Source organism: Streptomyces sp. NPDC002701 (assembly GCF_042889045.1).
In the GTDB taxonomy this organism is placed as follows: Bacteria; Actinomycetota; Actinomycetes; order Streptomycetales; family Streptomycetaceae; genus Streptomyces.
Genome location: NZ_JBIAQL010000024.1, coordinates 1 through 57,187, shown reverse-complemented (window position 1 = coordinate 57,187; position 57,187 = coordinate 1). Strand labels below are relative to the sequence as shown.

52 protein-coding genes and 2 pseudogenes are annotated in these 57,187 nt (G+C 69.6%); 31 read left to right on the top strand and 23 right to left on the bottom strand.

Translation table 11 applies throughout. The features are described from left to right. Positions 1–200 precede the first annotated feature (200 nt). The 4 genes from ACFYXC_RS35725 to ACFYXC_RS35710 are packed head-to-tail and all read right to left on the bottom strand — an operon-like array spanning position 201 to position 3,218. Complete coding sequence (locus ACFYXC_RS35725) at positions 201–1,007, bottom strand: HpcH/HpaI aldolase/citrate lyase family protein (RefSeq protein ID WP_389556613.1); 807 nt, start codon at positions 1,005–1,007, stop codon at positions 201–203. After that, on the bottom strand, positions 992–1,777 hold the full coding sequence (locus ACFYXC_RS35720) for a 2-oxo-hepta-3-ene-1,7-dioate hydratase (protein ID WP_389556611.1): 786 nt from the start codon (positions 1,775–1,777) through the stop codon (positions 992–994). The genes ACFYXC_RS35725 and ACFYXC_RS35720 overlap by 16 nt, the downstream gene beginning before the upstream one ends. 2 nt (positions 1,778–1,779) lie before the next feature. Continuing rightward, positions 1,780–2,481, bottom strand: coding sequence for a GntR family transcriptional regulator (locus ACFYXC_RS35715; protein ID WP_389556610.1), 702 nt, complete (start codon positions 2,479–2,481; stop codon positions 1,780–1,782). Further along, the gene (locus ACFYXC_RS35710; RefSeq protein WP_389556608.1) at positions 2,478–3,218 is read right to left on the bottom strand and encodes a hypothetical protein; all 741 of its coding nucleotides are present in this window, start codon (positions 3,216–3,218) and stop codon (positions 2,478–2,480) included. Before ACFYXC_RS35710 ends, ACFYXC_RS35715 begins: the two co-directional genes overlap by 4 nt. A 50-nt stretch (positions 3,219–3,268) precedes the next feature. Here ACFYXC_RS35710 and ACFYXC_RS35705 point away from each other — a divergent pair, with 50 nt between their 5' ends. After that, on the top strand, positions 3,269–3,928 hold the full coding sequence (locus tag ACFYXC_RS35705; protein ID WP_389556606.1) for a GntR family transcriptional regulator: 660 nt from the start codon (positions 3,269–3,271) through the stop codon (positions 3,926–3,928). 12 nt (positions 3,929–3,940) lie between these two features. Here ACFYXC_RS35705 and ACFYXC_RS35700 read toward each other — a convergent pair whose 3' ends face one another. From ACFYXC_RS35700 to ACFYXC_RS35680, 5 genes are all read right to left on the bottom strand, one after another. Next, positions 3,941–5,266 carry a DUF3500 domain-containing protein gene (locus tag ACFYXC_RS35700; RefSeq protein WP_389556605.1) on the bottom strand — a complete coding sequence of 442 codons (1,326 nt, stop codon included), beginning with the start codon at positions 5,264–5,266 and terminating at the stop codon, positions 3,941–3,943. Between the two features lie 24 nt (positions 5,267–5,290). Further along, positions 5,291–6,337 (bottom strand): amidohydrolase family protein, encoded by a 1,047-nt coding sequence (locus tag ACFYXC_RS35695; protein ID WP_389556603.1) that lies wholly within the window; start codon positions 6,335–6,337, stop codon positions 5,291–5,293. Further along, positions 6,334–7,956 (bottom strand): sugar ABC transporter ATP-binding protein, encoded by a 1,623-nt coding sequence (locus tag ACFYXC_RS35690; RefSeq protein ID WP_389556601.1) that lies wholly within the window; start codon positions 7,954–7,956, stop codon positions 6,334–6,336. Before ACFYXC_RS35690 ends, ACFYXC_RS35695 begins: the two co-directional genes overlap by 4 nt. After that, a complete protein-coding gene (locus ACFYXC_RS35685; protein ID WP_389556599.1) occupies positions 7,953–9,110 on the bottom strand; it encodes a sugar ABC transporter substrate-binding protein in 1,158 nt (385 codons plus the stop codon). Before ACFYXC_RS35685 ends, ACFYXC_RS35690 begins: the two co-directional genes overlap by 4 nt. 74 nt (positions 9,111–9,184) lie before the next feature. Further along, the gene (locus tag ACFYXC_RS35680; protein WP_389556598.1) at positions 9,185–10,228 is read right to left on the bottom strand and encodes an ABC transporter permease; all 1,044 of its coding nucleotides are present in this window, start codon (positions 10,226–10,228) and stop codon (positions 9,185–9,187) included. 204 nt (positions 10,229–10,432) lie between these two features. Between ACFYXC_RS35680 and ACFYXC_RS35675 the strand changes: the two genes are divergently transcribed. Genes ACFYXC_RS35675 through ACFYXC_RS35650 form a run of 6 tightly spaced genes read left to right on the top strand, consistent with a single transcriptional unit; the run spans position 10,433 to position 15,438 of the window. Continuing rightward, the gene (locus ACFYXC_RS35675; protein ID WP_389556596.1) at positions 10,433–11,179 is read left to right on the top strand and encodes a dienelactone hydrolase family protein; all 747 of its coding nucleotides are present in this window, start codon (positions 10,433–10,435) and stop codon (positions 11,177–11,179) included. Between the two features lie 38 nt (positions 11,180–11,217). Beyond that, positions 11,218–12,513 carry an FAD-dependent monooxygenase gene (locus ACFYXC_RS35670; protein ID WP_389556595.1) on the top strand — a complete coding sequence of 432 codons (1,296 nt, stop codon included), beginning with the start codon at positions 11,218–11,220 and terminating at the stop codon, positions 12,511–12,513. Next, complete coding sequence (locus ACFYXC_RS35665) at positions 12,510–12,980, top strand: nuclear transport factor 2 family protein (RefSeq protein ID WP_389556593.1); 471 nt, start codon at positions 12,510–12,512, stop codon at positions 12,978–12,980. Before ACFYXC_RS35670 ends, ACFYXC_RS35665 begins: the two co-directional genes overlap by 4 nt. Further along, complete coding sequence (locus ACFYXC_RS35660) at positions 12,977–13,828, top strand: fumarylacetoacetate hydrolase family protein (RefSeq protein WP_389556592.1); 852 nt, start codon at positions 12,977–12,979, stop codon at positions 13,826–13,828. The genes ACFYXC_RS35665 and ACFYXC_RS35660 overlap by 4 nt, the downstream gene beginning before the upstream one ends. A gap of 6 nt (positions 13,829–13,834) precedes the next feature. Further along, positions 13,835–14,221 carry a RidA family protein gene (locus ACFYXC_RS35655; RefSeq protein ID WP_389556590.1) on the top strand — a complete coding sequence of 129 codons (387 nt, stop codon included), beginning with the start codon at positions 13,835–13,837 and terminating at the stop codon, positions 14,219–14,221. Between the two features lie 8 nt (positions 14,222–14,229). Further along, positions 14,230–15,438, top strand: coding sequence for a DUF3500 domain-containing protein (locus ACFYXC_RS35650; protein WP_389556588.1), 1,209 nt, complete (start codon positions 14,230–14,232; stop codon positions 15,436–15,438). A gap of 534 nt (positions 15,439–15,972) precedes the next feature. Here the strand turns inward: ACFYXC_RS35650 and ACFYXC_RS35645 are convergent. After that, positions 15,973–17,067: a FecCD family ABC transporter permease gene (locus ACFYXC_RS35645; protein ID WP_389556586.1), complete on the bottom strand. Its 1,095-nt coding sequence runs from the start codon at positions 17,065–17,067 to the stop codon at positions 15,973–15,975. Then, positions 17,064–18,044 carry an iron chelate uptake ABC transporter family permease subunit gene (locus ACFYXC_RS35640; RefSeq protein ID WP_389556585.1) on the bottom strand — a complete coding sequence of 327 codons (981 nt, stop codon included), beginning with the start codon at positions 18,042–18,044 and terminating at the stop codon, positions 17,064–17,066. The genes ACFYXC_RS35645 and ACFYXC_RS35640 overlap by 4 nt, the downstream gene beginning before the upstream one ends. Before the next feature lie 250 nt (positions 18,045–18,294). Here ACFYXC_RS35640 and fes (ACFYXC_RS35635) point away from each other — a divergent pair, with 250 nt between their 5' ends. From fes (ACFYXC_RS35635) to ACFYXC_RS35600, 8 genes are all read left to right on the top strand, one after another. Then, entirely contained in the window at positions 18,295–19,626 is a 1,332-nt protein-coding gene (gene fes, locus ACFYXC_RS35635; RefSeq protein WP_389556583.1) for an enterochelin esterase, read from the top strand. 69 nt (positions 19,627–19,695) lie between these two features. Next, positions 19,696–20,673: an ABC transporter substrate-binding protein gene (locus tag ACFYXC_RS35630; protein WP_389556581.1), complete on the top strand. Its 978-nt coding sequence runs from the start codon at positions 19,696–19,698 to the stop codon at positions 20,671–20,673. Further along, positions 20,670–21,455, top strand: a complete 786-nt coding sequence (locus ACFYXC_RS35625) for a 2,3-dihydro-2,3-dihydroxybenzoate dehydrogenase (protein WP_389556579.1) — start codon at positions 20,670–20,672, stop codon at positions 21,453–21,455. The genes ACFYXC_RS35630 and ACFYXC_RS35625 overlap by 4 nt, the downstream gene beginning before the upstream one ends. A 48-nt stretch (positions 21,456–21,503) precedes the next feature. After that, positions 21,504–22,712 (top strand): isochorismate synthase, encoded by a 1,209-nt coding sequence (locus ACFYXC_RS35620; protein WP_389556577.1) that lies wholly within the window; start codon positions 21,504–21,506, stop codon positions 22,710–22,712. After that, complete coding sequence (locus ACFYXC_RS35615) at positions 22,709–24,337, top strand: (2,3-dihydroxybenzoyl)adenylate synthase (RefSeq protein WP_389556575.1); 1,629 nt, start codon at positions 22,709–22,711, stop codon at positions 24,335–24,337. The genes ACFYXC_RS35620 and ACFYXC_RS35615 overlap by 4 nt, the downstream gene beginning before the upstream one ends. Positions 24,338–24,369: 32 nt before the next feature. After that, a complete protein-coding gene (locus ACFYXC_RS35610) occupies positions 24,370–25,002 on the top strand; it encodes an isochorismatase family protein (RefSeq protein ID WP_389556573.1) in 633 nt (210 codons plus the stop codon). Between the two features lie 21 nt (positions 25,003–25,023). Further along, on the top strand, positions 25,024–25,251 hold the full coding sequence (locus tag ACFYXC_RS35605; protein WP_389556657.1) for a phosphopantetheine-binding protein: 228 nt from the start codon (positions 25,024–25,026) through the stop codon (positions 25,249–25,251). Then, positions 25,248–29,123, top strand: a complete 3,876-nt coding sequence (locus tag ACFYXC_RS35600; RefSeq protein WP_389556571.1) for an amino acid adenylation domain-containing protein — start codon at positions 25,248–25,250, stop codon at positions 29,121–29,123. Before ACFYXC_RS35605 ends, ACFYXC_RS35600 begins: the two co-directional genes overlap by 4 nt. A gap of 11 nt (positions 29,124–29,134) precedes the next feature. Here the strand turns inward: ACFYXC_RS35600 and fes (ACFYXC_RS35595) are convergent, their stop codons facing one another. Next, positions 29,135–30,400 (bottom strand): enterochelin esterase, encoded by a 1,266-nt coding sequence (gene fes / locus ACFYXC_RS35595; RefSeq protein ID WP_389556570.1) that lies wholly within the window; start codon positions 30,398–30,400, stop codon positions 29,135–29,137. 213 nt (positions 30,401–30,613) lie between these two features. On the opposite strand from fes (ACFYXC_RS35595), the gene ACFYXC_RS35590 reads away from it, so the two are divergent. The 3 genes from ACFYXC_RS35590 (at position 30,614) to ACFYXC_RS35580 (ending at position 33,569) form a co-directional block, all read left to right on the top strand. Continuing rightward, positions 30,614–31,663 carry a YncE family protein gene (locus ACFYXC_RS35590; RefSeq protein ID WP_389556568.1) on the top strand — a complete coding sequence of 350 codons (1,050 nt, stop codon included), beginning with the start codon at positions 30,614–30,616 and terminating at the stop codon, positions 31,661–31,663. Between the two features lie 1,109 nt (positions 31,664–32,772). Further along, positions 32,773–33,432, top strand: a complete 660-nt coding sequence (locus ACFYXC_RS35585; RefSeq protein ID WP_389556566.1) for a hypothetical protein — start codon at positions 32,773–32,775, stop codon at positions 33,430–33,432. Further along, on the top strand, positions 33,375–33,569 hold the full coding sequence (locus ACFYXC_RS35580) for a hypothetical protein (RefSeq protein ID WP_389556564.1): 195 nt from the start codon (positions 33,375–33,377) through the stop codon (positions 33,567–33,569). Before ACFYXC_RS35585 ends, ACFYXC_RS35580 begins: the two co-directional genes overlap by 58 nt. A 78-nt stretch (positions 33,570–33,647) precedes the next feature. On the opposite strand, the gene ACFYXC_RS35575 is transcribed toward ACFYXC_RS35580, so the two are convergent. Beyond that, positions 33,648–34,007 carry a WhiB family transcriptional regulator gene (locus ACFYXC_RS35575; protein ID WP_389556562.1) on the bottom strand — a complete coding sequence of 120 codons (360 nt, stop codon included), beginning with the start codon at positions 34,005–34,007 and terminating at the stop codon, positions 33,648–33,650. Positions 34,008–34,133: 126 nt separating this feature from the next. Next, positions 34,134–34,526: a hypothetical protein gene (locus ACFYXC_RS35570; protein WP_389556560.1), complete on the bottom strand. Its 393-nt coding sequence runs from the start codon at positions 34,524–34,526 to the stop codon at positions 34,134–34,136. 216 nt (positions 34,527–34,742) lie between these two features. Here ACFYXC_RS35570 and ACFYXC_RS35565 point away from each other — a divergent pair. Beyond that, positions 34,743–35,428: pseudogene (locus ACFYXC_RS35565) on the top strand (DUF4158 domain-containing protein); the annotation flags it as partial. 309 nt (positions 35,429–35,737) lie between these two features. Here ACFYXC_RS35565 and ACFYXC_RS35560 read toward each other — a convergent pair. Next, entirely contained in the window at positions 35,738–35,983 is a 246-nt protein-coding gene (locus ACFYXC_RS35560; RefSeq protein WP_389556559.1) for a DoxX family protein, read from the bottom strand. A 188-nt stretch (positions 35,984–36,171) separates the two neighbouring features. Next, complete coding sequence (locus ACFYXC_RS35555; protein WP_389556557.1) at positions 36,172–37,872, bottom strand: subtype B tannase; 1,701 nt, start codon at positions 37,870–37,872, stop codon at positions 36,172–36,174. Positions 37,873–38,172: 300 nt separating this feature from the next. Here ACFYXC_RS35555 and ACFYXC_RS35550 point away from each other — a divergent pair, with 300 nt between their 5' ends. From ACFYXC_RS35550 to ACFYXC_RS35515, 8 genes are all read left to right on the top strand, one after another. Next, entirely contained in the window at positions 38,173–38,307 is a 135-nt protein-coding gene (locus tag ACFYXC_RS35550; protein ID WP_389556555.1) for a hypothetical protein, read from the top strand. Positions 38,308–38,767: 460 nt separating this feature from the next. Then, positions 38,768–39,421 carry a GntR family transcriptional regulator gene (locus ACFYXC_RS35545; protein ID WP_389556554.1) on the top strand — a complete coding sequence of 218 codons (654 nt, stop codon included), beginning with the start codon at positions 38,768–38,770 and terminating at the stop codon, positions 39,419–39,421. Positions 39,422–39,469: 48 nt separating this feature from the next. After that, a complete protein-coding gene (locus ACFYXC_RS35540; RefSeq protein ID WP_389556552.1) occupies positions 39,470–40,228 on the top strand; it encodes a PIG-L deacetylase family protein in 759 nt (252 codons plus the stop codon). After that, complete coding sequence (locus ACFYXC_RS35535; protein ID WP_389556550.1) at positions 40,228–40,923, top strand: 4-carboxy-4-hydroxy-2-oxoadipate aldolase/oxaloacetate decarboxylase; 696 nt, start codon at positions 40,228–40,230, stop codon at positions 40,921–40,923. The genes ACFYXC_RS35540 and ACFYXC_RS35535 overlap by 1 nt, the downstream gene beginning before the upstream one ends. Positions 40,924–40,946: 23 nt before the next feature. Then, positions 40,947–42,002 (top strand): 4-oxalomesaconate tautomerase, encoded by a 1,056-nt coding sequence (locus ACFYXC_RS35530; protein ID WP_389556656.1) that lies wholly within the window; start codon positions 40,947–40,949, stop codon positions 42,000–42,002. Continuing rightward, on the top strand, positions 41,999–42,952 hold the full coding sequence (locus ACFYXC_RS35525; protein WP_389556548.1) for a catechol 2,3-dioxygenase: 954 nt from the start codon (positions 41,999–42,001) through the stop codon (positions 42,950–42,952). The genes ACFYXC_RS35530 and ACFYXC_RS35525 overlap by 4 nt, the downstream gene beginning before the upstream one ends. A 271-nt stretch (positions 42,953–43,223) precedes the next feature. Further along, positions 43,224–44,537 (top strand): MFS transporter, encoded by a 1,314-nt coding sequence (locus ACFYXC_RS35520; protein WP_389556546.1) that lies wholly within the window; start codon positions 43,224–43,226, stop codon positions 44,535–44,537. A gap of 164 nt (positions 44,538–44,701) precedes the next feature. Next, entirely contained in the window at positions 44,702–45,304 is a 603-nt protein-coding gene (locus tag ACFYXC_RS35515) for an aminoglycoside phosphotransferase (RefSeq protein ID WP_389556544.1), read from the top strand. A gap of 1,196 nt (positions 45,305–46,500) precedes the next feature. On the opposite strand, the pseudogene ACFYXC_RS35510 reads toward ACFYXC_RS35515, so the two are convergent. Both ACFYXC_RS35510 and ACFYXC_RS35505 read right to left on the bottom strand, forming a co-directional pair. Beyond that, positions 46,501–47,253 (bottom strand): annotated as a pseudogene (locus ACFYXC_RS35510) (transposase); the annotation flags it as partial. Between the two features lie 139 nt (positions 47,254–47,392). Beyond that, positions 47,393–47,605 carry a hypothetical protein gene (locus tag ACFYXC_RS35505; RefSeq protein WP_389556542.1) on the bottom strand — a complete coding sequence of 71 codons (213 nt, stop codon included), beginning with the start codon at positions 47,603–47,605 and terminating at the stop codon, positions 47,393–47,395. Positions 47,606–47,823: 218 nt separating this feature from the next. Here ACFYXC_RS35505 and ACFYXC_RS35500 point away from each other — a divergent pair, with 218 nt between their 5' ends. Next, positions 47,824–48,117, top strand: coding sequence for a hypothetical protein (locus ACFYXC_RS35500; protein WP_389556540.1), 294 nt, complete (start codon positions 47,824–47,826; stop codon positions 48,115–48,117). On the opposite strand, the gene ACFYXC_RS35495 is transcribed toward ACFYXC_RS35500, so the two are convergent. Then, a complete protein-coding gene (locus ACFYXC_RS35495) occupies positions 48,088–48,576 on the bottom strand; it encodes a hypothetical protein (RefSeq protein WP_389556538.1) in 489 nt (162 codons plus the stop codon). The two genes, ACFYXC_RS35500 and ACFYXC_RS35495, sit on opposite strands and share 30 nt — an antisense overlap. A 799-nt stretch (positions 48,577–49,375) precedes the next feature. Here ACFYXC_RS35495 and ACFYXC_RS35490 point away from each other — a divergent pair. Then, positions 49,376–49,519 (top strand): hypothetical protein, encoded by a 144-nt coding sequence (locus ACFYXC_RS35490; RefSeq protein WP_249954489.1) that lies wholly within the window; start codon positions 49,376–49,378, stop codon positions 49,517–49,519. A gap of 62 nt (positions 49,520–49,581) precedes the next feature. On the opposite strand, the gene ACFYXC_RS35485 is transcribed toward ACFYXC_RS35490, so the two are convergent. The 4 genes from ACFYXC_RS35485 to ACFYXC_RS35470 all read right to left on the bottom strand — a co-directional run bounded on the left by ACFYXC_RS35485 (position 49,582) and on the right by ACFYXC_RS35470 (position 53,257). Next, entirely contained in the window at positions 49,582–50,283 is a 702-nt protein-coding gene (locus ACFYXC_RS35485) for a methyltransferase (protein ID WP_389556537.1), read from the bottom strand. An 81-nt stretch (positions 50,284–50,364) separates the two neighbouring features. Then, a complete protein-coding gene (locus tag ACFYXC_RS35480; protein ID WP_389556535.1) occupies positions 50,365–51,837 on the bottom strand; it encodes an AMP-binding protein in 1,473 nt (490 codons plus the stop codon). Then, complete coding sequence (locus ACFYXC_RS35475) at positions 51,837–52,991, bottom strand: acyl-CoA dehydrogenase family protein (protein WP_099965361.1); 1,155 nt, start codon at positions 52,989–52,991, stop codon at positions 51,837–51,839. The genes ACFYXC_RS35480 and ACFYXC_RS35475 overlap by 1 nt, the downstream gene beginning before the upstream one ends. Further along, on the bottom strand, positions 52,988–53,257 hold the full coding sequence (locus tag ACFYXC_RS35470; protein WP_249954491.1) for an acyl carrier protein: 270 nt from the start codon (positions 53,255–53,257) through the stop codon (positions 52,988–52,990). The genes ACFYXC_RS35475 and ACFYXC_RS35470 overlap by 4 nt, the downstream gene beginning before the upstream one ends. A 1,124-nt stretch (positions 53,258–54,381) precedes the next feature. On the opposite strand from ACFYXC_RS35470, the gene ACFYXC_RS35465 reads away from it, so the two are divergent. Continuing rightward, complete coding sequence (locus tag ACFYXC_RS35465; RefSeq protein WP_099965363.1) at positions 54,382–56,097, top strand: non-ribosomal peptide synthetase; 1,716 nt, start codon at positions 54,382–54,384, stop codon at positions 56,095–56,097. After that, positions 56,094–57,035 carry a hypothetical protein gene (locus ACFYXC_RS35460; protein WP_389556533.1) on the top strand — a complete coding sequence of 314 codons (942 nt, stop codon included), beginning with the start codon at positions 56,094–56,096 and terminating at the stop codon, positions 57,033–57,035. The genes ACFYXC_RS35465 and ACFYXC_RS35460 overlap by 4 nt, the downstream gene beginning before the upstream one ends. The last annotated feature ends 152 nt before the right edge of the window (positions 57,036–57,187 follow it).

Below are 57,187 nucleotides of genomic sequence, written 5' to 3'. Positions count from 1 at the left end.
AGCCAAACTGTTGGCGGCACCCCTCTTGTCGAGGCGGGCTCGGTGAAGCCGGTCAGTGACTCGCCGGCGAACACCACGGCGACGGACGCGGCTTGACGTCGATGACCTCGAGGTGGCGAGGCGGCCGGCGGCGCGGGCCACCGGGGCGGCCTTCGCCTCGGGAACGGTCTGCGTTCGGGGGGCAGTCAAGGGGTGCTCCTTTACTTGCCGGTGCGGCCCGGGCCGGACGCGCCGATGAACCGCTCGGCCAGGGCGTCGGAGCCTTGGGCGAGCAGGGTGACGTCGGCGCCGACGAGGACGAACGACGCGCCGTCATCGAGGTAGGCTGAGGCCACGGCCGGATCGAAGGCGTTGACGCCGACGGGTTTGCCGGCGCCGCGGACCGCCTCAAAGGCCCGCCCAACGGCGGCCACCACATCGGGGTGGGTCTGCTGGCCGATCAGGCCCATCGACGCGGCGAGGTCGGACGGACCGACGAAGACACCGTCGATGCCGTCGACCGCGGCGATCTCGGCGGCGTTCTGAACTCCGGTGACCGACTCGATCTGGACGAAGAGCGAGACGTGGTCGTCGGCGTCGGCCAGGTAGCCGTCGACGCGGTTCCAGCGGGCGGACCGGGCGAGGGCCGATCCGATGCCGCGGTCGCCGCGCGGCGGGTAGCGCACGGCACGTACGGCCGCCGCGGCCTGCTCCGCGGTGTCGATCATCGGCAGCAGGATGTTCTGGGCACCGAGGTCGAGGATCTGTTTGATCATGATCGGCAGCAGGCCGGGCGCGCGGACCAGCGGTCTGACCGAGTAGGCGGCGACCGCCTGGAGCTGCGTGAGCACCGACTCGAGCTGGTTGGGACTGTGCTCCATGTCTATGAGCAACCAGTCCAGGCCGCTGCCCGCGCAGATCTCGGCGACGAGCGGACTGCCGCTACACACCCACATGCCGATCAGAGGGCGGTCGGAGGCGGCGAGCGCCTCGCGGAAAGTCGCGGGGAGGTTCACCGGAAGCTGCACGAGACCGTTCCCATCGTTCCGTAGTCGCACAGCACCGAGTCGCCGCGCGACACCCACAGGGGCCGGGTAAAGGACCCAGCCAGGATCAACTCCCCGGCGCTGAGCGCGGTGCCGTGCTGGTGGAGTTTGTTCGCGAGCCACGCGACGCCCGTGGCGGGGTGGTTGAGCACGCCGGCGGCGACGCCGGTCTCCTCGATCGTCTCATTGCGGTAGAGCAGCGCGGAGATCCAGCGGAGGTCAACCGCTTCGGGTGCGACGGGAGTGCCGCCGAGCACCAGGCCACCGTAGGCGGCGTTGTCGGCGATGGTGTCGACGATCGTGCGCCCCTCGAGTTCGAGGTGGGAGTTGAGGATCTCCAGCGCCGGGACGACGTACTCCGTCGCGCGGAGCACGTCGAAGATCGTGCAGTGCGGGCCCTCTAGCGGCGACTTGAGCAGAAAAGCGAGCTCAACCTCGACGCGAACGTTGGAGAAGACGTCGAACGGCACCACCGCGCCGTTCTCCCAGACGGTGTCGTCGAACATCACACCGTAGTCCGGCTCGGAGATGCCCGTCGCCGCCTGCATCGCCTTGGACGTCAGGCCGATCTTGCGGCCGACGAGGCGGCGGCCGGCCGCGATCCGCTGGTCACGCCAGAGCCCCTGGATAGCGTACGAGTCCTCGACCGTTGCCTCGGGGTGCCGGGCGGTGATGCGCGGTAGCACGGCGCGGTCGGTGTGTGCTCGTTCGAGTTCGGCGGCGAGGGCGGCGAGGGTCTGCTCGGGAAGCATCGTCAGGTTCCTTGGTCGGCGCGGTCGTTGCGGTGGGGGCCGTGAGTACCGTGGCTGCGAAAGGCGTCGAGAGAGCCAGCTCGATGCTGGCGCACGGCCTGTTCGATCCGGTCGGGCGTCCCGTCCCCCTCGATGAGGTCGAGCAGGTCGTCGTGTTCGCACACTGACTCTTGGGGTCGGTGGGGCACGAACCCGAAGATCGAGTCGCGCAGGTGGCCCAGCCGGGACCACTCCGCCTCCACCATCTCGAGGAGCCGCGGATTGGGGCACCTGGAGTAGAGGGCGTGGTGGAATTCCTGGTTGAGCGCGGTGAAGCGCCGGAAGTCGAAGTCGCCGAGCTGCGCGCGCATCGCCGCGTTGAGTTCCCGGGCATGTGCCAGGTCCCGCCGGGTGAGGTGTGGCGTCGCAAGCGCCGTCGCCGCGCTCTCCAGCACGGTGATGACCTCCATCGCGTGGATGTAACGGTCCGGGTCGACCATGGCCACGCTCGCGCCGACGTTGCGCTCGAAGGTCACCAGACCCTCGGCCGTGAGGTGGCTGATGGCCTCGCGGACCGGTACCACGCTCATGCCGAGCTGGTTCGCCAGCGTCGACAGGACGAGGCGGTAGCCAGGGTTGAACGCCCCCGACGTGACCCGCTCACGGATCCACTCGTAGGCGACCTGTGACTTGCTCGTGGCCGGCGCCGGCTTGGTCCGGGTCACGAGGCGGTCCGCGATGTGTCCGACGGGGCGGAGCGGTCCGCGTCGTACCTCGCCCGCCACTCGGTGTTCATCGGAAAGAGCCCTTCGACGGGGTGTCCGGCGGCGACCTGCCGCGCGATCCAGCCGTCCTCTTCCTCCTGGGCGATCGTGGCATCGGCGATCTCCTCCGCGATCCCCGGCGGGATCACGACGACCCCGTCGGCGTCGCCGACGAGGATGTCGCCCGGCTGCACGGTGGCACCCCCGCACGCGATGGTGAGGTCGGTGTCCCAGGGGACGTGCTTGCGGCCGAGCACGGCCGGGTGCGGGCCCACCGTGAAAACGGGAATGCCGACGGCGGCGACGGCTTCGCAGTCGCGTACACCGCCGTCGGTCACGATGGCCGCGGCACCACGGGCATGGGCACGGATCGCAAGGACGTCGCCGAGCGTGGCCGAGCCCTTCTCGCCGCGCGCCTCGATGACGAGTACCTCGCCCTCCTCCACAGAGTCGAAGGCGCGCTTTTGCGCGTTGTAGCCGCCGCCATGGCTTTTGAAAAGATCTTCGCGGAAGGGAACGAAGCGCAATGTCCGGGCCCTGCCGACGAACTTCTGCCCCGTGACCAAGGGGTGGACGCCGTCGACGAAGACGCCCTCGATGCCCTTGCGGCGCAGTTGGGCCGAGAGTCCGGCGACGGGTGCCGCCGCGAGCTTCGCCCGCAGCTCCGAGGTCAGGGGAGGGTCGGGTGTGGTGTTCAAGGAAGGTCTCACTCCAACATCGTGTACGGAATTGTGGTTGGATTTGCGGCATGGCGAGCAAGACCGAACAGGCATTCGTGATTCTCAAGGAACGGATTATGAACGGCACTTACGGCCCCGGACACCGCCTGGTCATCGACCAGTTGGTGCGCGAGCACGGCATCAGCTCGGTGCCGTGGCGCGAGTCGCTGCGCCGACTCGAGGCCGAGGGCTGGGTGGAGATCGTGCCCAACGTCGGCGCACTTGTGGCGACGTTCGACACCGACGCGTGGCAGCGGGGCCTGCAGATCGTGGCTCGCCTCGGCGGTTACGCGACGGCGCTGTCGGCGCCCCACCTGACCGAGGCTGACCTGACGGCGGCCCACACAATGGACCGGCAGATGAAGGAGGCGCTGGCCAGCTTCGATCCGGCCCGCTTCGGCCGGCTCAACCGGGAGTTCCACCAGCTGCTCGCGTGCCGCTGTCCCGACCGTCGCCTCGTCGACATCGTCGACAACGAGTGGGCCCGGCTCGAGATCGTCCGCAGGTCGGCCTTCTGGTACGCCCCCGGCCGTGCCCAGGCCGCCATCGCAGAGCATGAGGGCATTCTCGAGCTGATCGAGTCCGGCGCGTCGGCCGAGGCCATCGAGGCTGCCGCGAAGCAGCACGAGATCAACACCATCGAGGCGGTCACGAAGTACGAGGCCACCCTTCCCGACCAGCGGATCTGAACCGGGCACCGATCACTCCCCCCGCTCGCGCCACCGTGCGACGAGCGCCTTGGCGTAGTCGTTGCCGTTGGGGTGACGCAGCGTCGTATGCACGTGGAAGCGCGCGGGCAGCTTGTTGGTCAACCACACCCCGGCGTGGTCGTCGAACTCGGCGATCAGCACCGGGCTGTGCACCCGGAAATAGAATGGCTGCGAACCGTCCGTCGCGCCGTACCAGCAGAACCACGTCTCGTCGATATGCGCGTCGTACTCCGTCAGGGCGAGTTCGCGCTGCCCTTCGGCCAGCAGGTGCAGGAAGTCGGCGACGACGCGGCGGAGCAGGCCGCGCTGGGCGTCGTCGAGCTCCCCCGCGGTGATCCCCTCATAGGGGATCACTCGGTTGTCACGGAAGGCGCCCGCGACGTGCCGCTCGTCGGCAGGATGCAGTCTTCCCTCCGGCATCGCCGGGTCGAGAACAGACCTGTAGACGACGGCGCGGACACGCTGGTCGTCCGTCAGGGAGCTGGCCAGTTCGAGGGCGAGTCGCTCGCGCTCGGCGAAGAGCGGCTCGTGAGCGCTGCCCTCGTCGTCCATCAGCGCCGGCTCCCCTCCGAGGAAGACTGGCGCGATGACGTGCCGGCTTCCCACGGAGACGAAGTTGAGGGCCACGTGGTGGCCGAAGAGCTGCCAGCCCCACGGCTCGCCCCGCGCACCCCTGGACGGGTCGCCGAAGACCGAGAACCAGTAGCTGTGCCGGTTCATGATCGTGGGCAGGTCGACCAACTCCCCGAGGTGGCCATTGAGCTCCATCGCGCCCGAGACCTGGGCGTAGCCCTCGGTGCTCAGCGACGCGCGGAGGATGTCGTGGATCGCTGACGTCTTGTCGTCGGTGAGCACCTCCATCCGCAGCCCCACGCGGTAGACCACGAACTCGGGGTTGCTCCACGCCCGCCACTGCGGTGCGTCGATGTCATGACGCACCGCGTCGAGCTCACCGGGAGTGAGCATCCCGAGGAAGCGACAGGCCGTCTCGGAGGGCTTGTCGGCGGTGTCCGACGGCGGGGTGCCCGGCAGGGCGTAGAGCCCTTCGCGCACCACGCCGTCGGAGGTGACCCCGACGAACGGCTCCCGGTAGAGGCCGTCCCAGTAGGAGAGGAGATCACGGAGGAAGGGCGCCTGGTAGCGGTTCTGGGCGAACTCCTCGTAGGTCATCCCGCGGACCTCGGTGAGCTTGGGGTCGTCGAGGTCGAGCAGGAAGGTGCGGTAGCTCTGGTCGGTGAGCTCGACCGCCTCCTCACGGCCCGCCGTGCGGGCGGTCGTGAAGAAGCCGTCGATGTCCTCGTCAGGTGCGGCGCTCATGATCTCGCTCTGTTCGGAGGCGGGTCAGATCGGGAGGTTGAACATCTTCTTGGCGTTGCCGTACAGCACCGCCTCACGGTCGGCGTCGCTGATGTCGAGTTCGTTCTTGATGAACTCGATGCCCTGGCTCATCCATGAGCGGAAGACGGGGAAGGAGGAACCGAACATGTAGTGGTCGGCGCCGTTGATCTGCAGGGCCGCCTCGATCTGGACCTTGCCCCAGGAATGCGGGTGGGTGAGGTCGAAGAAGATGTTGTTCTGGAGGTACTGCCTGATCTTGTCGCCACCGGTCGAGGACAGGCGCTGCATCGACTCGCCGGCCTTGGGGGCGCGCGGGGTGAGCAGAGCGGTGGCCGCGAACCAGTTGCCGCCGAGCATGGTGTGGGTGCACTTGAGGTCGGGGAACTCGTCGAACATGCCGCTGAAGAGTTCGCGGCCGACCGCGATGCCCTGATCGATGATGCGGCCGTACTCACGGCGGAAGTTCTGGTAGTCGATGACCGACTTCCACTCCACCGGCAGCGGCGTGTGGTGGACGATGACCGGGACCTTCTTGTCGTTGAGCACCTTGAGGTAGGGCTTGAAAGCTTCGTCGTCGAGGTAGAGCTGGCCGTAGTGGCAGGCGAGCTGGACGCCCACGGCGCCGTTGTCGAGGCAGCGTTCGAGCTCGTAGATGTTCTCCTTGCCGCCCCACGGCGGGACGCAGGCGGTGGAGAAGAGGCGGCCGTTCGACTCGGCGACGATCTTCGCGGCGTTGTCGTTGACCGCCTTGCAGGTCTCCAGGCCAAGCCACTCCTGCCAGACGGGGACGCGCATGATGCCGTAGTCAACGCCGGCGTCGTCCATCGCCTTCAGCTTGGCCTCGGTCGAGTAGTCGCCCTCGATGTAGTTGAGGTTGGGGTAGCCCTTCGGCTTCTCCAGAACCAGTTGCTTCTTGCCGTCCTCCATGGTGACGACGCTGGCGATCTCGCCGAAGCCGCGGGGAGCGCTGTTGAGGAAGCCGTTGAGGATCTTCTCGTTGGTGAAGAGGTCCTCGGGCAAGTGGTGGATGTTGATGTCGACGACAGTCATGACACTCCTTGCGAATTGCGCTCGCGCAGTTTGGTGCGCGAGCTGCTGGTGTAGATGGCCTGGACAATGCCGTCCGGGGTGAGCTCACCTGTGAGTTCTCGCCCGACGACGCCTTCTTCGAAGACGAGGACGCGGTCGCACAGCAGCGTGAGTTCGTTCTCGTCGGAGCCGGCGACAAGAACAGCGCGACCCTCGCGGGCGGCCTCACGGACCGCCTCCACGATGGTCTTGCGCGCCCCCACGTCGACGGCCTGGGTGGGTTCGTGGAGCACCAGCAGCGACGGGTCGGTCGCCAGCCACTTGGCCAGCAGCACCTTCTGCTGGTTGCCGCCACTCAGGTTCTTGAGCACCGCGTGGGGCCACGGAGGCCGCACGTCGAGACGCTCGATCCATTGGGCCGCGCGCCCCTTCTCGTCCTCCCCGGCGAGCGGCCGCACCTTGCCGGAGAGGCCGACCGTGCATGTCTGCGGGAACGAGATGTTCTCCGTCACGGTCATAGCGCCGCAGAGTCCCGCTGCCTCCCGGCTCTCCGGGACGAGCGCGATGCCGTTCCTGATTGCCGCGGCGGGCGACAGGCTCTTGAGCGCCACCTGTCCTGCGGGCAGGGTCACGGTGCCGCCTTCCGCCTTGGTGACGCCGCTGATCAGGTAGGGGACGTCGTCGTAACCCGAGCCGCTGAGGCCGGTGACACCGACGATCTCGCCGGGCCGGATGGACAGGGACAGTTCTCGGACGTTGCGCCCGGCGAGGCCGTCGACCACGACGGGGGCGGCGTCGCTTTCCGTGCCCTTGGCCGTGCGGCGCTCCAGGCCCTCGACCTCGCGCCCGAGCATGAGGTGGGCGAGGTCGGACTTGGTCATGCCCTCGACCTCCTGGCCGGCCACGACGATCTCACCGTCGCGGAGCACGGTAACCCGGTCGGCGGCTTCGACGACCTCCTCCAGGCGGTGCGTGATGAGCAGGGCCGAGGTGCCGGTGGCAACGATGCGGTCGAGCAGGCCGTAGAACCGCTCGAGCGACTCGCGGCCGAGGGCGCGGGTGGACTCGTCGAAGATGATGACCCCACCACCGTCCTTGAGGTCCTGCACCGCACGGGCGATCGCGACGACCGCCTTCTCGTCCTCGTGTAGGTCCGCGACCTTTGCATCGAGCGGGATCCTGCGCGGACCGAGCCGCTCGAAGACGGCCTGGGTCGCCGCGGCCTCGGCCTTCCAGTCGATGCGGCGCAGGAAGCGGGAGCCCTTGAACCGGCCGAGCCGGGTGTTCTCCAGCACGGTGGCGTCCGGCATGAGGCCGAGGCTCTGGTGCACGCCGGCGACGCCGGCGGCGCGGGACTCGTCGGGCCGGATCGGGAGTCGCAGGTCGACGCCGTCGACCATGACACGGCTGCCGGCATCGGGGGTGTAGAGGCCGGTGAGGATCTTGGCGAGGGTGGACTTGCCGCACCCGTTCTGCCCGATGAGGGCATGGATCTCTCCGGGCCGCACGTCCATGGTGACGTCGCGCAGCACCGTGGCGCTGCCGAAGGTCATGCCGACCTTCTCGACGGTGAGCCGGGGGACCGGCTGGAGGACGTCCTCCCCTGCCGGTACCGGTGCCGGGTGGTGCGGCCCGCTCACGCGACACCCCAGAGCTTCTTGAAGTCGTCGGTGAAGGTCTCCGGGCCGAACCACTCGCCGGAGAGCTCGGCCTCCTCGGTCAGATCGACGTCGCCGATGTTGTCCTTGGTGAACAGACGGGTCGGGATGCTGTACTCCGGCACCGGCTTGCCGAGGATCAGGCGCAGCGCCGCGTCGGTGTTGACCCAGCCCTGGAAGGCCGCGGCCTGGGCGGTGGCGGCCGCCAGCGAGCCGGACTTGACGGCCTTCATACCGCCGAGGGAGATGGAACCGGTAACGACCTTGATGTCCGTGCGCGACGCTTGCTGGACACCGCCCTGAGTGGGCTGCAGGTACTGCTCGAACTGGGAGTCGACGTAGTTGATGGCCGGGTTCTTGAGCAGCGCGGCGCTGGTGGAGGAGGGAATGAGCGCGAAGTTGGAGGACGTGACCTTGTTGACCGTCAGCTTGCAGTCAGGACAGCTCTTCGACAGCGCGGCCTTGCCGTCGGCGACGTAGCTGGCGGGTGACGGGCCGTCCGAACTCTGGTTGACCAGGATGTTGGCCTTGCCCTTGGAATCCGAGACGATCCAGTCGAAGAGGCGGACCTGCTGCTCGCCGCCGGGAACCGGCACCCAGGTGAGCGTCTTGGAGGCCGGGTGCGCCGGGTCGGGCACCTGATTGCTGATGACGACCGGGATGCCCGCCTTCTGCGCGGCCTCAAGGCCGTTGCCCGCCAGCCCATACGGGATGGCATCCGCGACGATGGCCGCGGCCTTGGCGTCCGTCGCCTGGCCTATGCAGCCGCCGATGTCGGTCGGCGTGCCCTTGCCGTCGCAAACCTGGACACGCATGCCTACGGCCTCGGCGGCGGCGGTGACGGTCTTCTCGGTGGTGGTGAACTGAGGAGCCTGCTTGGTGATGGGGATGTAGAAGATCGTTTTACCGGCGACGGAGTCGACGCCGCCGAGCTTCTCCGTCGGGACGGGGTAGGAGTCCAGCAGCTTCATCGCGGTGGCCAGCTTGTCGTCGGCGGGCGAGGTGGAGCCGCCGACGGACCCGGTCTTCTCGGAGTCGCCGCCGCAGGCGGCGAGGGAACCGGCGAGGAGGGCGATGCTTCCGGCTGCGACCCAGGTGCGGGCGCGCCGCCGGATGACGGGACGTGCAGGGCTCATGGCAAAACTCCGTTGTCTGCTGTGAGTAAGGCGGTGGCGAGGTGGAGCTGATCCGGAGAGCGGCCGGCGGGTGATCAGCGCGAGCGGCTGCGCAGCACGGTCGAGATGGTGACGGCGACGACGAGGACGCCGCCGTAGAAGACGCTCGTGACCCACGAGGTCGCTCCCAGGAGCTGGAGCCCGAGTACGCCGGTCCCCAGGAAGAAGACGGCGATGAGGGTGCCGATCGGGTTGAACCGCCCCGGCTGCAGGATCGCCGTGCCGAGGAAGGTCGCCGCGAAGATCGGCAGCAGGTAACTCTGCGACACGTTGGGGTCGAAGCCGCCCGTGGCTGCGGCGGAGAGCACGCCTCCTACGCCGGCGATGAGGCCGCCGGCCGTGAAGGCCCCGATGCGCAGCCGGGTCACGCGCACACCGGCGAGCCGGCTGACCTCACGGCTCTCGCCGACGAACCGCATGTTGCGGCCCAGCGGCGTGAAGTGCAGGACGTAGGCGAACCCGAGCATCAGTGCCAGCCCGTAGAAGAAGCTGATCGGGAGGCCGGCCACCGGCAGGAGCGCGATGTCCTTGAAGTCTGTCGGAAGACCGCCGACCGGCATCAGGTCGGACACCCACAGCGCGATCCCCAAAAGGAAGGTGCCCATGCCAAGCGTCACGACGATGGTGTTGACACCGACCTTGACCACCAGCCAGCCGTTCACGGCGCCGACCACGGTGGACAGGACGATCGAGGCGAGCACCGCGGCCCCCACGCTCCACCCGTGGTTGACGTGCAGGATGGTCAGCAGGATGGCGGAGAGCCCAAAGTTGGAGGCGATCGACATGTCGACGAACTCGCCGACGACAATTGTGCAGAGCAGGGCGGCGGTCAGGAAGACGAGCGCCGACTGGTTCTGACTGCCGAAGATCACCTTGAGGCTGCCCGACGTCAGGAAGGTGTCGGGGCGCAAGACCGCGAAGAGGACTGCGAGCCCTATCCAGACGCCGACGACGGCGAAGCGGGAGGCGAAGTGGGCCGATCCGCCGCTGCGCCTGGCGGGCACGGTGGAGTCGGGAGCCGGTGCGGGCGGTGAGGGTACGCCGGTGGTCGGCCCGGCAGCCGTGGGCATCTCGGACATGGGATCGTGCGGCTCCCTGACTGGAATGAATGGGTTGCGACACCGATCATCTTCAGGATCGTGTGCGAAACCATATAAGTAATCGGCTATAACACAAGACCTTAGGCACCGAAAATCGTGGTTGAAATCGTACATGATTTCCTCTACGGTTCCGGATCACCATGTGCCGCACACCACATGCACCCTCGGAAAGGCAGAGATACGGTGACCCAGGCAGCTAGCCGTGACGTCGAGTACCAGCACGACGGGACCCGCCTGCTGGGCCTGGTCGTGGCACCTCGGGGCGCAGCGGCCGACAACTCCTCCGCCGCCGCGGTCCTGCTCCTTCACGACGCCTTCGGCATCAGCGACGAGATGACCACCACCGCGGCGCGGCTCGCCGACGCCGGACACCCGGTGCTCCTGGCCGACATATGGGGCGAGCGCGCCACGCCCGCATCCGACACCGAGATCGGGCCACTGATCGGTGCCATGGTCCAGGACCACTCCCGGTGGCTGGGGCGCGTCGCCGCCGCCCACGCTGCGCTCGACGCGCAGCCCGAATTGGCCGGCCGTCCGCTGGCCCTGCTCGGCTACTGCTTCGGCGGCTCCTCGGCGCTCGAGTACCTCCGCACCGGGGCCCAGGTGGCCGGCGTCGCCGCAGTGCATCCCGGGCTCGACCTGCTCGACGACGACTGGAGCAGACCGGGGTCGGGCTCGGTGCTGCTAATGATCGGCGCCGACGACCCGATGGCGACCCCAGCCATGTGCCGTCGGCTCGGGGACCACCTCGACGCTGCTGGTCTCGACCACCAGCTCCATCTCTACAGCGGCACCACCCATGCCTTCACCAGCCCGAGGGCCGCCCACTCCCCCAAGCCCGCACTGTTCGCCCACAACGCGCGCAGCGCAGCCCGCGCCTGGGCGGCTACCACCAGCTTCCTCGCCGAGCTCTCCGCTCCGGCCTCCTGACCCACGCAACCCTCCCCTCCCACGACGAGGACACCCACATGACCACCGATCTCGACATTGCGATCATCGGCGCCGGCCCGGCCGGCCTGCTCACCGCACTCCGCTTGCACCGCGAGGGCTTCCGGCCGACCGTCTACGAGGTCGTTCCCGAGCTCAAGCCGCTCGGCGTCGGCGTCGACATCAAGACCGTCGGCACCGCCGAGATCGACGGCCTCGGCCTGCTCGAGGAGTTCCGCGCGATCTCCGTCGACGCGGAAGACTCGATCTTCTACAACCACTTCGGCCAGGAGATCTACGCCGAGAAGTGCGGCGTGCACATGGGCTACCTGCACGAACAGCGCTTCGTACACCGCGGCACCCTGCAGATGCTGTTCTACAAGGCCGCACTCGAGCGGCTCGGCGCGGACGCGTTCCACCTCGGCGCCGGTGTCACGGGCTACTCGCAGGACGAGTCAGGCGTGATCCTTGACCTGCGGCACGCCGACGGCCGCACCGAGCAGGTGCGCCACGCGGCGGTGATCGCGGCCGACGGCATCAAGTCCGCCATCCGCCAGCAGATGTTCCCCCGCCTCGCTCAGCCGCACTTCTCCGGCATCACCATGTGGCGCGGCACCACGGTCATGGAGCCCTTCCGCAACGGCCACACGATCCTGCACATCGGCGACCCGAACATCGCCTCGATGATCGTCTATCCCATCGCCGACGACTTCGAGGGCAGTGGCAAGACGCTGGTGAACTGGGTCGCCGAGACCAACGGCGAGGAGAGCATCGAGGACTGGAACCAGATCGGCGACATCAGCGAGGTCATCCCGCTCTTCGACACCGTGAAGCTGCCCTTCCTCGACGTGCAGCGGATGATGCGCGAGGCCCGCGAGGTCTACCTCTTCCCCCTGATCCGCCACGACCCGCTCGACAACTGGGTCGACGGCCGGGTCGTCCTGCTCGGCGACGCCGCCCACGCGATGTACCCACGCGGCGGCAACGGCATCACCCAGGCGATGCTCGACGCCCGCGTCGTCGCGCAGAAGCTTGCCGAGACCCCAGACGACCCGCACGCTGCCTTCGTCGCCTACGACGCGGCACGCCGCGAGGGCGTCAACCGGATTGTGATGAACATGCGCGGCGAGGGCTACGAGGTCGTCCGCCGCATGGTCGCCGAGCGCACGGGAGGCGCCTCTTTCCGGGACATCGAGGAGGTGCTCCCGCTTGCGGAGGCCGACGAGATCTTCAGCAAGTACCACGCGCTGGTCGGCTCGCCCCGTCCGGGCTTCGAGGCCGGTGAGGCGACGGGCTACCGCACCAACGACCTCGAAGAGTACGGAGCCACGGCATGAGCGTCGCCCCGGTCGTCCTGGCCGACGAGGCGACACGCGCGGCGATCATCGAGGTGGAGGAGCGGCGTCAGCGGGCCCTGCTGGAGGTCGACCTCGGCACGTTGCGCGACCTGTACGACGACTCGCTGATCCACACCCATGCGCCCGGCCTGACCCACACCAAGGCTCAGCTCCTGGAGCATGTCGCCACCCGGGCTCCCTACAAGGGCGCCGCGCGGGGCGAGCTCACCATCCGTTTGATCGGGGACGTCGCGATCATGACGGGCCGTCTGATCAACCGCCTCGGCAGTCCGGACGGCTCCGAGCGCACGGTCGCCGGCCAGGTGATCCAGGTGCTGCGGCGTTGTGAGGACGGCGCATGGCGTTTCGTGAGCTTCCAGATGACTCCGGACGGCGAGCACGTGTGGACACCCACCGCCGAGGAGAAGGCCGGCCTCGACACGATCACTCAGGAGGAGCAGAAATGAAGATCGCGCGCTTCCACACCCCCGACGGGCCGACGCGGCTGGGCCGTGTCGACGGCGACCGGGTCACCGATATCTCCGAGGTCGTCGGCGGCACGTCGCTGCGGTCGATCCTGCCCCTGCTGCCCTCGCTGAAGCAAGAGATTCTCGCGGCCGGCGGGCCCTCGCACACGCTGGCCGGCGTGATCCTTGAGGCCCCGATCGACAACCCGCAGAAGTACCTCGGCATCGGCATGAACTACAAGGAGCACGCCGAGGAGGCGCGCGCGGCGGGCATCCCGATACCGGAGAACCAGATGTGGTTCAACAAGCAGGTGTCCTGCATCGTCGGTCCCTACGACGGCATTGTGAAACCCGACCTCTCGGATGCCTTGGACTACGAGATCGAGCTCGGCGTGGTGATCGGCCGGCGCTGCAAGCATGTGTCCGTCGAGGACGCCCGCTCGGTCATCGCCGGGTACCTCGTCGCCAACGACGTGTCGGTCCGCGACTGGCTGCAGAAGAAGTCGCCGACGTTCACTCTCGGCAAGTCGTTCGACAGCCACGGCCCGATCGGCCCGTGGCTGACCACCGACGACGAGATCACCGACCCGCACAACCTGCGGATGACCCTCAGCGTCAACGACGAGGTCCGCCAGGACTGGCCGACGAACGACATGGTCTACGACATCTACGAGCAGATCGCCTACCTCTCACAGGTCTTTACCCTCATGCCCGGCGACATCCTTGCCACCGGCACGCCCGCGGGCATCGGTGCGATGCAGGACAGATTCCTCAAGATCGGCGACGTCGTCCGCGCGGAGATCCAGGGCCTTGGCCACATCGAGAACCGCGTCATCGCCGAGGGCTGAGCGGTCATGAGTACCCGCACCAGCATCGGCCTCCCCGGGTTCAGCCACGTCAACCCGATCCCGGCTGCCAGCCGGATCGGCCCGTTCGTCGCGACCGGCGCCATCACCGGCCGCGACCCGGTGACGGGCGAGATGGCCCCCGATGCCGACCAGCAGTTCGCCCACGTCTTCGCCCACGTCCGCACCCTGATGACCGAGCTCGGCGGCACGACGGACGACATCCTCAAGATGACGTTCCACCTCACCGACCCCAACGACCGCGAGGCACTCAACCGTGAGTGGCTGGCGATGTTCCCCGACCCGGCCAACCGCCCGGCCCGGCAGGCGATCGCGGCCCGACTCGACCGTGGCGCCGTCGTCCACTGCGACCTGCTCGCAGTGCTCAGCGACTGAGGAAAAACATGAAGCACCTGACCGACTCCGGCGGCTCCCCGCCCGGCCCCGTGACCTACGAGGCACCCGTCACCATCAAGCGGATGCTCTTCGCCACCTGGGCGCTGCTCGACTCGCTCCGCCCCGACCTCAAGGCCGCCGCGATCGTGCCCGACATGGACGCTCCGGACCGTGTCGACTGGGACTTCATCCCCAAGCCCGACCGAGCCGGCATCGCGATGCATGCGCTCGACCGGCACCAGAAGGTCATCGCGCACTCGCTGCTCAAGGCCGGCCTCAGCATGCGCGGCTACAGCCAAGCTCTTTCCGTCATGGCCACGGAGAACATGCTGCGCGAACTCGAGGTCATCGAGCGCGGCTTCGGCGTCCTCGCCGGCGACTTCCGCGACCCCGAGGGTTACTGGTTCAGCTTCTGGGGACGGCCCGGCTTCGAGGACACATGGGGCTGGCGGATCATCGGCCACCACCTCTCCCTCAACTACACGATCGTCGCGCAGCGCTACCTCACTGTCACGCCGCTTGCGATGGGCGCGCAGCCCGTCGGCGCCGGCGTGCTGGACGCGCTCGGTGAGAACGAGCGCCGGGCTCTGACGATCCTGCATTCACTGTCCCCCGACGCACAGGAGCAGGCCGTCATCCACGATGTGGCGCCTGCCGACTTCGTCACCCGTCAAGTGCCCTACGTCGGCGCCGAGGAATGGCCCGACTGGGTCGATCTCGGGATCGCCGGCTACGAGACGAGCGACGAGGACCGCGAACGCCTGCGATTCGTCAAGGCCGATCCGTCGGGGATTAGCGGCGCCGATCTGACCGGCGATCAGCTTGTTGCCGTACGCGACCTCCTCCTTTATTACGTGGAGACCGGTCCCGACGAGTTGTCCCGACAGTATCGCGAGCAGGTTCTCGCGGCCGACCCGCGCGACATCCGTTTCGCCTGGGCAGGCGGACACGGGGCGAACACCGCACACTACTACCGCATTTCCACGCGTGATCTGCTCGTCGAGGCCGACAACGCGGTCGCCGCGGGCCAGCACGTCCACGCGATCTGGCGTGACCTCAACAACGACCTCGGTCACGACCTGCTGCTCGACCACTACGCGCAGCACGGCCCGGACGGCCGGCACCTGCGGCGTCGGCTGGTGTCGAACCGACCGACCGAGCGCGCCCAGCTCAAGACCGGAGGATGGTACGTCCCTGAGGTCTACGTGAAGCCCTGACCGACCCGTGAAGCAAGCCGATCACTTCGACGGGCCGACGCCGTGGCCCTGCCTCGTACGTGTCGCCTGGGTCCCACTCGGTCTCGTACTCCATTTCGTCGCCGACCGCGGCGGTCGGGCCGCTGCGGTCGGCAGATCCTGCCCAGCTCGCCGACCGCGTCCGTATGGACAACAACGGCGCCCTGACCATTGGCACCTTCACCCCGCGCTGATCGGGCATCATGCGGATCAGCGCGATCTGCCGCACCCTTGGTGATGGGGTCGGCGGCGAACATAACGGCGCCGAGAACCGTCCGCGCGAGGGCGACTTCATCAAGTCGAAGAACGGCTGACCACGGCACGGCGTGTGCGGCCGCAACCACTTCCCATTTTGGCCAATGGCCCGTTCGGAGATCTATCGGGGTGTGATGGTGTCTCGCGGCCACCTGAATGGCAGCCGGAGGGACCATCCGGAGGACTCTGTGCACTGTTCGCCGGTGTCGGTCAACGGCAACGTTGCCGACCGAGCACTCCCCTGTCCTCCACGGGTGCCCGCTACAGGCGGGAGCCGTGCCGCTCTCCACGCAGCAGCCAGGCCAAGTAGATGCCACCGGCCACTCCGGTCAGGACGCCCACCGGCAGGAGCGCCGAACCAGTCAGGCGCTGGGTGACCAGGTCCGCGCCCGCCACCAGGAATGCGCCCATCCACCCAGCGGGCAGTACACCGGGGCCCGCGGCGCGCGTAACCCGGCGGGCCAGCTGTGGGGCCGCCATCGCCACGAAGGGGATCGGACCGGCCGCCGCGACGGCCATCGCGGTCAACCCGGTTCCGGCGCTCAGCAGCACGAGGCGGCTGCGTTCGGGTGGGACTCCGAGCGCAGCCGCGGTGTCGTCGCCCATTTCCAGCATGGTCAGCCGTCGCCCGTACACGAGAACGACCGGGACGAGCGCCATCAGCCCGAGCGCCGCGACGCGCACCTCGGGCCAGTCGCGTGCGTTGAGCGAACCGATCATCCAGCTCGCGGCCTGGGCAGCCTTGCCGAGGTCGGCGCGTAGATACAGGAAGTTGGTCGCGGAGCCGAGTACGGCGGAGGCACCGATGCCGACGAGGACCAAGCGGTAGCCGTGCACGCCCCGTCTCCACGCCAGTACGTACACGGCGGCGGCGGTTGCCAGGCCGCCGCACACCGCGCCCAGCGCCGTCTGTGCGGCGCCCGCGTCGAGGACGATGATTGCGACGAGGGCGCCGGCCGAGGCGCCGTTGCCGAAGCCGATGATGTCGGGACTGCCGAGCGGATTGCGGGTCAGCGACTGGAACACGGCTCCCGCCGCACCCAGGGCGAAGCCCACCAGCGCGGCCACCAGGGCACGCGGCAACCGCAGATCGAGCACCACGAAACCGGCGCCCGGCGGACCGTCGCCGGCTAGCGTACGCACCACCTCGGGAGGGGACAGCTCGTAGGTCCCGGTGCCGATCGCCAGGACCATCGCGCAGGCCGTCAGCGCGGCCAGCACGACACAGACCAGCAGCGCGCGGGTGTCGTAGCGCAGTGACCAGCGGCCCGTGCGCAGTATTCCGGGCCGCACCTCGACAACACATGGGGGCGCGGTGTCGTCCTTCAGCGCGGTGTCATCCTTCACGAGGGTCACAGCTGGGCCACCTTCCGCTGCCGTACGAGATGGATGAAGAGGAGGCCGCCGAGGAAGGCGGTGACCGTGCCCACCTCGATCTCGGACGGCGGCACCACGACCCGTCCGATCACGTCGGAGACGAGCAGCAGCACGGGCGCGTACAGCACGCAGAACGGGAACATCCAGCGTGGGTCGGGTCCGCAGAAGGCCCGGGCGGCGTGCGGAATCATCAGGCCGATGAAGCCGATCGGCCCGCACACCGCGGTGGCACCGCCGCACAGCAGGGTGATGGCGACGACGGACAGGACCCGCACGCGCCGCACCCGGGCGCCCAGCGCCAGAGCGTGGTCCTCGCCGAGGACGAGGGTGCCGAGCGGCCGGGCCAGGGCGAGGGTGAGCAGCGCGCCCGCCACGAGCAGCGGTGCCACGGCGAGCAGCAGGGACGCGTCGCGCTTGGCAAGGGTGCCGACCGACCAGTACCGCATCTCGTCGAGGGTGCTCAGGTGCCACAGCGACAGGCCGTTGACGTAGCCGTACAGGGCGGCGTTGACGGCGGTGCCGGCCAGCGCGAGCCGTACCGGTGTGGCCCATCGGCCGCCTCCCAGGGCGTTGACGGTGGTGGCGGCGAGCGCCGCTCCGGCGAGCGCGAACCACAGATACCCGGTGAAGGACGTGATGCCCAGAACGCCGATCGCGGTGACCACGGCAGCGGACGCGCCCGCGTTCACGCCGAGCAGCCCGGGGTCTGCGAGCGGATTGCGGGTCAGGGTCTGCATGACCGCTCCCCCGAGACCGAGCGCGGCACCGGCGGCGGCACCGATGAGGGTGCGCGGCAGCCTCAGGTCTCGCACGATCGCGTCGTTCTCCGTGCCGGAAGGCGCGAACAGGGCTGACCAGACCTGGTCGAGGGGGATCTGCACGGCCCCGACGGCCAGGGAGAGGGCCGCCGCCGCCGCGAGCAGCACGACACCGAGGAGCAGACCCGCCGGGCGCACAACTCCGCTGGCGCGGGGCCTCCTTGGGCGGTGTGCCCGCCTCGGGCGAGCCGAGGCCGTCGTGACACTCACGAGACCGTCGCCCCGACAACGCGGTGGCGGGCAACAGGCGCCGGATCAGCTGGGTGCCGTACACATCTACTGAGGAACATGTGTTTAGCTTAGGCTAACCTAACTATGGTTGTTGACGATTTCGTTGACGCCGTCCGCTCCCGCCTGCCCTCCGACCAGCGGTTCACGGAGAACGCCGATGACCACGCTCCCCCGTCCCACCTCCCGCGGTGCCGCCGTGCCGGACGTTCGCCCGGTCCGGGTCACAGGCCCGCGCATCGCGCGCCTCCTGGAAGAGACAGATGAAGCCGACGACATACATGTGGCGGCCCTGACCGCCGAGTTCTGGAGCGAAGTGGAGAGCTCCGGCACCCCGCTCGTCGAGGAACTCGACAGCGAACCCGGCCACCGGGCGGTCACCTTCCTGTGGCGCGGCCACCGCGCCACGCGGCAGGTCCTGCTGTCCGGCAACCGCATCACCGACCCCGACCGTCTGGCCGGTTCACTGCTGGAGCGGGTGCCCGGCACCGACGTCTGGCACCTGGGCCTGCGGCTCCGGGCCGACCACCGCGGCTCGTACCGGCTGGCCGCCGACATCTCGTTGAAGGAGACGCCCACGGACCCGGCCGGTCTGCAGCATCGGCTGCGGTCGCTGTCAGCGCACGCCGCGGCCGACCCACTCAACCACCGGACGATCGCCGCCCGTTGGCAGCAGACCGACGGATCGGTCTTCGCCCTTCCCGACGCGCCGGCCGAGGCTTGGGCGGGACGCAGGGGCGCGGTGCCGGCCGGACGGGTGGAACGGCACCGGGTGCCGGGCACAGCTCCGGTCGGCGACCGGGACACCTGGGTCTATCTGCCGCCGGGGTACGACCACGCCGCGGGTGCGCCACTGCCGGTCACGGTGCTGTGCGACGGTGACATGTGGTTCGGGCGCCTCGGCTTCGGCGACACGCTGGACGCGCTGATTGCCGACGGCGCGCTACCACCGCTCGTCGTCGTCGCGCCGGACGCCGTGGACCGGCGCACCCGCTGGCGCGACCTCGGCTGCCGGGAACCGTTCGTCGCCTACCTGGCCGACAGGTTGCTGCCGTGGGCGGCCGGCCGCTGGCCACTGACCACCGACCCGTCCCGGACCGTCGTCGCCGGCCAGAGCCTCGGCGCCATGACCGCGCTGTATGCCGGGCAACTGCGGCCCGACCGGTTCGGCAACGTCCTCGCCCAGTCCGCCTCCCTTTGGTGGCGCCCCGGGCTGCCGCCCCCGGCCGCCGCGAAACCTCCGGTGTACGGCGCCCCGTGGCTCGTCGGCCGCTTCGCGTCCCGCACACCCGGTCCGATGAGGGTCCACCTGGACGTCGGGCTCCACGAGGGCTCCATGGTCGACCACCATCGCGTCCTGTACGAGGCCCTGCGGGCCGCGGGCCACCGCGTTACTCACCGCGCCTACAACGGCGGTCACGACTACGCCTGCTGGCACGGCGCCCTGGCCGACGGCCTGGTCCGTCTACTGGGCAGACCCGCCGCCACTTGAACCACCTTCCCGTATCTCTCCCACCATCTGCGGCCAACCGCAGCCGTCGTCACAAGGAGTTCCGTTCTCATGTCCTCTGCACGTGCCTCCCGCAGAACCGTCCTGACCTCTGCCGCCGCAGTCATGGCGGGAGCGCTGCTCCTGACCGGCTGCGGTGACGACGGCAGCAGCGACAGCGCGGGCGGCCAGGAGTCGAGCACCCGCCGGATCACCGACGCCACGGGCCGCAAGGTCGACGTACCGGCCGATCCGAAGAAGGTCGTCACCCTGAGCGAGCCCAGCCTCGACGCCGCCCTCGCACTGGGCATCGAGCCGGTTGGCGCGACCGCGGGACGCGGGCAGAAGGGCGTCTCCACGTACCTGGCCGACAGGGCGGGCAAGACGGAGGTCGTCGCCACCGTCGCCGAGGCCGACATGGAGAAACTGGCTGCGCTCCGGCCCGACCTGATCCTGCTCGACGAGACCACGGCGGTCAAGAAGGAGGTCTCCAAGCTGGAGGCGATAGCCCCGACCGTGGTCACCGCGAAGCTCAACGAGGACTGGAAGAAGGCATTCACCGCCACGGCGGACGCGCTGAACCAGAAGGCCGAGGCCGAGAGCATCGTCAGCGGCTTCGAAGCCGACGCGACCGCCACCAAGGACAAGCTCGGCGACAACGCCGGCGCCGTCGTCAGCGTCGTCCGCTGGCAGAACAAGGCGCCGTCCGCGGTCGGCCGCGGCGTGGGCCACGTGGGCGCCACGATCACCGCGCTCGGCCTGGACCGGCCGAAGGACCAGCAGGGTGTCGGCACCGGCCACAGCGAGCCGGTCAGTCTGGAGAAGCTGGCCACGATCGACGGCGACTGGCTGTTTTTCGGCACTCTCGGCGAGAAGGCCGACAGTGAGAAGGCGTACGCCGAGGCAAAGAAGGTGCCCAACTTCGGCAGGCTGAAGGCCGAGCGGGAAGGCCATGTCGTCATGGTCCAGGGCTCCGCTTGGAACAGCGCCGGCGGCCCGCTCGCCGCGCGGATCGTCCTGGACGATCTGGCCAAGGCGCTCGCTTCATGACCACCGGCCTCGACGGCCGACTCGCCCTCGTGACGGGGGCGGGCCGGGGCATCGGCGCCGCGGTCGTCACCGCACTCGTCGAGCAGGGCGCCCGCGTCGTCGCCACCGACCGCACCGCCGAGGGCGTCGAGGCGCTCGCCGGCGAGTACGGCGACGGCCGGGTCACCGCCCGCACGCTCGACGTCACCGACGCCGACGCGGTGGAGGCGCTCGTCGACGAGACCGAACACGCCCTCGGACCGCTGGACACCGCCGTCAACGTGGCCGGCGTCCTGCGGGCGTCGGCCGTCGTCGATCTGACCGGCGAGGACTGGGCGGCCACGTTCGCCGTCAACTCCACCGGTGTCTTCCACGTCTCGCGCGCCGCCGCCCGCCGCATGACCGGCCGCGGACACGGCAGCATCGTCACCGTCGCCTCGAACGCGGCCGGCGTCCCCCGCGCGGGCCTTGCCGCCTACGCCGCGTCCAAGGCTGCCGCCGTGATGTTCACCAAGTGCCTGGGTCTCGAGGTGGCCGGACGGGGCGTGCGCTGCAACACGGTCTCCCCCGGCTCCACCCTCACCGACATGCAGCGCGCGCTGTGGACGGCCGGTGAGGAGGACGCCTCGGCCCGGCGTGTGATCGACGGCGACCTCGCCTCGTACCGCACGGGCATCCCGCTGGGTCGGATCGCCGACCCAGCCGACATCGCCGACGCGGTCGTCTTCCTGGCCTCGGACCGCGCCCGGCACATCACGATGCACGACCTGTACGTCGACGGCGGCGCCACCCTGCGGGCCTGAACCGGCCCCTGGGACCCGAGGCTTCACGCCACCCCACTGGAGACAGCCATGTCCCTGGAGACAGCCATGTCCCATCCGCTCCTGACCACCGCCGCCCCGGTCACCCCCGGTGCCGCCACCGCCCTCCTGGAGTCCTACGCCCCCGCCACCGACCGCTTCCTCGCCACGCCCCACCGGACCCTGCTGGGCCGAGGCACCGCCACCCCGATACCCCACGACTCCCGCCCGCCGGCCGTACGCGTGCGCGAGGTACTGGGCGCGCTGCGTCGCCCCGGCGCCCCCACGCCGGTCGTCGTCGGCGCCCTGCCCTTCGCCCCGGACGCACCGCCGGCGCTCGCGGTGCCGCGGACGGTGCGCTGGGCACCGCCGCTGCGCCGCGACCCGCTGATCGCCCTGCCCGTACCCGACGAGACGGGCCGGCCGGACTGGCAGGTGCGAGAGGTACCCGCACCTGAGCACTACGGCAGGGCGGTCGCGGCGGCGGTGGCCCGGATGCGGGCCGGTGAGTTCGACAAGGTCGTGCTCGCCCGCACCCTTGAACTCACCACAGGCAGCGAACCCGACCTCCCGGCGATGCTGCGCCGCCTGGCCCGCCACGACCCGAGCGGCTACACCTTCGCCGTGCCCAGCGGCCCGGACCGTACCCTGATCGGCGCCAGCCCCGAACTGCTGGTCGCCAGGGACGGCGGCACGCTGACCGCCAACCCGCTCGCGGGTTCGGCACCCCGCAGTGCTGATCTGGCGGAGGACGTGCGGCGCGCGGTCGCGCTGCTGGAGTCCGAGAAGGACCTGCACGAGCACGCCGTCGTCGTGGCCGCCGTACGGGAGGCGCTCGCCCCGTTCTGCGCCTCGCTACGGGTGCCCGAGCGGCCCACTCTGGTGCGTACGGCGGCCATGTGGCACCTGTCGACCACGGTCACCGGTGAGGTCGCCGACCCCGCCACGACTGCGCTGGACCTGGCCTCGGCCCTGCATCCGACGCCTGCGGTCTGCGGTACGCCGACCGAGGTCGCCCGGGCCGTGATCGCCGAGTCCGAGCCCTTCGACCGGGGCGCGTACACAGGCATGGTCGGCTGGCAGGACGCCGACGGCGACGGCGAGTGGGTGGTGACGATCCGCTGCGCCGAGGCCGAGGGGCGGATGCTGAGGCTGTTCGCCGGCGCCGGGGTCATGGCCGCCTCCACGCCCGAGGCCGAGACGGCGGAGACCGCCGCCAAGTTCCGTACGTTCCTGCACGCGGTGGGAGCCTCCCTGTGACCATCACCCCGGGCGTGGACGCGCCCACCTGGCCGGACGAGTTCGCCGAGCGCTACCGCGCCGCCGGCCACTGGCGCGGCGAGACCTTCGGCGGCATGCTCCGCGAGCGCGCCAAAGCACACCCCGACCGGATCGCCCTCATCGACCCGGCCCCCGAACACCGCATGTGGACCTACCGTGGACTGGACGAGTGCGCAGACCGGCTGGCCGCCGGATTCCTCGCCCGCGGCATCACCAAGGGCGACCGGGTCGTCGTACAGCTCCCCAACATCGGCGAGTTCGTCGAGGTGGTCTTCGCCCTGTTCCGCATCGGAGCGCTGCCGGTGTTCGCGCTGCCCGCACACCGGGACACGGAGATCGCCCACTTCTGCTCCTTCACCGAGGCCGTCGCCTACGTCATCCCGGACGTGCACGACGGCTACGACCACCGCGCACTCGCCTCCCGCACACGCGGTCAAGTGGCGAGCCTGCGGCACGTGTTCGTGGCAGGCGATCCCGGCGAGCACACCGCACTGTCCGAGGTACCGTGCGAGCCGTCCGGGCCCTTCGACGGCCCGCAACCCCACGAGCTGGCCTTCCTCCAGCTGTCCGGCGGGACGACCGGCGTGTCCAAACTGATCCCCCGCACCCACGACGACTACCTGTACTCCCTGCGGGGTTCCAACGAGATCTGCGGCGTCGACGCTGACACCCGCTTCCTCGTCGTCCTGCCCGCCGCGCACAACTTCCCGATGAGCTCACCCGGCTGGCTGGGCACCCTGTACGCGGGCGGCACGGTGGTGCTGTGCCCGAAACCCGCTCCGGACACCGCCTTCCCCCTGATCGCGCGGGAACGCGTCACGATGACGGGCCTGGTGCCGCCGCTGGCCCTGGTATGGACCCAGGCCGCGACCGGGACCGCCCACGACCTGTCCAGTCTGGAGCTGACGCTCGTCGGCGGCGCCAAGTACAGCGAACAGGCGGCCCGCCGCCTGGAACCGGCACTCGGCGGCCGGCTGATGCAGGTCTTCGGGATGGCCGAGGGCCTGGTCAACTACACGCGGCTGGACGACGACACCGAGACGGTCGTCACTACGCAGGGCCGCCCCATCTCCCCGGACGACGAGATCCGCATCGTCGGCGACACCGGAGAGGACGTCCCCGACGGTGCGTTCGGGCACCTACTGACCCGCGGCCCGTACACGATCCGCGGCTACTGGCGGGCCCCGGAGCACAACCGGCGCGCGTTCACCGAGGACGGCTTCTACCGCACCGGCGACATCGTGCGCCGCACCCCGACCGGCCATCTCGTCGTCGAAGGCCGGGCCAAGGACCAGATCAACCGGGGCGGCGAGAAGATCGCACCGGAAGAGGTCGAGAACATCATCCTCGCCCACCCGTCCGTGCACGACGTGTCGGTGGTCGCGGTGCCCGACGCATACCTGGGCGAGCGCTCGCTGGCCTACGTGATCCTGCGCGCGGACGCCGAGCCGTTGAAGCCGGTTGAGGTCAAACGGTTCGTGCGCGAGCGGGGTATCGCCGCCTACAAGGTCCCCGACCTCGTCGAGTTCGTCGACGACTTCCCGCAGACCGGCGTCGGCAAGATCAGCAAGAAGCACCTGCGCTCCGCCGCCGGCCAGTCCTGACCGCACCGAGACCGCCCGAGAGGCCGTTCCCCATGGCACTCCCCGCCATAGCCCCCTATCCGCTCCCGGCACCGGACGAACTCCCCGCCAACCGCGTCTCCTGGACCGTGGACCCGGCGCGTGCCGTCCTGCTCGTGCATGACCTCCAGCAACACTTCCTGACCGCCTTTCCGTCCGGCGAGCAGCCCCTGACCGACATGCTCGGCAACACCGCCCGCCTGCTGAAGGAGTACCGCCGCCTCGGCGTCCCGGTCGTCTACTCCGCACAGCGCGGCGGCCAGACGTCCCAGGAGCGCGGCCTCCAGCTCGACTTCTGGGGTCCCGGTGTCGCCGACGACGCCGAGGCGCTCGCCGTGCCGGAGTCGGTGGCGCCCGAGCCCGGGGACACCGTCCTCACGAAGTGGAAGTACAGCGCCTTCGTCCGTACCGACCTCGCGGAACTGCTGCGCGCGTGGGACCGCGACCAGCTCGTGATCGTCGGCGTGTACGCGCACATCGGCGTACTGATGACCGCGGCCGACGCCTGGTCGCGGGACGTGCGGGCGTTCGTCGTCGCCGACGCCGTCGCCGACTTCTCGCGCGAGGAGCACGACATGGCGCTGCGCTGGGCCGCGGGCCGCTGCGCGGTCGTCACCACCACCGACGCACTCCTCCAGGAGGCATGAACCATGGCAGACACCCCGTCCATCCCGCTCACCCTGGAGCGGATCCGCGCCGACGTCGCCGACTGCCTCGGCGAGGACCCGGCGGACATACCCGTCGACGAAAACCTCGTCGACCACGGCCTCGACTCGGTCCGGGTCATGGCTCTGCTGGAGCGCTGGCGCCGCGAGCACGCGGTCACCGTCGACTTCGCGGACCTCGCCGAGCGGCCGGCCATCGATGCCTGGGCGGCCCTGCTGGGGGCGCCATGACCCGCGGCACCAGCGTCCTGCCTCTGACGGCGGCCCAGTCGGGCATGTGGTTCGCGCAAGCGCTCGACCCGCTCAGCCCCGCACAGAACACCGCCGAGTGCCTGGAGATGGACGGGCCCCTCGATCCGGAGCTGTTCTCCGCCGCCCTGCGCCGGGTGACCGCCGAGGCGGAGGCGCTGCGCGTCGTCCGTGTCGAAGACACCGCGGACGGGCCGCGCCAGCACATCGCGGGCACCGTTGAATTGCCGCTGACCGTACGGACGGCGGCCCATGTGGGCGAGGCGGAGGCGTGGATGCGCGCCGACCTGGCCGAACCGTTCGACCTGGCGGCCGGACCACTGGTCCGGCACGCCCTGTTCCGCGTCGGGCCGGACCGCTGGCTGTGGTACCAGCGCGTCCACCACCTCGTCATGGACGGCTACGGCTACTCCCTGCTGGTGCGCCGCACTGCCGAGGTGTATTCGGCGCTCGCCCGCGGCGAGGAGCCTGCTCCCCGCACCTTCGGCACCCTCTCCGACCTCGTCGCGGACGACACCGCCTACCGCGCGTCCCCGGCATACGAGGCCGACCGCGCCCACTGGGCCGAGGCGTTCGCCGACCGGCCCGAGGCACCGCGGCTCGCGGGGCGCGGCGCGCTGCCGTCCCGGACGTTCCTGCGCCGCAGCGCCCAGTTGTCCCCGGAAACCACCCAACGGCTGCGGGACCTCGCCGCCCGCCTCCACGCGACCTGGCCGGACGTGCTGATCGCCGCCCAGGCCCTTTACACCTCCCGGGCCACCGCACAGCCGGACGTGGTGCTGGGGCTGCCGATGATGGGCCGCATGGGCTCGGCGGCGCTGCGCGTGCCCGGCATGGTGATGAACGTGCTGCCCCTCAGGCTCGCCGTCTCCCCCGACGCGACCTTCACCGAACTGGTGCGGCAGGTGGTGCTCGGCATCCGTGAGCTGCGCCGCCACCAGCGTTACCGCTATGAGGACATCCGCCGCGACCTGGGCCTGCTGGGCGAGGGCCGCGCCCTGGTCGGGCCGCTCGTCAACGTCATGCCCTTCGACTACGGCATCGACTTCGCGGGCACCCCGGCGCGCGCCCGGAACCTGTCGGCAGGCCCGGTGGACGACCTGACGGTCAACGTCTACGACCGCGCCGACGGGCGCGGTCTGCGCATCGACCACGACGGCAACCCGGCCCTCTACGACGACACAGCTCTCGCCGCCCACCAGAACCGGTTCCTGCACCTGCTGGACTTGCTCGCGGACACCGACCCGCACCTTTCCCTCACCGAGCACTCCATGGCCACTCCGGCCGAACTGGCGCTGGTCCTGGAGGAGTTCAACCGCACCGGCCGCACGCTGCCCCCGACCACGCTCATCGGACCGATCGAGTCACAGGCCGCCCGCACACCGGACGCCGTCGCGCTGGTCCACGGGGACACCACTTTGACCTACGCCGAGCTGAACACCCACGCCAACCGCCTCGCCCGGCACCTGCAGGCCCTCGGCGCCCGGCCCGGCACGGTGGTCGCCGTCTCGGTGCCACGCTCGGTGGAGCTGGTCGTCATCCTGCTCGCGGTACTGAAAGCGGGTGCGGCCTATCTGCCGCTGGACCCGGACTACCCAGCAGCACGCCTGACGTACATGCTCCAGGACGCGGCTCCCGTGTGCGCCGTCACCGACCGCACCGACCGCCTCCCGCACGACACGAGAACCGGCACCGAACTGGTCGTCCTGGACGGTCTCGACGTGTCCGCCTACCCCTGGACGAACCCGCCCCGTGCCCTCACCCCCGCACACCCGGCGTACGTCATCTACACGTCCGGCTCCACCGGTCGGCCCAAGGGCGTGGTCGTGCCGCACCGGGCGATCGACAACCGGCTGCGGTGGATGCAGCACGAGTACGGGCTCACGGCCGGGGACCGGGTGCTGCAGAAGACCCCGTCGTCGTTCGACGTATCGGTGTGGGAGTTCTTCTGGCCGCTGCGGGAAGGCGCGACACTGGTCGTCGCCGAACCGGGCGGCCACAAGGACCCCGCCTACCTGGCCCGTCTGATTCGTGAAGAGACAGTCACCACGTGTCACTTCGTGCCGTCGATGCTCCGGATGTTCCTGGCCACGCCCGAGGCGGGCAGGTGTGCGGAGGTCCTGCGCCGGGTCTTCTGCAGTGGGGAGGTCCTGCCGCGTGAGACTGCACATGCCTTCGCGCGCACCCTGCCGGGCGTCGGGCTGCACAACCTGTACGGGCCGACGGAGGCCGCCGTCGACGTCACGTACCACCCCTGCGATCCGGCGGACTTTGGGTCGGTGCCGATCGGACGGCCGGTGTGGAACACCCGCCTGTACGTGCTGGACGCGGCGCTGCGCCCGTGCCCGCCCGGGGTGCCGGGGGAGCTGTTTCTGGCAGGGGTGCAGCTGGCCGACGGTTATCTGGGACGTGAGGAACTGACGGCGTCCCGGTTCGTGCGCGACCCGTTCGGACCGGCGGGCAGCAGGATGTACCGGACCGGTGACCTCGCGCGCTGGACCGACAGCGGCGAGGTCGAGTACCTCGGCCGCACCGACCACCAGATCAAGCTGCGCGGCCAGCGCATCGAACTCGGCGAGATCGAGGCGGCGCTCACCGCGCAGCCCGGTGTGGAGGGGGCCTGCGCGGTGGTGTGGGAGGACCGCCTCGTCGCCTACGTGACCGGCGACGACGCCGATCCGGCGGACGCCCGGACCGCGTTGGCGCGCGAGCTGCCGGAACACATGGTGCCGACGGTCGTCGTGGCCCTGGAAGCGTTCCCGCTCTCCCCCAGCGGCAAGCTGGACCGACGCGAGCTGCCCGCACCGGTCTTCGCCGGTGCGGGCACACGTCCTGCGGCATCCGCCCGCGAGGAGGCTCTGACCCGGCTGTTCGCCGAGGTGCTGGGCGTGGAAGAGGTCGGACCCGAAGACGCGTTCTTCGACCTGGGCGGGACGTCGCTGCTCGCGGTACGGCTGGTGACCCGGGCACGGGAGGTGTTCGGCACCGAGCTGACCATCGGCTCTCTGTTCCAGGCACCGACCCCCGCGGCCCTCGCCGTCCGCCTGGACGCCGCCGGACCGGGGGCCGATGACGCGCTGGGCGTCGTACTGCCCCTGCGCTCCGAGGGCGACCGGACGCCGCTGTTCACCATCCACCCGGCGGGCGGCCTCGCCTGGTGCTATGCCGGACTGACGGCACGGCTGGGAACCCACCAGCCCGTGTACGGCCTCCAGGCACGTGGCCTCGCCGGCGACGAGCAGCTCCCGCGCACACTGCAGGAGGAGGCCGAGGACTACGCCCGGCAGATCCGCGAGGTCCAGCCGCACGGCCCCTACCGCCTGGTGGGCTGGTCGGTCGGCGGAGTTCTCGCCCACACGGTGGCGGTGCTGCTCCAGAAGGCCGGCGAGGAGGTCGAACTCCTCGCACTGCTGGACGCCTTCCCCTCCGAGCAGTGGCGGGAGCGGCCCGCACCGGAGGAGGGCGACGCGCTCACCGCGGTCCTTCGCATGGCGGGCTTCGACCGTACCGGCGAGCGCACCCGTGGGGACGTGCTCGCCACCCTGCGCCGGGCGGGCAGCCCGCTGGCCGGGCTCGGTGACCGCACGCTGTCGCGGATCGTCGACATCGTGCCGAACCACGCCCGCATGATGCGCGAGCACGAGCACGACGCCTACGACGGCGACGTGCTGTTCTTCACGGCCGCCGCCCCACGCGCCGAGAACTGGCTCACGCGTGAGGCGTGGCATCCGTACGTGAGTGGCGCGATCGTCAACCACGACTTGGACTGCACCCATCCGCAGCTGATGCGGGACCGGTACCTGGACGACATCGCGACGGTCCTCGCCGCCCGGCTGAAGGAACTCGGCACGTGACGCGCCCCAGGTCAGCCGCCCAGGAGCGCCACGAGTCCGTCGGCGAGTTCGGTGCGCCAACAGAGGTAGTCGTGGCCGCCGTTGAACTCCCGGTAGGAGACATCCTGAAAACCCGTCGACGTCAGGGTGTCCCGCAACCTGCGGGCTGCCGGCAGGGCCACCCATTCCTGCTCGCCGAAGGAGAGCCAGAAGCGCACCGATGGACGCGGTGTCCCGGACACGGCCCGGGTGAGCCATTCCGCGTCCGGCCCGGCCGGCCACCAGAACGATCCGGACTGGACGAGGGCGTTGCCGAAGCGGTGCGGGGCCGCAAGGGCGGCGTAGGCGGCGGTCAGTCCGCCGAGGCTCTGCCCGGCGACGACCGTGCGCGCGGGGTCGTCGGTGAGAGGCAGCCGCCGGGCAGCCCACGGCAGCAGTTCGCCGGCGAGGAAGTCGACGTACTCGGGCCGGCACGACAGCTCCGCCCAGCGCGTCGCCTCGTCCACGGCCTCCGGCAGCACGGCGGCGACGGGCGGGATGCGGCCGTCGGCGACGAGGTTGTCGAGCAGATGGGACAGACCGAGCCGCGGACCCCAGTGCTCGCCGTCGAGCAGGACCAGGACCGGCAGTTTCGCCGACTGCTTCGCGGCGCCGGCCGGTTCGTACAGCCAGACCCTGCGGCTGCCGCCGAGGACAGCACTCGCCACGGTGTGCGCGGTGACACTGCCGCGCGAGACGTCGGGCCGGGGCTCCCAGTCCACCGCGCGCGGGGCGGCGGGGAGTTCGGCGTACGGGACCGCCCCGCCGTCCCAGCGGTGGGGCAGCGCACGGGAGTTGAACGGGTCGGCGCGGCGTCGGGTACGCAGCCAGCGCCAGTAAGCGGGGGTGTCCGGGTCGGGGCCGGTGTCCTCGCCGGCGTCGTCGACATAGAGCTCGTAGGTGCCGCGCCAGTCGTGGCGCAGGCGCAGCGTCCAATGCCACACGTCCGTGCCGGGGGCGTTCTCCATGAGGTTGCCGACGGGGTCGCGCGGGTCGCCGAGCTTGTTCGGCAGGACCTGGACGGCACGGGTGGCGGACGTGCCGCGCCAAAGAAACGTCACCGCCCGGTGCTCCGGGCTGCCCAGCGGGTCGGGGCCGACGAGGGGCGTGCCGGACTCGCGTACGCCGCCCCAGAAGTCCTCGGTGCCGTCCGGACCGGGCAGAGCGCACACCGGGTCGGGGAGCCGTGGCACCGGATGGGTGCGGGCCAGCCGGGGCGGGTAGTGCGGAGTGCCCTCTGGAGGGGCGGCAGCGAGCATGGGCACGAGATCCGATCGACTGTTCAATTGACTGCTCACGATCTTTGATTTAGGTTAGGCTTACCTTACTTGATCGTGCATCAGGTCAGTTCTGACCCCCGTCCTCCCTGTGACGGTCGCGGTCGGCCGGCCCGCCGCCCACCGAGCGGCCCCAAGCCACTTTCCCCTTGCAGTAGTTTCCGTTGATTCCCGAGAAGAGGGAGTTCCACCACCATGTACGTCTCTGCCACCCACAGCCGCACCACGCTCGCCGCGGCCGTCGCCGTGACGGTCGCCGCGGGCAGCACACTCGCCCTGGCGGGCACCGCGTCCGCACACTCGGCCAGCTCGGCGGTCACCACCGCAAAGTTGACCAAGGGCCTGTACCAGACGGCCTACTCCGAGCGGAACAACGTGCTGTGGGTTACCGCCGCCGTCGGCCGCCCGCCGGTCACCGAGTCGCACCTGCTGAAGGTCGACCCGGACACCCTGGCTATCGAGGCAGACGTCACCCCGCCGGTCACCGACACCGCCACCGGTGCCGTTGAGGCCGTCTACGGCGTGGCCGTGGACGACGAACACAACACCGTCTGGACGACGAACACACGCAACAACACCGTCGCCGTCTACAGCCAGCGCACCGGCGAGCACCTGGCTACGCTGCCGGACGTCGCCCACGCCCGCGAGATCGTTGTGGACGAGCGGCACGACACGGTCTGGGCCAGCGGCTTCGGCGACGGAACACTGGTCGCCTTCGACTCCAAGTCCCTCAAGGAGAAGGAACGGATCACCGTCGAGGAAGCGGGCCCGACCGGTCTGACCGTCAACGACAAGACGGGCGCTCTCTACGCCGCCGACCTCAACAACGACCGGCTCATCGAGCTGAAGCGCGGTTCGCAGACACCGCGCTTCATCACGGTCGGCGACGGTCCGATCTCGGTCGCGCTGTCCAAGAACGGCCAAACCGCCTACACCGCCGACCAGACCTCGGGCACCCTGTCCGTGGTCAACCTCGAGAAGGGCGTCGTCACGAAGTCCGTGGCCACGGGCGCCGGCGCCCTGTCCGTCGGAACCGACGAGCGCTCCGGCGACGTGCTAGTGGTCAACCGCACCGACGCCAACGTCAGCCGTGTCGACCCGCGCAAGGGTGTCGTCGAGGAGACGGTGACCACCGGCGCCAACCCCAACCACGTGGAGATCACCGACGGCACCGCCTACGTGGTCGACAAGTCCGGGGCCACCCAGACCGAGGACACCGTGACCCGGATCCGCCTGGCCCGCTGATCCTCCTCACCGCGCCCGTCACGCCCCGGGGCGTGACGGGCGCCAGGCACACGCCCACGATCGCGTCGCCCGACCCGTCCGCGGTCTCCTGCCGGCCGACACGCGAGTGTCACCCGGGCCAGGGCACGCACCCGCTCGGCCCGCGCCTCGTCCGAAAGCACGGACGCACACCGGTTCCACCCTGGCCGGGACCAGGCGCCTGACCCACTCGCGGGCAATGGCGCAGGCGTCGGGCCGCACGCTGACCACAGCTCCGGTGTGCCAGTCCCGGCCACCGCCCCAGCGCTGCGCGAAGGCAGCGACCCGTGGGCGAGGACGTCGCGGCGTTCGGTGATGTAGCGGGTGCTCAAGGTGTGGCCTCGGCGGCGGACTTCGAGAGCGAGGTACCAGCACAGTTCGGCCGCCGGGGACCCGCCCTTTGGATCACCCCTGCTCCGCGCGGGGTGCGTGTCGGATGGTCCGGTGCGGACGGCGACCGGGTGGTGTTCATCGACGTCCCTGAGCAGGCTGCCGGCACGCTGTTCGTCGTGCCGGCGCCGGTGGGCGAGCCCGGGTCTCCGCACGGACACGGTCGCCGTGCCGATACGGGACGGCGACAGCACGTATTGGCTGCCGCGGGCCGAGATCCAGCAGTTGCCCGCCGCTGGAGTCCGAGCCTCTGGTATACCCACCGCTCAGGCTCTCACCGAGCTCGTGCGGCAGGCCGTCTCTAAAGCCGGGCCGGACGGCGGGCTGCGGGTCGGACAGGGCGTGGCTGACCGCGAACGAGGGATACGTGCGGCTTACGAGCCCCTGGCCGACGAAGGGCTGGGTCAGCCGGCCGGCGAGGCGTGGGCGCAGGGACCGGCTGCTCTGCAGGATCTGCACCACGGGCTCGACGGCGAGCCGGGCTGGGTGCTGTGTCTGGTGACCGGGCGCCCTCCGGCGGCCGTCGGCGAGCCCGTCTCGCGGGCGATCGTCGCCGCCGGCCGGCATGCACCGGGCCAGGACCCGCTCGCGGCCATCGGCTTTCCCCGCCCGCCGAAGGACACGGAAACGCCGTGGGTGATCGCCGGCGACTCCCGGAGTGTGGACCTCGACGGCGGATCGTGGGGCGCGGGCCGCCTGTCGTGCTTGGGCGCGAGGTGTGGCGGTGGCAACCGCTCCCCCGTTTCGGCCTCAACCAGGGCCGACCGGCCGAGATCGGGACCGTCGGCCAGGCGCCGGCCCTGCGCCTGCACGCTGTGGTGAACCTGTCCTGGGCCGACCCGGACCAGCTGGTGATCAGCAGACCCCGTCGCACGCTCCTCGAACAGCAGCTTCCTCACAGCGCGGTGGCCGGGGCGGTGACGATGCTGTCCAGGCGCCGGGGCGCGGAACTGCCCGCCGCTCGCTGGGAGCGTGGGCCCTTCGGCAACTCGGCCCGTTCCGCCGGCTACTCCTGCACGATCGCCGGACCGGACGGCAGCCCGGCCTTGAAGGGCTCCGTCAAACTCGCCCTGCCCACCACTATGGAGTCCATCGTGGTCGCCTGCTCGGACGTCCTGATCGAGAGCCCGGCAGCATGGGCAGCAGCCCTGGGCCCGGACAGGACACGCAGTTTGGGCCTCGACGAGGTCCAGACCGTGCTGCTGGGCACGTGGGAGACCGCCGCAGAGCTGCTGCCCGCCGTCGTCGGCGACCCGGCCGGACTGTCCTGGGCCGCCCCGCCCACCACCGAACTGCGGATGACGTGCGAACAGCCCGCCGACACGGGCGTCTGCCGACCCTGGACACGCTCGTCGACCTGACGTCCGTCGGCACGAACGACGGCGGCACCAGGCCACGGATGGCCGTCACCATCACCGCCGAGCCAGCCATGGGCCACGCAGAACCCCAGCGTCTGCTGCGGGAGGCGCTGGCGTACATGGCTGCCCAGTTCGGATAGCTCGACGCGGAGATGAACCTGCTGTAAGGGCTCAGCAGCACCCGTGCCGGGAGAGAAAACGGCGGCCCCGGCGGGCTTTCACCCTGCGGCGTCCCATGCCTGTCCTTCGTCCGGACCGGCGAGTCGTTCGTGTTCCGACCGGGCGGCCTCGAGCAGGCGTCGCCATGACGTGACCAGGGGGCGCCGCCGCAGGAGAGCCCGCCGCTCACGCTCGGTCATGCCGCCCCAGACTCCGTACTCGATGCGATGGTCGAGGGCATAGGCCAGGCACTCCGTACGCACCGGGCAGCCGGTGCAGAGGGCCTTGGCCCTGTTCTGGGCCGCGCCATCCACGAAGAGCTCATCCGGGTCAGCGGTTCGGCAGACCGCTCGCTCACCCCAGGTCTCCTGATCTTCCCCGTCCACCCCGACGCCGTCCTCTCCCCCAGTCCGGCCCACTGCCCTCCCTTGGGCAGCTGTCCGAGAACGGTACGGCAAGCGCACGGGGCATGGGACATCGTCGTATGGCGGCAACCCCTACGGGTGAAAGGGCCTTGACGAATGCCCCGCGCTTCGTGGTGTGGCTCAACCGGTGGCCGAGCAGCCGGGCATCGCCGGCAACGGTGCCTCGCCGGTCACAGCGCTGATGCGCCGCCGGATCACCGCGAACCTCTCGGCTTGGTCGTCCCCGATCGGGTAATCGATCCGGTCGTAGCGCAGTTGGAGAGCGGCGGGCAGATGATCTGGGCGGGACGACTGGCCGCCTCGGCGGCCCGGGAAGAGCCAGCGGGGCGCCGGGTTGGTGGCGGTGTTCATGTTGTCGCGGTTCGCGATGTGCTCCAGCAGCAAGTCAGCGACCGGTGCGGGAACGGGCGAGGCTGGATCCCCGAGCCTCAGCAGCACGGACTCGCCGACGCGGATCACGTCGTCGACGCTGAGCCGGACGATGCGGCTCACGGGCTGCGCGTAGAGGAGCACGATGAATCCTGCGAAACGCAGAGCATCGGAATCTCCGCGTCGGTCAGCAGTCGGCCGAGGGCATCGAGGCGCTCGTCCTCTGCAATTGGCGGCGGTCGGGACATAGGAACGAAATCCGGCGCCAAGCCTACCTGGCGTCGATGTGGGCTTTGACCTGGGGTTCTGTGAGGGATGAACCTTCGGCAGTCGTATTGATCGACTGTCTGGAGGTCCGGAGTGCCGGTCGAGTTTTTGACAGCTGCCGCGTACTCGGCGTATCGCGGGGCGCCGTCCCGTATGGAGTTGAAGCGGTTCTTCTTTCTGGACGACGCGGACCGGGAGCTGATCGAGCCCAAGAGGCGGGCACACAATCGCCTGGGGTTCGCGGCTCTGATCACGATCGCGCGGTATCGGGGTGGTCCTAGACGATCCGGCGGACGTACCGCCGGAGGTCGTGGACTACCTTGCCGAGGAGTGCGGCATCGGTAACCCGTCGGTGCTGAAGGTGTACGGCGAGCGGGAGAACACCCGGCTGGAGCACGTACGCGGGCTGCGGCGGGTGTTGGAGTACCGGGAGTTCACCGAGGCGGAGGCCGAGCTGCGGGAGTGGGTGGACGCGCGGGCGTGGACGACGGGCGAGGGGCCGAAGGCGTTGTTCGACGCGGCGGCCGGGTGGCTGAGCGAGCGGCGGGTGCTGCTGTCGGGGGGTGACGACGCTGACGCGCCTGGTGGCCTCGGTACGGGCAGCGGCGAACCAGCGGTTGTGGGACATCCTGTACGGGATGCTCGGTGTCGGGGTGCTGGACTCCCTGCTGACGGTGCCGCCGGGTGAGCGGGTTTCGGAGCTGGACCGGCTGCGCCGGGGCCCGGTGCGGGTGTCGGGCCCGCAGATGAAGCGGGCGGAGGAGATCGCCGCGCTCGGGAGGTTCTGAGAACTGATCCGGGCGCCGGAGGACTCTCCCGACCACTGAGCGATCATGCTCGCGCAAAGGACCGTTTGCGAGAGGCTCCTTGCGAGGCTCGGGCGGTACGGTGCAGCGACAGCTCAAGAACGGCGTCGCCTTCGTCACCGAGTGCTGCGGTTTCAAAAGATGCCCTCGGCCTGCTTGGTCTGAAACGTGGTGCGTGTGGGACAGGACGCGTGGGTCGGGGTCGGTTCCGGGCGACAGGATTGAGCAGCGGCCCGGCTGGCGTGGTCGTGGGCCGGGCCGCCGTGAGGGGAAGGAGCCAGGTCAGAAGGAGGAGGGCCCGAACCGGCCCCACATGATGACCGCGGCGACGATGAGCAGGATCGTGTTGAACCCGATTGCCTGCGGTTCCTTGCGGCGGGCGTGGAGTCCCATGGCCAGGACCATGATCACAGCCAGGCCGGTGGCGGCCAGCGGGGTGAGCACGGTGGCGACGTCGAAAGCGCCCGGCAGGATCATCCCCAGGCCGCCGGCGTCCTCGCGCTGGGCATCTACACAGAACTCGAACACGTCGTCCTTGTCGACGAGGACGTCGATCCCTTCGACAGCCCCCGCAGTACAGCCCGGCCCCACAGCCTGCGCGAGATGTTCACCCGCGCCAGGTTCCGCGACGTCGATCCCACGGGTACCCCGACTACCAGGAATGACGGTTCTCCCGGTCGCCCCGACCCCGCTGGACGTTGCGACCCGGGGCTCCGCTATCCCTTGTGCCGTGCGGTGAGGGGGTTGCCGGCCTTTCTGACGACGCCGTCGATCCAGGCCATGGCCTCGGGCACGTCGTAGTTGCCTGCGTGCGGCTGGTTCCAGGCGAGTTGGTAGTTCAGGCTCTTGACCTGCGGGTCCGCAGCGAGGGCCCGGTCGAGGTTGACCGAGACGGTGAACGCGGTGTCCCGGTCACGGGTGCCGTGGCGGACGTACCAGTTGGGCGCGGTGTCGGCGCTGGTGCCGACGAAGTCCATCGGGTCGATCAGGTGGACCTGGTCGTCGAGGGTGGTGCTCTTCTTGGCGGTGTACTGCTTCCAGGTCAGCCCGGTGTCGTCGAGGCCGCTGCCGTCACCGGGGACGTCGTTGTGGTTCCAGCTGTACTCGGTGTAGTTCAGGTACTTCTGGGTGGGCGGGCCGAAGAGGTCGGTCTCGGTGCCGCTGGTGGTGTTCCCGTTGACACCCACGGCGTCGAAGGCGGGGGTCGTCTTGAGGGTGGCCTGGGTGGCGACGAAGACGAGGTACTTCGCCATGTCGACGGAGCGCACCTTGCCGGCGGAGGCGTCGACGTCGATCCAGTCGTTGACATACGACTTGGTGGTGGGCGGTGTCCCGGGGCCGCCGGACGTGATCTCGAAGATGCCGCCCAGCGGCGGGATGGTGTGGGCGGGATTGGCCTTCAGGTAGGTCTCGGCGGAACGGATGACCTCCTTCCTGATGGTGTCGAGCATGGTGGCGGCGGTGAGCGGCGTGCCGTCGGGGTTGCGCAGCCCGAGGCTCTTCTCGTAGGCCGCGAACTGTGCCGCGATCGCGGTGGCGTCCTGGGGCGAAGGGTTCGAACCGGTGCGGTTTCGGGTGTCGAGGACGTTATACAGCCACTCGTAGGCCGCGTCGGCATGACCGAGGTCGGTGATCGGGCAGTACGCGTTGACGGCAAAGACGTCGTCGCGCAGGGTGCTGCGTCCCTTGGCATCGATGCCGGCGGCGCCGATCGCGGCGAGGTACGGGGTGTACTCGCCGCTGTTGCCGGAAGCACCGAGGATCGACGCCAGCGCGCCGCCGCCGCTGGTGCCGTTGACGACGATCCGCTCCGCGCTGCCGGGCATCGTCGCGTCGTTGAGGCGCAGGTAGCGCACGGCGGCCTTGGCATCGACCACCGCGGCGGGGGCCTTGCCGGGGAACCAGCCGTCGGCGCCGATCAGTCCACGGCTGCGGTTGGCGACGTCGACGAAGACGTACCCGGCTTTCAGCGCGGCGCCGACGTTGCTCGTCGAGCTGTTGTACGAGGTGCCGGCGGTAACGCTCGCCCGTATGTAGCTGGCCTTCCAGCCACTGTTGTTCACCGCGAAGTAGACCGGCGCCCGCTGGTCGCCGAAGGCGCTCTCCGGGACGAACACGTTCATGCTCTGGTAGCCACAGGCGGTGTCGGGGATCGTGGTGCTGCCACCGCCGGGGCCGCCGGGCTGCTGGGCCGCCGCGGCGACCGGCTTGGCTACATAGCAGATCCCCTTGTACCAGCGGACGTTCACCGGTTGGCCGTCCACGGTGACGGTGATCGTCGTGTAGGCGACGGAGTCGAAGGCGAGCGTGGCGTCCTGGGGGTCCGCCGTGTGACCGCGCCCGGCCACCGGAGCCGCCCCCGCGACGGAGGTCGGCACCGCGACCGCCGCGAGCGCGAGGGAACCCGCGAGCGCCACGCCTCTCAGGAGTCGACCGCGGGTCGCGGGGCGCCCTGCCCCCGTACTCGCCGCGTGAGCGAACGTGCCACGTCCAAAGGACGCAGAGAGCCTCTGCATGGGTCTCCCCTCATCGAGCACCAAGTGCTTCACCGATACCTTGAGGTCAAGGCGAGACGCACGGTACAAGATTGTCAACAATATTCCCAGCAATCATGCAGACATTTTTCGGAGATCGACGGGCACGAGCCGGTGTCCCGGCGCGTTCGGTACATCCAACAGCGACACGGTGCCGACAGTCGCCGCGAACCTCGCCTGGCCGTGGACAACCCCGGTGACGACGTCAACCACCCGTATCACTGGGACAAGGACCACGCCGCCACCGAGGATCCGGGTGACTTCATCGAGTGGGTCGCCAAGGTGACGGGCCGCAGGAGCCAGCTACCGACACCGTGACCCCATACGCCCGTGCCGCCGTTCCTTGCCGCGCCGTCCAGACCGCTATGGACGGCCTGGACACGCTGCGGCGATTGCGCCACCACCAGCTGGCCCCTCATGTTCCTCACACCCTTCAACCTTGAAAAGAACGTCTCGCGCAGGCGCGGACTGATCCGGCGCGCGATCACCGCAGGGCAGCGGCTAGCGGGGATGCCGGCAATAACCGCTCCCCCCTCCGCCAGCGACCTGACCCTCAACGAGGGCAGGCACGGGCACGAGGTCTGGCGCCTTGCGCCGCAAAATCGGCCCCGCCGGTGATCCGCATCAGGCTCAACACCGGATGCCCGACCAGGGCGGCTGTCGGGCGCCGCCTGTGACATCCACCATGCCCGCCCTACTCGCAAAAGTGAGAACAGAATCGTTGACAATTCTGTTCGCCTAGATTTAGCGTCGACAGGCACTCACTCAGGGAGGGCAGATGCCGAAGGAAGCCCATCCAGGCTCCGGAGAGCAGGCCAAGCAGTACGCTCTGGAACGCCTCAAGAAGGCGATCTTGCAGGGCGAGATGGCGCCGGCCCAGCGGTTGGTGGAGAACGAGCTCGCCGAGAAGTATGGCGTCACGCGTGCCAGCATGCGTGCCGCACTGCTCGATCTGACCTCCGAGGGGCTGGTCGAGCGGATCCGCAACCGTGGTTCGCGGGTGCGGGTGGTGACGGTCCAGGAGGCCGTGGAGATCACGGAGTGCCGGATGGTGTTGGAAGGGCTGTGCGCGGGCAAGGCGGCGACCGAGGCCACCGACGCGCAGCTCGACGAGCTGGCCGACCTGGGCAAGGCCATGTCCAGGGCGGTCACCGACGGTGATCCGGTCACCTACTCCGAGCTCAACCATGACCTCCATGCCCTGATCCGGGACGCCTCCGGCCAGCACACGGCCGTCGGTCTCCTGGAGCGGCTCAACGCCCAGCTGGTGCGCCACCGCTTCCAGCTGGCGCTGCGGCCGGGCCGTCCGCAGCAGTCCCTGAGTGAGCATCTGGCCGTGGTCGCAGCGATCAGGGCCAGGGATCCGCAAGCGGCCGAGGCGGCCGTTCGCGCCCACCTCAGCAGCGTGATCGACGCCCTGTGCGCCGGCTGAAACGCGCTCCTGGGGCGGGTGCGGCACCTGTCACCAAGGAGATGCAGCATGACCCACGGCAACGGCGCACCCGCCGCCGCTCCGCCCCGATCGACCCTCGTCATCACCGCGCACGCAGGGGACTTCGTGTGGCGGGCGGGCGGAGCCATCGCCCTGGCCGCCTCCCGGGGCGAGAAGGTCACTATCGCGTGCCTGACCTTCGGTGAGCGCGGCGAGTCGGCCAAGGCGTGGCGGGAGGGCAAGAAACTTGAGGAGATCAAGGCGATACGCCGGAAGGAGGCGGAGAAAGCCGCCGCCGTCCTCGGCGCCGAGGTCCGCTTCTTCGACGCCGGCGACTACCCGCTCCTCGCCACGGCCGAGCTGACCGACCGGCTCGTCGCCGTGTACCGGGAGACGCAGCCGGACGTCGTGCTCACGCACCCGGTCGAGGACCCCTACAACGGCGACCACCCGGCCGCCAACCGCATGGCCCTGGAGGCCCGCGTCCTGGCCCAAGCCATCGGCTACCCCGGCGAGGGCGACATCATCGGCGCCCCGCCCGTCTTCTACTTCGAGCCGCACCAGCCGGAGATGAGCGGCTTCAAGCCCGAGGTCCTCCTCGACATCACCGAGGTGTGGGAGACCAAGCGTAAGGCGATGGAGTGCCTCGCAGCCCAGCAGCACTTGTGGGACTACTACACCGACCTTGCCGTCCGCCGCGGCGTCCAGCTCAAGCGCAACGCCGGCCCCAATCTGGGCCTGGCCCACAAGACCATGGCCGAGGCGTACATGCGGCTCTACCCGCAGATCGCGAAGGAGCTCGCCTGATGCCTGGCATGATCGTCACCAACCCGCCCAAGGCCGAGACGCAGGACGTCGAGGCGCTCGCCGGCTACGGGACAGCCACCGTCGGCGAGGCCATGGGCCGCACCGGCTTCCTTGGCACGCATCTGCGCCCGATCCAGCAGGGTGTCCGGGTCGCGGGCACCGCTGTCACGGTGCTGTGCTGGCCCGGCGACAACCTCATGATCCACGCGGCGGTCGAGCAGTGCGGCGAGGGCGACATCCTCGTCGTCACCACCACCTCGCCGTGCACGGACGGCCTGTTCGGCGAGTTGTTCGCCACCGCCCTCGCCCAGCGCGGGGTGCGCGGCGTCGTCCTGAACACCGGTATCCGCGATACCGCCGAACTGCGCGCGATGGGTTTCCCCGCCTGGTCCGCCGCCGTCAGCCCGCAGGGCACGGTCAAGGCGACCGGCGGCAGCGTGAACGTCCCCATCGTGATCGGCGGTCAGGTGATCCGCCCCGGTGATGTGATCGTCGCCGACGACGACGGCGTGGTGGTCGTCCCGCGCGAGCGCGCCCGCGAGACCGCCGATGCATCCGAGGCCCGCGAGCGGAAGGAGGTCGGGGCCCGCGCCGCCTTCTTGGAGGGGCAACTGGGCCTGGACCGGTACGGATTGCGGGAGACCCTCACCCGGCTCGGGGTGACCTACCGATCGTACGAGGAGGTCGAGTCGTGACAGACCTCGCGGGGGTCCGCTGCATGCTGATGCGCGGCGGCACCTCCAAGGGCGCCTACTTTCTGGCAGACGACCTACCTGCCGAAGAGACCGTCCGCGACGGGCTGTTGCTGCGGGTCATGGGCAGCCCGGACCCGCGCCAGATCGACGGTCTCGGCGGCGCCCACCCGCTCACGAGCAAGGTAGCGGTGGTGTCCCCGTCGGCCGATCCCGAGGCCGACATCGACTACCTCTTCCTCCAGGTCGCCGTGGACAAAGCCGAGGTCTCGGACCGCCAGAACTGCGGCAACCTGCTCGCCGGGGTCGGCCCGTTCGCCGTCGAGCGCGGACTCGTGCGCGCGGGGAGCGGTAAGACGTCCGTGCGCATCCGCATGGTGAACTCCGGTGACTTCGCCACGGCGACGTTTCCGACCCCTGACGGCCGTGTCGACTACGACGGCGACACGGAGATCTCCGGGGTCCCCGGGAGTGCCGCCGCCGTCGTCATCGAATTCCCGCCGGGTAAAGGGCAGTTGCTGCCCACGGGGAACGTGCGTGACACGGTCGCCGACACCGAGGTCACGTGCGTCGACAACGGTATGCCGACCGTCCTGATCCCGGCCGAGGCCCTCGACGTCACCGGTCAGGAGGATCCGAAGGAGCTGGAGAGCGACCGGGAACTGACCGCCCGGCTCCACGAGATCCGGCTGGCAGCCGGGCAACTGATGGGACTCGGCGACGTCACCGACACCACCGTTCCCAAGCTCACCCTCCTCTCACCGCCCCGCCACGGCGGCGCCGTCACCACCCGCACCTTCATCCCGGCCCGCGTCCACACCTCCATCGGCGTCCTGGGCGCCGCCGGCGTGGCGGCCGGGCTGCGGATCGAGGGAAGCGTCGCGCACGGCATCGCCGTCCTCCCCGAAGAGGGCGACCGGCTCCGCATCGAGCATCCCAGCGGATTCACAGACATCGAGAGCAGCATCGATCGCGCCCCCGAGGGCGGCCCGAGAGCCCTTCGCACCGCCATCCTCCGCACCGCCCGCAAGATCTTCGACGGTACCGTCTTCCCCGTACCACCCACAGGAGGTCGCTCATGACCCCGCCTCTCGGCGACATCGCCCACATCGGCCACGCCCAGCTGTTCACCCCCGACCTGGACGCCTCCGTCGCCTTCTTCACCGACTTCCTGGGCCTGACCGTCAACGGGCAGGACGGCGACACCGTCTACTTGCGGACCTTCGACGACTACGAGCACCATAGCCTCGTCCTCAGCGCTCGCGATCGGTCCGGCCTCGGCCGCCTCACCCTGCGCACCTCCAGCGAGGAGGCGCTCCGGCGCCGGGTGCAGGCCATCGAAGCGGCGGGCGGCACGGGAAAATGGACCGAGGACGAGCCCGGTCTCGGCCGGCTCTACGTCACCACCGACCCGGACGGCCACGAACATGCCCTTTACTGGGAGAGCGAGCACTACCACGCCCCCCAAGCACTCAAGCCCTCCCTCAAGAACCAGCCACAGGCGAAGCCCAACCGTGGCGTCGGCGTCCGCCGCCTGGACCACATCAACTTCCTCGCCGCCGACGTCCTCGCCAACGCCGAGTGGCAGGAACAGTTCCTCGGCGCCCGCCCCACCGAGCAGATCCGACTCGACTCCGGCAAGATCGCGGCACGTTGGCTGACGTACACCAACAAGTCCTACGACGTCGTCTACACGTCCGATTGGACCGGCAATGAGGGCCGCCTGCACCACATCGCCTTCGCCACCGACACCCGCGAGGACATCCTGCGCGCCGCCGACCTCGCCATCGACACCGGCGTCTTCATCGAGACGGGACCGCACAAACACGCCATCCAGCAGACGTTCTTCCTTTACGTCTACGAACCTGGCGGCAACCGCATCGAACTCTGCAACCCGCTCACCCGCCTCGTCCTCGCCCCCGACTGGCCGCTCATCACCTGGACCGAGGAGGAGCGCAAGAAGGGCCAGGCGTGGGGTCTGAAGACCATCGAGTCCTTCCACACGCACGGCACGCCGCCCGTGCAGCCCTGATGTGATCTCTCCTCCCAGGCCCCGGGGAACGGCTACCCGTATCCCGGGGCCGAATCGTTGCCTGGATTGTTAACAAAAGTGTTGACGTAGCGGGCTGCGGCTTCTTAACGTCTACGCCACAGCGAGCTCGAGGCTCCCCGCGCGGAGTCCGCAGCTCAGGGGCATGCTCCGTCCGTTCTCCCCACCGGATGCGCGAGCCGCACCAGCCCCACTGCCCATGCAGCCAGGGACCAGGGCCCTGTCCTGACGTCCCGCACGAGAGGAAACAACGATGTCCTCCTCCGCCACCTCCCCGCTCGCCCAGGCGACCGGGACAGCGACCCGCCGTAGCCGCACCGTCGTCATCGCCATGTGCTGGGGACTCGTCCTCCTCGACGGCATCGACACGTTCATCTACGGCGCCGTGCTTCCGAAGATGCTCGGCGGCCACAGCCTCGGCCTCACCCCCGACGTCGCGGGCACGATCGGCAGTTACGCCAACTTCGGCATGCTGCTCGGCACGATCCTGTCCGGCATGGCCTCGAACTGGGTCGGCCGCCGCGTCACCGTCTTCGTCAGCGTCGCGATCTTCACTCTCGCCACGCTAGGCACCGGCTGGTCCCAGTCCTCGGGCCAGTTCGGCTTCTTCCGCTTCGTGTGCGGCTTCGGCCTCGGCGCGCTGCTGCCGATTGCAATCTCGTACGGCATGGAGTTCACCTCGCGCGGCCGCCGCGCCCTCGCCACCGGCATCATCATGACCGCCCACCAGACCGGCGGCGCCCTGGCCCCGCTGATCGCCCTCTGGCTGGTCGACGACCACGGCTGGCGAACGGCCTTCATCGTCTCCGCGCTGCCCGCCCTGATCCTGCTCCCGGTCGCCTTCAAGCTACTGCCCGAGTCGCCCACCAACCTGCTCACCCGCGGCCGCCGCGGCGACGCCGAGCTGCTCGCCGCCGCCTACGGCACCGAGCTGACCGAGCCGAAGGCGGACCGCGGGGACAAGCTGGACGCGCTGAAGAACCTCTTCCGCAACCGCCAGTGGTCCACCACTCTGTGCTTCTGGCTGACGTCCTTCGCGGGTCTGCTCCTGGTCTACGGAGTCGGCCAGTGGCTGCCGAAGATCATGATTGACCTCGGTTACGACACAGGCGACTCGCTGCTCTTCTCGACGTTCCTGAACGTCGGCGGCATCTGCGGCATGCTCATCGCCGGCCGCACCGCCGACCGCATCGGCCCGCGCAAGGTGGTTATCGCCTGGTTCATCCTGACCGCCGTCTTCGTCTACCTCATGGGCGTCGAGATGTCGGTCGGCCTCCTGTACGCGGTGGTCTTCTTCGCTGGACTGCTGCTCTTCTCCGGCCAGACCATGGTCTACGCGACGGTCGGCACCCACCACAACGACGAGGACCGCCCCACCGCCCTCGGCTGGGTCGCTGGCATGGGCCGTTTCGGCGCCATCTTCGGCCCGTGGATCGGCGGCGCCCTCATCGAGGCGGGCAACTCCGACATCGGCTTCACAATGTACGCGTGCGCCGCGCTCTTCGGCGCGCTCATGATGACCGCGGCTGCCCTCACCATCAAGGCGCGCACGGCCGCGAAGGTCTGACCGCAGGCAGATGGAAAAGACCCGCCAGCGCCGGGAGCGCATGAGGAGTCGTCGCACCACGTGGTCGTGTGATCAGGCCGCAAGCAGTCTCTGCAGCCGCAGACGTCGAGAGCGGTGTGGTTGGGCATTCTGATCTTCCAGTTGGCGGGCATGGTGCCCGAGCCATGGACGACCACTCGCTCCTTGGTGGTGCGCTCCGGGGTGAGGCTGCCCAGGGTCGCTACGAGGGCCGTCGCCATCTCCTAGCCCTCGCCGACTACACGCCCGGCTCCACTCACCTGCAACTCGTCCTCCAAGCCATGTGGAGCCTCTCCTCCATCACCGCCCCCTCATCAGTCACCCTGCCGACGATGCCCCAGCGGATGAACACCTACGTCGATGACCCCCACGTCCTGAAAACGTTCGGCGGCCCGACCCTGCTGCACACCGACTGGAAACCCGACAACATCCTCATCACCAACGGCCGGGCCCGCCTGGTCGACTGGGGATGGGCCACCCGCGGCGCCGCCTGGATCGACCCCGCCCTATGGGTGATCTGGCTCATCGCCTGCGGCCACACCCCCCAAGAAGCCGAGGAACACGTACACCCCCACCCCGCCTGGAACACAGCACTCGTCGCATCCGTCGACGCCTTCGCACGCGCTCAAGAACGGATGTGGCAATCGATCGCCGCCACCGACACCCCAGACGAATGGACCCACACCATGCACCACGCCGCCACAGCATGGGCCAAACACCGCCAACGACACCCCGCACCGAGAGCGTAAATCTCACGGCGGACCCGACGACCATGGCAGAGACATCACCTGACTGACACCACCGTAAAGCCGGAGACCACGCAGCCTGTCGAGAGCGCACACCCAGAACAACCTGCGCCTGTGCCCGACAAGCAGCCGGCCGCAATACTGGTCGACTGCACATACCCGATGGCCTCGGTCCACAGCATGGGAGCATCCCCGCAGACGCGGGGTCGACCATCTCACGTGCCGCATCCATGCGCTCGACCGCAGAAGATCCTCGCGGGCGCGGGATCGACTGGTGGACGAGCGGCAAGTCCCGCAGGGCCAGCGGAGAATCCTTGCGGGCGCGGGGGTCGACTCGACCCCCACGCCGTGGGCTGCGGCGAGGGCCGGAGCAACCCCGTCGGCGCGGGGTCGACTGCGTCGCGGCCGGCCCCGGCGCCGGCTTCTTCGGAGCATCCCCGCAGGCGCGAGGTCGACTGCATGACGACCGCGGCGATGCGGATCGGCACCGGAGGATCCCCGCAGGCGCGGGGTCGACGTCGGCGCCACAGGATCAGCACCGTCACGGCGCCGCTGCCCACCTTGTAGGCAACCCCGATGAGAAAGTGGTAATGGACACTGCGTCCACCGCTTTCGCGCCATTTCAGCAGGTGACTGCGGATAGGCACCAGAATTCTTTCCACCCGGCGAGGATGCTCCGGATCCGAATTCGCGCTACGCTCGCTCATGCTGTCCTTTACGTTCCGTTGCGTTCAGGGGCATGCGCGAGGAGCCCTCCCAACTCAGTGGCCTGAGAAACCCGTTGGGGACTAAGGGCTCCTTCGTGCATTTGGGAGTGTAGGACGTTCCACGGCTCCGCTGTACTGCCTAGGCAGGGAGTACAGCGCTCACCCATACGTCCGCTGGTGTCGCACCTTTCACTTTCACTACACTCTCAATGCAGTCTCACCATATTCTGGCTGCACTCTGCCTACGAATCCGCAGGTCACGAATTCCGTCGTGTGACAGTGCTCACCTTAGGGTGTTAGCGCATCGGTCGCGGATGCCGCCGGTTCCTTTCAGCCGCCTGTGTTTCAGTGAGCACTCGTGAGTTCCGGTGAGCGATGCCGAGCCGTTCCGAGCCGTTCCGAGGCGGTTCCGCTTCAACGAAGGCGGTAAATGGGCCCTTACTCCGGATGCCGGTTGATCGGCGGGCGATGGCCTGGCTATCGCTCACGGGTTCCGGAATCGGGCGACCGCTGTCGTCCTGCTGGTTGCTGTCCGGCGGTGGGGGGAAGTCGTCTGCGATTCTGACCTTCGGATCGCATCCTGGCCAGCACTTGGACCGGTAGGTCTTTGAGGAGGAAGCCGAGGCGGGGTGCGTCGTATCCGGCGTCTGCGACGATGAGGATGTCGGGATCACCGGTCTGCCACTGCCCCGCTGTGATCAGTCGCTGAAGCAGATCGCGCAGCTTGCGGGACGTGACGGTGGCGGTGTCGTCGCCGGGCGTCAGACGCAGAGCGTCCAGCGGGGCGGTCCATGAACTGCGGCCCGGTTCCAGCGCGCAGATGATCGAGTAGGGCCAGCCGGGGACCGGGATGTGCTGGTCCTTGCCCCAGCCGTAGGTGTGGCACAGGATCCGCTGCGGTGAGGTGTGGGCGTCGGGCCGCAGCCAGCAGGTGACGTCGATGGCCAGGACCAGTCGGCCGTCGGCAGCCCGCGGCAGTGGTACTTCGGCCAGTGCCCGCCGCAGCCGGTCGGCATCGATGCGTCCACGGGCCACTGCGGCGTAGAGCCCTCCATGGCCGCGTCGGTGTTCACCCACCAGCGACAGCTCGGCCAGAGACCTCACCGGCCCGTCGCCGCACAGAACGGCATCAGCCAGCTCGAACAACGCGTCCGAACGGGTGGTCAGGCAGGAGTAGAACTCGCCCCGGAAGCATGACAGTTGTGCCAATACGTCAGACCGGGCGTCGTGATGCAGCAGACTCATCCTCACGGCCTTCGTTCTGAATGTGTGTGTTCCTTGGTCGGAGCACATGTTCAGACGAAGGCCGCCTCCGTGTATGGCAGTTACCGAACCGGGTGATCAAGTTCGACCTGCCATTCGATGCCGGACGTTAAAGAGCAAGCTAGGCGGAGGGGTCTTCGGGGAGCCAGCCGACGTAGACGCCGCCGTCCGGGCTGGTCGCGTGGACGTTGGCCTCCGGGGTCTCGGCGATCGTCCAGCCGAGAGCGTCCAGGAGGTCGAGCACCGGAGCGGCGCAGTGGTCGGAGGAGAGCCAGTGGCGGTCTTCCACGGCGGGGCGGACGACGGCGGGCAGGAGGGTGGCAGAGGCGTTCACGGTTGGACGATCCATTCGTTGACCTGCGGGTTTCCCGACACCCGTACGTTGGCATGCAGCATGCCGAAGTGCGTAGTCGTTTCCCCGGGGATGCCGTCTGCCGTGGGCGAACTGGAGACCACAGCCGAGCGGTCGGCTGGCCGGGAATGGATCTGCGACCGCGGTTGTCGTACCTGGGTTGCGGTGAGGGACCGCACGTCGGTGAAGGGGAGCAGGGGATGGCCGAGGCGAGCAGACACTGGGACGGCGCCGGACTGGAACGCAAGATCCGCGCCGCCGGACGGGCCTGGACCGTGGGCGACATCGCGATGGTCGCCGACGGCCAGTGGGGAGTCGGCGCACAGCCCGACCGGTGGCCGGACGAGGAGACGGTGGAGCGCCGGGTCGCCGAAGGCCGGCGCGTGGAGCTGACGGTGGAGGAGCTAGCGCGGTGGGCCCCCGGGCCGAAGAGGGCCCCCGCGACGAGAATCGGAGCGAAGCCTTCAACGTCGGGGCCCCGTTGTGGGCTCTGACGGACCTACGACCGCCGCCGGAGAGGACGGTTCGGGCACGGCCCCCGGGGCGTGCCGCGTCTGCCCGGAGCGGGCGACAGCGGCCTGAGCCAGCCGAACCGCCGATGCCGCAACCTCGGGTCCGGCGGCCTCCCGAGCCTCCACCACGCGCCGGATCGCCTGGAGGTACGCACGGCTCTCCGCGTGGGCGACGCGGGGCTTGACCGCCGTTTCGGTGATCCGGTCGAGTTCGTAGAAGTCAGGCACGTACCCATGCCGCGACAGGGCGTGAAGGTGGTCCTGGTGAACGGTTACCGCGCTGTCCGTGATGGCCAGGGCCGCGCGGGTGTGCATGGCGCAGCCCAGGAGCGGGTCCTCGCTGGGGCGGCGGACCCCTAGGACCTCAAGAGCTTCGATGGGCTGGCCCCAGGTGTTCTCGATCATGGCCGTGGCCTGGTCGAGCATGGTGGTGGTGGGCATGGTGGAACTCCTGTTGGGCGGGGACGGTCGCGAGTGGAGTGCGGCCTGGGGTGGGAGTCAGCGTCCGCGCCGGGGCCTCGGCGAGCTGGCCGGCAGCCGGGCAGAGGTCGCGGGCGCGGGGTGTCCCGTCCGTTTCTGCGCCGCCCCCGTGGAGCGGCTCTGCGCGGCCATCACCCGGAGGTCGGCTGCTGTGCGTGGTGCCCGCGCGGCACGGTGTACGGCCTGGGTCACCGCGGTGCGGCGTACGTCCAGCGGAGTCGGAGCGCGCGAAACCTGAGCCTCGGCGATCGGCGTGGCCGAAGCGACAGGGGTCATCGACCCGGCCGCGGTCGTGGACTGGGGTGAACCCGCGGCGGGTCACCGCCCGGGACAACCCGGCGGTCAGCCCGGTGTTGTCCGCGATCAGGCGCAGCACCGGCGACCCGGTGTGCGACCCCGTGCCCATCGACGTCGACCGTCAGATCTTTCGACCACGCGCTGTCGTGCACCTGAAAGGTGCTCCTCGTCCTGGGTGTCCTGCAGTCTCAGCAGATCGCATTACCCCAGCTCAGGGGCACTTTTCCTTGTTCCGGCACGCCACCTTCAAGATCACGGCGAATGGCGGAGGCAGGCACGGTCGTCCGGATGGGGGATCCGTCGAGTTCCGCTGCCGGCGGCCGAGGCGGGCCGGTGGGCTCGGGTCGCCCGGCGCCGCCGGCCCAGGACCCGTCGAGGCACCGTCGGGCGACGTCCGCGATCCGCGGATCGGCACCGGTGGCCGCGGCAGCGCTGAGCTCGTGGGCCCGAGGACCTCCGCGGCATGGCGACGGACCAGGCGCGAAGGGGAGATCAGCGCGGCGAACTCCGTGTCGGCCAGCGCTCACCGACCGTCGTCGTCAGGCCGACCGCGGACCCGACGGCGGCCGACCGCGACGTCCCCGCCGCGCAGCTCCTCTCCGCGTGATCGCGCGCCGCGACCAGCACGATGGTCGCCACCCCGCCGGCGCAGGTCGAGCACCGAGCACCCTAGGCGGGAGAGGTCTCCCGGATCTCCAGGAGGTAGTGCGGGTGACTTCCTTCATCGTCGGTGGCCAGGAGTTCCAGGCTCAGGCCGAGGCCCGCTGCCTTCTCCTTGATGAACTCGAGATCCCCGTTACCGCAGAACCCGATCAGGAGCCGACCTCCGGGTCGGAGATGGTTCCGGCCCAGTTCGAGGTACCGCAGGTGACTGGCGTAGCCGGGATCGAAGATGGCTCTCTCGTGGCGCGAGATGGCCGCATCCTCGTCGAGGATCTCCCCGGAATCCGGAAGGGCGCCGTTCGAGTTCCAGAAGATGAGATCGAACTGCGAGTCCGAGACCCCGTCGAACACATCGCTGTAGACGAACGTCGTCGCGTCCTCGACGCCGTGCCGACGAGCGTTCATCTGCGACGCGGCCAGTGCGTTGGGATTGATGTCGACGCCCGTGGCCTCCTGGCAGAGACCGTTCTTGACGGCGAGCACCGACAACGCACCGGCGCCGCAGCCGACCTCCAGGAAGGAGTGGACCGGCGGAAGAGCGCTCAGCTGCCGCCGGAAGAACTCGCTCGATCGGACCAGGTGCATGGGATACACGCTGGGGAGCACGGTCCAGCCGAGGCCACCGAACTCGACCTCGGTCTCCTGGGTCACCTCCCACGAGCTGACGCCGAGCGCATCGTCGGGTACCGACTCGGCCGATGTGTTCATTGGAATCTCCTAGCGAGGTCGGAGCTACGGGTTGCAGCGAGCCGGGGACCTGGGAGCGGCCGCGATGCCTGGGGATCCGGTTCAGACCGCGAGCTCGGTGGCACGGTCCCGGTAGTAGCGGCGGTCGATCTTGCCGTTGGCGTTGAGCCGCGGCTCGTCGACGACGATCAGGTGCTTCGGACACATGTAGGCCGGCAGCACCTCCTCGATCAGGAGGAGCGGATCCTCGGCCGCCGGCGCCGGCGACACGAACGCGAGGATCGTGTTCCTCCGCTGGACCGCGACCGCGGTGGCCACTCCGAGCAGGGCACGAATCGCCTGTTCCACCTCGGCCGGCTCCACCCTGAAGCCGCCGACCTGCAGCTGATCGTCGCGTCGGCCGATGTAGGTGAGACCGTCGACGCCCGACCGGACCAGGTCGCCGGTCCGGTACCAGCGACCGCCCGGCGCGTCCGTCTCCGTGAACGCTCCGTCGTCCTGGCCGGGGTCCACGTAACCGCCGAACATCTGAGGTCCTCGCAGCAGGAGCTCACCGGCCTCAGCCGGACGGCCGTCGGCGTCGACGACAGCGATCTCGACGCCCTCGAAGGGGTGTCCGATGGGAACGGTGGGGCCGTCCAGCGGTGGGTCGGAGCGGAACTCGAACGCGGTGCAGAACATCGTCACCTCGGTCGGACCGTAGTTGTTGACGACGGCGGAGCCGGGTGCGGCCCGCGACCAGGCGGTGGCCGCGTCGACCGTCAGGGCCTCACCGCAGAACATGCTGATCCGCAGGCCGGGCAGGCACCCCGGGACCAGCGACCCGGCATCCCTCGCCAGGCCGATGGCCGACGGCACCGACGTCCACACGGTGATCCCGTAGCGGGCCGCGAACCGCGCCGGATCCCCCATGGCGAACACGGAGGCCGGCACGATCGCGCATCCCTGCGACCAGGCCAGGAACAGCGACGCCAGAGCGAGGTCGAAGGTCAGGTCGCAGGTCAGAGCCGACCGGTCCGGGGGACCCATCGGATAGCGGGCGACAGCGGCGTCGAGGAACGCGTCGACGTTGGCGTGGGAGATCGACACGCCCTTCGGGCTCCCCGACGAACCGGACGTGAAGAGCACGTACGCGATCTCGGAAAATCGCCGGCCGAGTCCGGCGTCGCTGACCGGCACCGGGGCGTTGGGATCCGCCCACAGCACCGGAACCGGATGGGCGGCGAGGATCGCAGCGACCAGCTCCTGGTCGGCGGTCACATCGGCGATGAGCACGCCCACCCCGGTCACGGCCATCGCGCCCGCACTGCGCACGGCCGGGAACGCCGGATTGACCGGCACGAACGCGGCATCGGCGTACAACGCCGCGAGCACGCCGATGCAGCCGGTCGCGCTGCGTCCTGCGAGCACGGCGACCGCAGCGGGACGGCTGCCGTCTCGGGAGCGCAGCCCTGCGGCCCAGTGCCGGGCGAGCGCGTCGACCTCGGCGAACGTCCACGAACGATGCGGTTCCACGATGGCGGGTTCGTCCCGGTGGTCGGCCAGCACAGCCAGGAACCGGTCCTCCAACCGCATCAGAACGACTTCCCCACGAGCATGAGCTGCCCGTTGTTGCCGTTGATCCGATCGTTGTTGACCATGAGAGCAGCGCCGTACGCATCGCGCAGGATCCGGGCCACGCTGTAGGGGCCGTCGCAGCGGTAGCCGGCGATGCCGCAGATCGACATGGCCGCTGCCGCGATCTCCACCACCAGCGTCGAGGCGGAGACCTTGAGGCTGTTGAACTCGACCACCGTCGACATGCGCGAGAGCTCGTGGGGGACGGCGGCGAGTTCCTTGAAGCGGCCGACCCCGGCGCCCACGAGTGCCCGCATCTGGTGCAGCCGAGCTGTCGCCTCGGCGAGCCGCACCGTGCCGAGCGGCACCACCTCCGGCTTCTTCCGGGCGGACGCCTGGACGAACAGCCGGGCCCTCTCGACGGCTTCCTCGGCCAGCCCCAGCCACGCCGCCGCCCAGAGGACGTGGGACACCGGCAACATCGTCTGGGCGCTGATGACGGCGTACGGGGTGGTCATGACGGCGTCCCCGTCGCCTTCGGCCAGCAGCGCGTAGCCGTGGCTGCACGTGCCGCGCATGCCGAGCACGTCCCAGACGACGTTCTGCTCCAGGGTGACGCCGTCCCGGTCGCAGAGGACCAGAACCTGGTCCTGCGGATCGCTGGCCGCGTCCCGCCGGGCGGTCACCAGGATGATGTCGGCGTGTCCACCGTACGAGATCACGGACGCCTGCTTCGCCAGCCGGAAGCGGGTGCCGACCCGCTCGACGAAGCAGGAACTCGTGCGCACGTCACCCCCGACGCTCGCCTCCGTCGTGGCCGACGCGACCAGCAGTTCCTCGGCGGCGATGCGCCGCAGAGCACGCTGGACCGCCTCGTCCTCAGAGTGTCGGACCAAGGACGCGATCTGGCTCTGGTGCATCGCGAAGATCAGGCCGGTGGATCCGCACTTCCGGGCGAGCGCAGTGGTCGTCCGCGCCACCGTGCCGATGCCCTGGTCGCCGCCGCCGAACCCGGCCGGGACACCCATGGACAGCAGGCGACCGCTCCGCAGCGCCTCCACCGCCTCGACCGGGAACCGCGACTCACGGTCGACCTGCTCCGCGTGCGCCGCGGCGACGTCCGCGACCGCGGTGACGGCCTCGGAGGTCGCCTGCGCCGCGACGGTGTTCATGACGCGATGTCCAGATCCGGGCGCAGGGCCGCGACGGCAGCGGCGATGGAGGCGGGGGTCTCGAAGGTCTCGGGAACCAGGAACCCGTCCGGGAGGTCCACCTGGAACTCTCGCTCCATCCGCATCGCCAGCCGGACCATGCCCAAGGAGTCCAGACCCAACCTCGAAAGAGGTTCGTGCTGACCGATGACCATGTCGTCCCCGATATTCGGCAGGTGCGCGCGGAGCAGTCGATCCAGGATTGATGCGATAGATTCGTTGGACAAGGACTACATCCCTCCCATGGCCGCAGGACGCCGTCACCGATACTCGTCGAGGTGGCTGGCCGAAGAGCCACCAGCGGCTAATCGCGCAGATTCCCTGCCTTCCGGGCTGCAGGCTACAGCATCACGGGTCTTCGGGAAATGGGGTGCACGCAGGCCCGGGCCAGCCCGGCGCGAGGGAACCGGGTCGGCGTGATGAGGCGCGCCACCAGTGACCGATGATGCAGGTTCGCACGCCGCGATCGACGCCGGCGGGAAGCCTCGTCGACGGGTCCACCCTCGATCTGTCGCACCGAGTCCGCTGTGATCCTGCCGTGCATCTATTGGCCTTCGCGGCCGTTCCGCTGATTGTGGGTGTTCGGAACCGACCAGCTCGGCGCGGTCCTGGTCGACGCAGGCGGTGACGTGCCGTCGGTGGGCCCACCAGGACACGTCGACCCGCGGTGGAACGCAGCAGGGCGTCCGCGGCGCCCGGTCAAGTCCTGCCGGTCGCGCCGGCGGCCCGGACCGAGCTCCTGACCGGCGAGGGCGACGACGTGGAGGGCTCCGTCACCCCGGCCGTCCGTGCCGCCCGATCCGGCGCCCAGCACCAGCTCACCGGTGGTCGCGACCGCGATCCGGCGGAGCCTTCGGCCTCCTCGGCGCACCGGCGAACACGCACCGGGATCCGCCGTCGATCTCCGCTCCCGCCGCGCCGCACCGCGTCCCGGTCCCCGGAACACGGCTCGACGGACGTCCGGTCGGCGGCGCCTGGCGACACCCCGCTCTCGTCCGGCCCGTGCATCCTCGCCCCGACCGGGAAACCGCTCTCCACGCATCGTTCCCCGGCCCGCTGTCGAGCATCGACGCGGTGATCGACGGCTCTTCGCGCAGCCCGAGAACGGGTGGGCGACGAACTGGGACGGCCTGTCACGAACGCACCACGAACGACATTGCGCGACGCCCGAGACCTTGACGTCATGACAATGCTTTTGATTTCGTGAACTGACCCAGATATGCGGCGCGTCGCGTTCCCCAACATCCCGCACTCGATTGTTCGGCACACCCGGACCCACGTGGTTCGTGCAAGCTCCCAGTCTGGTCGCCGCCGTGCTCGTCGTTCGTCCCACACTCTAAGAGGTACGCCTGTGACAGCAACGCTGATAGACCTGTTCGCGGTCGCAGCGAGGAAGTACGCGGACCTCGATGCAATTCATGTCAACGATGCTTCCGTCACCTACGCGGAGTTCGACGCCCGTGCCAACGCGGTGGCGGAAGCACTGCTCGACCGCGGTGTCGAGCACGGTGACTCGGTGGCCGTCTGCCTCGACCGCTCGGTCGAGTACGCCGCGGCCGTGGTCGGTATCCTCAAGGCGGGAGCCGTCTGCCTCCCGCTGAGCCCGGACGAGCCGTCCGAGCGCAACCAGGAGATCCTGCGGAACGGGGCCGCTGCAGCGCTCATCGCGCCCCGCGCCGCGGCCGAGCGGCTCGACTTCGCGCACCCGCACTTCGAGGTGTCCGATCGCGTGTCGACGACCGCGCCGGCCGTCGTCACGGTGCCGGGCGACGCAGCCTTCATTTTCAGCACCTCGGGCTCGACCGGCCGGCCGAAGCAGGTGACTCTGTCCCACGAGAACTGCGCGGTCCAGATCCCGTGGATCGTCGACGCGTTCGGCGTCGGCCCCGGCGATCGCCACCTGCTCAAGATGTCGGTGAACTTCGTGGCCCTCGTGCACGGCCTGCTCTGGCCGCTGCTGACCGGCGGCAGCACGGTGGTCGTCCCTCCGGGCCGACAGACCGACCTCGGCTACCTGGCGAGGTTGACGGCCAGGAAGCAGATCACCATCTCCACCTTCATCCCGTCGGTCATGCGCTTGTTCCTCGAACAACCCGAGGCCGCGAGCTGCACCGCGGTGCGCCATGTCCTGTGTGCGGGCGAACCCCTGCCCCCGGCCCTGCAGCAGAGGTTCTTCGCGATCTTCCCGGAGACTGCGCTGCACAACGTGTTCAGCAGCAGCGAGGTGCCGGTGGTCTCGCACTGGCGGTGCAAGCCGGGCGAGGAGCGCCCCGCACCGATGGGCTACCCGGTCACGGACATCGTCGACGTGCGCGTGCTGAACCCCGACCACACTCCGACAGCTCCGGGCGAGATCGGCGAACTGCACGTCAGCGGACCCGGTGTCACCCTGGGCTACTTCGGCCAGGCCGAGCTCAATGCCGGCCAGTTCTCCGAGGTGGGTTTCCGCACGGGGGATCTGGTCCGTCAGGACGCGGATGGTCTCCTGACCTCAGCAGGACGAGCCGATCACCTCGCCAAGGTCAGGGGGTTCCGCATCGAACTCGGCGAGGTGGAGGCCAGCCTCGGGACGCACCCGGACGTCCGTCAAGCCGTCGCGGTGGTGCGCGAATCCGAGGGCCAGAGCCAGCTGGTGGCCTACGTCGTGGGCCGGGCCGGGCGCCGAGAACTGCGCGAGCACCTCGCGAGCCGACTCCCCGAGTACATGGTTCCCGCCCGGTTCATCAACCTTCCCGAGATTCCGCTCTCGACGAACGGCAAGGTCGACCGGGGAGCACTTCCCGAGCCCCGCGAATCACCGGTGGAGCGGACCCGCCCGATCGTCGCGCCGCGTGACGACATGGAGGCGGAGATACTCCGGATCTGGCAGCAGGTGCTCGACCTCGACGACATCAGCGTCCAGGACTCCTTCACCAAGGACCTCGGTGGTGACTCGTTGCAGGCGGTCGACGTCGCCAGCAGGTTGGACAGCCTGCTGGCGACCGAGCTGCCGTTCGAGGTGTTCCAGGGAGCGGAGACGATCGAAGAACTCGCCTCCGCCTGCCGCCGCCACCTCGCTCGACGATGACCACGGGGGCGGGTGAAGCCTGGCCCGACATCTTCCTGACCCGGATCGGCGTCGCGGTCGGAGAGTCGAACGACATCGCGGTGCTGCCCGAAATCTTGTCGTCGGAGGCGCTGGAGCAGCTGACGCGAGGCGGGCTGGCGCACTTCCGGCAGTCCGACCGGCAGGCATGGCAGCTGGCAGCAGACAGCGCGACGTCGACGCTCGATCCGTCCTCCTCGACCGCAGCCGTCGATCTGGTCGTCTACGCGACCAACACGTTCTGGGACAGCGCCGACCCCGAGCTGGACGCGGCGCGGTTCCTTCAGGCCATAGGACTGAACCGCACCCCGCTGATCGGCGTCGGCCTGGCCAACTGCGCGAACCTGGCCGCCGCCGTGCGCACCGCGGTGGCCTGCTTGCGCGGCGGCGACGCCACCACCGCGCTGGTCGCCACCACCGATGTCTGCCGACCGGGGCAACGCCTGCTCGGTGGCGGCATCGGGGTGCTCAGCGATGGCGCTGCCACCTGCGTCGTCAGTACCCGTCGCCCCGAGCACGGTCTGCAGCTGCTCGGCACGACCATGACCGTCGAGGCAGGACTGCATGCTCTGACGTCGGAGTCCGAGCCGATGGCGATGGCCATGGCGACGGCCCGCGGAGTGCGCCGGGCAGCCGCGGAGCTCTACGAGAGGACCGGGCTCGGTCCGGCAGACTTCTCCTACCTCGTCACCAACAACTACCTCGAGCCCACGCTGAGGACCTTCGCGAACGCGGCGGAGGTGCCGTTCGACCGGACCTACCGGGGCACCGTGGCGGGCTACTCCCACTGCTTCGCGGCAGACGCTCTCATCAACGTGTCCGCGATGGCGTCGGAGAGCATCATCGAGCCGGGCGATCGGATCCTGGCCATCGTTTCGGGCTACAACTCGTGGGGATGCATGGCTTTCTCGGTCGTCTGAGGCGGGGGTGCAGCCGCCTGATCGTCCTGGGACCCGGCGCACAGCGGACGAAGCCGCCTAGTACTCCAGCAGGATTTCGCTGTCTGACCTGGTCTTTCGCCGGGTGGCGGGAGTGTAACGGGACTTCGGTCGTGCGGGGGCGGTCTCACGGA

Coding starts and splice junctions, on each gene's coding strand:
- ACFYXC_RS35475 (WP_099965361.1), bottom strand. CDS start 52,991: ATGAACACCGTCGCGGCGCAGGCGACCTCCGAGGCCGTCACCGCGGTC.
- ACFYXC_RS35495 (WP_389556538.1), bottom strand. CDS start 48,576: ATGCCCACCACCACCATGCTCGACCAGGCCACGGCCATGATCGAGAAC.
- ACFYXC_RS35705 (WP_389556606.1), top strand. CDS start 3,269: ATGGCGAGCAAGACCGAACAGGCATTCGTGATTCTCAAGGAACGGATT.
- ACFYXC_RS35500 (WP_389556540.1), top strand. CDS start 47,824: ATGGCCGAGGCGAGCAGACACTGGGACGGCGCCGGACTGGAACGCAAG.
- ACFYXC_RS35650 (WP_389556588.1), top strand. CDS start 14,230: ATGAAGCACCTGACCGACTCCGGCGGCTCCCCGCCCGGCCCCGTGACC.
- ACFYXC_RS35485 (WP_389556537.1), bottom strand. CDS start 50,283: ATGAACACATCGGCCGAGTCGGTACCCGACGATGCGCTCGGCGTCAGC.
- ACFYXC_RS35670 (WP_389556595.1), top strand. CDS start 11,218: ATGACCACCGATCTCGACATTGCGATCATCGGCGCCGGCCCGGCCGGC.
- ACFYXC_RS35535 (WP_389556550.1), top strand. CDS start 40,228: ATGCCTGGCATGATCGTCACCAACCCGCCCAAGGCCGAGACGCAGGAC.
- fes (WP_389556583.1), top strand. CDS start 18,295: ATGACCACGCTCCCCCGTCCCACCTCCCGCGGTGCCGCCGTGCCGGAC.
- ACFYXC_RS35700 (WP_389556605.1), bottom strand. CDS start 5,266: ATGAGCGCCGCACCTGACGAGGACATCGACGGCTTCTTCACGACCGCC.
- ACFYXC_RS35665 (WP_389556593.1), top strand. CDS start 12,510: ATGAGCGTCGCCCCGGTCGTCCTGGCCGACGAGGCGACACGCGCGGCG.
- ACFYXC_RS35630 (WP_389556581.1), top strand. CDS start 19,696: ATGTCCTCTGCACGTGCCTCCCGCAGAACCGTCCTGACCTCTGCCGCC.
- ACFYXC_RS35600 (WP_389556571.1), top strand. CDS start 25,248: ATGACCCGCGGCACCAGCGTCCTGCCTCTGACGGCGGCCCAGTCGGGC.
- ACFYXC_RS35515 (WP_389556544.1), top strand. CDS start 44,702: ATGGACGACCACTCGCTCCTTGGTGGTGCGCTCCGGGGTGAGGCTGCC.
- ACFYXC_RS35590 (WP_389556568.1), top strand. CDS start 30,614: ATGTACGTCTCTGCCACCCACAGCCGCACCACGCTCGCCGCGGCCGTC.
- ACFYXC_RS35460 (WP_389556533.1), top strand. CDS start 56,094: ATGACCACGGGGGCGGGTGAAGCCTGGCCCGACATCTTCCTGACCCGG.
- ACFYXC_RS35540 (WP_389556552.1), top strand. CDS start 39,470: ATGACCCACGGCAACGGCGCACCCGCCGCCGCTCCGCCCCGATCGACC.
- ACFYXC_RS35625 (WP_389556579.1), top strand. CDS start 20,670: ATGACCACCGGCCTCGACGGCCGACTCGCCCTCGTGACGGGGGCGGGC.
- ACFYXC_RS35720 (WP_389556611.1), bottom strand. CDS start 1,777: ATGCTTCCCGAGCAGACCCTCGCCGCCCTCGCCGCCGAACTCGAACGA.
- ACFYXC_RS35695 (WP_389556603.1), bottom strand. CDS start 6,337: ATGACTGTCGTCGACATCAACATCCACCACTTGCCCGAGGACCTCTTC.
- ACFYXC_RS35680 (WP_389556598.1), bottom strand. CDS start 10,228: ATGTCCGAGATGCCCACGGCTGCCGGGCCGACCACCGGCGTACCCTCA.
- ACFYXC_RS35685 (WP_389556599.1), bottom strand. CDS start 9,110: ATGAGCCCTGCACGTCCCGTCATCCGGCGGCGCGCCCGCACCTGGGTC.
- ACFYXC_RS35490 (WP_249954489.1), top strand. CDS start 49,376: ATGGCGACGGACCAGGCGCGAAGGGGAGATCAGCGCGGCGAACTCCGT.
- ACFYXC_RS35620 (WP_389556577.1), top strand. CDS start 21,504: ATGTCCCTGGAGACAGCCATGTCCCATCCGCTCCTGACCACCGCCGCC.
- ACFYXC_RS35545 (WP_389556554.1), top strand. CDS start 38,768: ATGCCGAAGGAAGCCCATCCAGGCTCCGGAGAGCAGGCCAAGCAGTAC.
- ACFYXC_RS35660 (WP_389556592.1), top strand. CDS start 12,977: ATGAAGATCGCGCGCTTCCACACCCCCGACGGGCCGACGCGGCTGGGC.
- ACFYXC_RS35525 (WP_389556548.1), top strand. CDS start 41,999: ATGACCCCGCCTCTCGGCGACATCGCCCACATCGGCCACGCCCAGCTG.
- ACFYXC_RS35520 (WP_389556546.1), top strand. CDS start 43,224: ATGTCCTCCTCCGCCACCTCCCCGCTCGCCCAGGCGACCGGGACAGCG.
- ACFYXC_RS35530 (WP_389556656.1), top strand. CDS start 40,947: ATGCTGATGCGCGGCGGCACCTCCAAGGGCGCCTACTTTCTGGCAGAC.
- ACFYXC_RS35610 (WP_389556573.1), top strand. CDS start 24,370: ATGGCACTCCCCGCCATAGCCCCCTATCCGCTCCCGGCACCGGACGAA.
- fes (WP_389556570.1), bottom strand. CDS start 30,400: ATGCTCGCTGCCGCCCCTCCAGAGGGCACTCCGCACTACCCGCCCCGG.
- ACFYXC_RS35655 (WP_389556590.1), top strand. CDS start 13,835: ATGAGTACCCGCACCAGCATCGGCCTCCCCGGGTTCAGCCACGTCAAC.
- ACFYXC_RS35480 (WP_389556535.1), bottom strand. CDS start 51,837: ATGCGGTTGGAGGACCGGTTCCTGGCTGTGCTGGCCGACCACCGGGAC.